Source organism: Undibacterium sp. GW821-FHT11B02 (assembly GCF_058808955.1).
Window position 1 is genome coordinate 461,371 of record NZ_JBXASD010000004.1, and the last position, 57,671, is coordinate 519,041.

47 protein-coding genes (1 of these 47 running past the window's edge) are annotated in these 57,671 nt (G+C 50.9%); 27 read left to right on the forward strand and 20 right to left on the reverse strand.

The genetic code is table 11. The features are described from left to right. Positions 1-60: 60 nt before the first annotated feature. The 4 genes from AC1RVX_RS10905 to purM form a co-directional block, all read right to left on the reverse strand. Positions 61-867, reverse strand: a complete 807-nt coding sequence (locus tag AC1RVX_RS10905; protein WP_493216608.1) for a transglutaminase family protein — start codon at positions 865-867, stop codon at positions 61-63. A 15-nt stretch (positions 868-882) separates the two neighbouring features. Then, a complete protein-coding gene (locus AC1RVX_RS10910) occupies positions 883-1,833 on the reverse strand; it encodes an alpha-E domain-containing protein (RefSeq protein ID WP_493216609.1) in 951 nt (316 codons plus the stop codon). An 87-nt stretch (positions 1,834-1,920) separates the two neighbouring features. Next, a complete protein-coding gene (locus AC1RVX_RS10915) occupies positions 1,921-3,354 on the reverse strand; it encodes a circularly permuted type 2 ATP-grasp protein (protein WP_493216610.1) in 1,434 nt (477 codons plus the stop codon). A gap of 221 nt (positions 3,355-3,575) precedes the next feature. Then, complete coding sequence (gene purM, locus AC1RVX_RS10920) at positions 3,576-4,619, reverse strand: phosphoribosylformylglycinamidine cyclo-ligase (RefSeq protein ID WP_493216611.1); 1,044 nt, start codon at positions 4,617-4,619, stop codon at positions 3,576-3,578. A 154-nt stretch (positions 4,620-4,773) separates the two neighbouring features. Between purM and AC1RVX_RS10925 the strand changes: the two genes are divergently transcribed. The 7 genes from AC1RVX_RS10925 to panB all read left to right on the forward strand — a co-directional run bounded on the left by AC1RVX_RS10925 (position 4,774) and on the right by panB (position 10,932). Continuing rightward, a complete protein-coding gene (locus tag AC1RVX_RS10925; protein ID WP_493216612.1) occupies positions 4,774-5,859 on the forward strand; it encodes an AI-2E family transporter in 1,086 nt (361 codons plus the stop codon). After that, entirely contained in the window at positions 5,856-6,551 is a 696-nt protein-coding gene (gene hda, locus AC1RVX_RS10930) for a DnaA regulatory inactivator Hda (RefSeq protein ID WP_493216613.1), read from the forward strand. Before AC1RVX_RS10925 ends, hda begins: the two co-directional genes overlap by 4 nt. A gap of 1 nt (position 6,552) precedes the next feature. Next, positions 6,553-7,242, forward strand: coding sequence for a histidinol-phosphatase (locus AC1RVX_RS10935; RefSeq protein WP_493216679.1), 690 nt, complete (start codon positions 6,553-6,555; stop codon positions 7,240-7,242). After that, a complete protein-coding gene (pcnB, locus tag AC1RVX_RS10940; protein WP_493216614.1) occupies positions 7,239-8,600 on the forward strand; it encodes a polynucleotide adenylyltransferase PcnB in 1,362 nt (453 codons plus the stop codon). Before AC1RVX_RS10935 ends, pcnB begins: the two co-directional genes overlap by 4 nt. A gap of 2 nt (positions 8,601-8,602) precedes the next feature. Beyond that, positions 8,603-9,082: a 2-amino-4-hydroxy-6-hydroxymethyldihydropteridine diphosphokinase gene (gene folK / locus AC1RVX_RS10945; protein WP_493216615.1), complete on the forward strand. Its 480-nt coding sequence runs from the start codon at positions 8,603-8,605 to the stop codon at positions 9,080-9,082. 51 nt (positions 9,083-9,133) lie between these two features. After that, positions 9,134-9,481, forward strand: coding sequence for a DMT family protein (locus AC1RVX_RS10950; RefSeq protein ID WP_493216616.1), 348 nt, complete (start codon positions 9,134-9,136; stop codon positions 9,479-9,481). A gap of 638 nt (positions 9,482-10,119) precedes the next feature. Next, positions 10,120-10,932, forward strand: coding sequence for a 3-methyl-2-oxobutanoate hydroxymethyltransferase (panB, locus tag AC1RVX_RS10955; protein ID WP_493216617.1), 813 nt, complete (start codon positions 10,120-10,122; stop codon positions 10,930-10,932). Positions 10,933-11,156: 224 nt separating this feature from the next. Here the strand turns inward: panB and AC1RVX_RS10960 are convergent, their stop codons facing one another. Continuing rightward, positions 11,157-12,194 (reverse strand): MBL fold metallo-hydrolase, encoded by a 1,038-nt coding sequence (locus tag AC1RVX_RS10960; RefSeq protein ID WP_493216618.1) that lies wholly within the window; start codon positions 12,192-12,194, stop codon positions 11,157-11,159. A 235-nt stretch (positions 12,195-12,429) separates the two neighbouring features. Here AC1RVX_RS10960 and AC1RVX_RS10965 point away from each other — a divergent pair, with 235 nt between their 5' ends. The 3 genes from AC1RVX_RS10965 (at position 12,430) to AC1RVX_RS10975 (ending at position 16,021) form a co-directional block, all read left to right on the forward strand. Continuing rightward, positions 12,430-13,050, forward strand: a complete 621-nt coding sequence (locus tag AC1RVX_RS10965) for a TetR/AcrR family transcriptional regulator (protein WP_493216619.1) — start codon at positions 12,430-12,432, stop codon at positions 13,048-13,050. 277 nt (positions 13,051-13,327) lie between these two features. Further along, a complete protein-coding gene (locus AC1RVX_RS10970; RefSeq protein WP_493216620.1) occupies positions 13,328-15,094 on the forward strand; it encodes a phospholipase D-like domain-containing protein in 1,767 nt (588 codons plus the stop codon). Positions 15,095-15,328: 234 nt separating this feature from the next. After that, on the forward strand, positions 15,329-16,021 hold the full coding sequence (locus AC1RVX_RS10975; protein ID WP_493216621.1) for a response regulator: 693 nt from the start codon (positions 15,329-15,331) through the stop codon (positions 16,019-16,021). Between the two features lie 48 nt (positions 16,022-16,069). Here AC1RVX_RS10975 and can read toward each other — a convergent pair whose 3' ends face one another. After that, positions 16,070-16,735 carry a carbonate dehydratase gene (can, locus tag AC1RVX_RS10980; RefSeq protein ID WP_493216622.1) on the reverse strand — a complete coding sequence of 222 codons (666 nt, stop codon included), beginning with the start codon at positions 16,733-16,735 and terminating at the stop codon, positions 16,070-16,072. A gap of 187 nt (positions 16,736-16,922) precedes the next feature. On the opposite strand from can, the gene AC1RVX_RS10985 reads away from it, so the two are divergent. Further along, positions 16,923-17,618, forward strand: coding sequence for a substrate-binding periplasmic protein (locus tag AC1RVX_RS10985; protein WP_493216623.1), 696 nt, complete (start codon positions 16,923-16,925; stop codon positions 17,616-17,618). A 124-nt stretch (positions 17,619-17,742) separates the two neighbouring features. Here the strand turns inward: AC1RVX_RS10985 and AC1RVX_RS10990 are convergent, their stop codons facing one another. Continuing rightward, entirely contained in the window at positions 17,743-18,444 is a 702-nt protein-coding gene (locus AC1RVX_RS10990) for a glutathione S-transferase N-terminal domain-containing protein (RefSeq protein WP_493216680.1), read from the reverse strand. A 171-nt stretch (positions 18,445-18,615) separates the two neighbouring features. On the opposite strand from AC1RVX_RS10990, the gene AC1RVX_RS10995 reads away from it, so the two are divergent. Beyond that, entirely contained in the window at positions 18,616-20,757 is a 2,142-nt protein-coding gene (locus AC1RVX_RS10995; RefSeq protein WP_493216624.1) for a gluconolaconase, read from the forward strand. 30 nt (positions 20,758-20,787) lie between these two features. Here AC1RVX_RS10995 and AC1RVX_RS11000 read toward each other — a convergent pair whose 3' ends face one another. The 10 genes from AC1RVX_RS11000 to grpE form a co-directional block, all read right to left on the reverse strand. Beyond that, positions 20,788-21,600, reverse strand: coding sequence for a TOBE domain-containing protein (locus tag AC1RVX_RS11000; protein WP_493216625.1), 813 nt, complete (start codon positions 21,598-21,600; stop codon positions 20,788-20,790). A gap of 48 nt (positions 21,601-21,648) precedes the next feature. Beyond that, positions 21,649-22,194, reverse strand: coding sequence for a molybdopterin-dependent oxidoreductase (locus tag AC1RVX_RS11005; protein ID WP_493216626.1), 546 nt, complete (start codon positions 22,192-22,194; stop codon positions 21,649-21,651). Between the two features lie 57 nt (positions 22,195-22,251). Then, the gene (locus tag AC1RVX_RS11010; RefSeq protein ID WP_493216627.1) at positions 22,252-22,914 is read right to left on the reverse strand and encodes a sulfate/molybdate ABC transporter ATP-binding protein; all 663 of its coding nucleotides are present in this window, start codon (positions 22,912-22,914) and stop codon (positions 22,252-22,254) included. A gap of 5 nt (positions 22,915-22,919) precedes the next feature. Continuing rightward, the gene (gene modB, locus AC1RVX_RS11015; protein WP_493216628.1) at positions 22,920-23,600 is read right to left on the reverse strand and encodes a molybdate ABC transporter permease subunit; all 681 of its coding nucleotides are present in this window, start codon (positions 23,598-23,600) and stop codon (positions 22,920-22,922) included. A gap of 9 nt (positions 23,601-23,609) precedes the next feature. Further along, a complete protein-coding gene (gene modA, locus AC1RVX_RS11020; protein WP_493216629.1) occupies positions 23,610-24,368 on the reverse strand; it encodes a molybdate ABC transporter substrate-binding protein in 759 nt (252 codons plus the stop codon). A gap of 209 nt (positions 24,369-24,577) precedes the next feature. Next, positions 24,578-25,105: a chalcone isomerase family protein gene (locus tag AC1RVX_RS11025; protein WP_493216630.1), complete on the reverse strand. Its 528-nt coding sequence runs from the start codon at positions 25,103-25,105 to the stop codon at positions 24,578-24,580. A gap of 147 nt (positions 25,106-25,252) precedes the next feature. Next, positions 25,253-28,234 (reverse strand): bifunctional diguanylate cyclase/phosphodiesterase, encoded by a 2,982-nt coding sequence (locus tag AC1RVX_RS11030; protein WP_493216631.1) that lies wholly within the window; start codon positions 28,232-28,234, stop codon positions 25,253-25,255. Positions 28,235-28,457: 223 nt separating this feature from the next. Beyond that, positions 28,458-29,576, reverse strand: coding sequence for a molecular chaperone DnaJ (dnaJ, locus tag AC1RVX_RS11035; protein ID WP_493216632.1), 1,119 nt, complete (start codon positions 29,574-29,576; stop codon positions 28,458-28,460). A 108-nt stretch (positions 29,577-29,684) separates the two neighbouring features. After that, positions 29,685-31,625, reverse strand: a complete 1,941-nt coding sequence (gene dnaK / locus AC1RVX_RS11040) for a molecular chaperone DnaK (protein WP_493216633.1) — start codon at positions 31,623-31,625, stop codon at positions 29,685-29,687. A gap of 151 nt (positions 31,626-31,776) precedes the next feature. Beyond that, on the reverse strand, positions 31,777-32,349 hold the full coding sequence (grpE, locus tag AC1RVX_RS11045; protein ID WP_493216634.1) for a nucleotide exchange factor GrpE: 573 nt from the start codon (positions 32,347-32,349) through the stop codon (positions 31,777-31,779). Positions 32,350-32,842: 493 nt separating this feature from the next. On the opposite strand from grpE, the gene rfbB reads away from it, so the two are divergent. The 12 genes from rfbB (at position 32,843) to waaC (ending at position 46,183) form a co-directional block, all read left to right on the forward strand. Further along, positions 32,843-33,913, forward strand: a complete 1,071-nt coding sequence (gene rfbB / locus AC1RVX_RS11050) for a dTDP-glucose 4,6-dehydratase (protein WP_493216635.1) — start codon at positions 32,843-32,845, stop codon at positions 33,911-33,913. Beyond that, positions 33,910-34,803 carry a glucose-1-phosphate thymidylyltransferase RfbA gene (gene rfbA / locus AC1RVX_RS11055; protein ID WP_493216636.1) on the forward strand — a complete coding sequence of 298 codons (894 nt, stop codon included), beginning with the start codon at positions 33,910-33,912 and terminating at the stop codon, positions 34,801-34,803. The genes rfbB and rfbA overlap by 4 nt, the downstream gene beginning before the upstream one ends. A 3-nt stretch (positions 34,804-34,806) precedes the next feature. After that, positions 34,807-35,352: a dTDP-4-dehydrorhamnose 3,5-epimerase gene (gene rfbC / locus AC1RVX_RS11060; RefSeq protein WP_493216637.1), complete on the forward strand. Its 546-nt coding sequence runs from the start codon at positions 34,807-34,809 to the stop codon at positions 35,350-35,352. After that, the gene (gene rfbD / locus AC1RVX_RS11065; RefSeq protein ID WP_493216638.1) at positions 35,349-36,284 is read left to right on the forward strand and encodes a dTDP-4-dehydrorhamnose reductase; all 936 of its coding nucleotides are present in this window, start codon (positions 35,349-35,351) and stop codon (positions 36,282-36,284) included. Before rfbC ends, rfbD begins: the two co-directional genes overlap by 4 nt. A gap of 30 nt (positions 36,285-36,314) precedes the next feature. Beyond that, positions 36,315-37,628 (forward strand): flippase, encoded by a 1,314-nt coding sequence (locus AC1RVX_RS11070; RefSeq protein WP_493216639.1) that lies wholly within the window; start codon positions 36,315-36,317, stop codon positions 37,626-37,628. Between the two features lie 23 nt (positions 37,629-37,651). Beyond that, complete coding sequence (locus AC1RVX_RS11075) at positions 37,652-38,593, forward strand: glycosyltransferase family 2 protein (protein WP_493216640.1); 942 nt, start codon at positions 37,652-37,654, stop codon at positions 38,591-38,593. Between the two features lie 676 nt (positions 38,594-39,269). After that, positions 39,270-40,061 carry a glycosyltransferase gene (locus AC1RVX_RS11080; RefSeq protein ID WP_493216641.1) on the forward strand — a complete coding sequence of 264 codons (792 nt, stop codon included), beginning with the start codon at positions 39,270-39,272 and terminating at the stop codon, positions 40,059-40,061. 3 nt (positions 40,062-40,064) lie between these two features. Then, positions 40,065-41,018, forward strand: coding sequence for a UDP-glucose 4-epimerase family protein (locus tag AC1RVX_RS11085; RefSeq protein WP_493216642.1), 954 nt, complete (start codon positions 40,065-40,067; stop codon positions 41,016-41,018). A gap of 13 nt (positions 41,019-41,031) precedes the next feature. Further along, positions 41,032-41,595 carry a sugar transferase gene (locus AC1RVX_RS11090; RefSeq protein WP_493216643.1) on the forward strand — a complete coding sequence of 188 codons (564 nt, stop codon included), beginning with the start codon at positions 41,032-41,034 and terminating at the stop codon, positions 41,593-41,595. Positions 41,596-41,673: 78 nt separating this feature from the next. Further along, positions 41,674-43,602: a polysaccharide biosynthesis protein gene (locus AC1RVX_RS11095; protein ID WP_493216681.1), complete on the forward strand. Its 1,929-nt coding sequence runs from the start codon at positions 41,674-41,676 to the stop codon at positions 43,600-43,602. A 24-nt stretch (positions 43,603-43,626) separates the two neighbouring features. After that, positions 43,627-45,003, forward strand: coding sequence for a phosphomannomutase/phosphoglucomutase (locus AC1RVX_RS11100; protein ID WP_493216644.1), 1,377 nt, complete (start codon positions 43,627-43,629; stop codon positions 45,001-45,003). 184 nt (positions 45,004-45,187) lie between these two features. After that, complete coding sequence (gene waaC, locus AC1RVX_RS11105; protein WP_493216645.1) at positions 45,188-46,183, forward strand: lipopolysaccharide heptosyltransferase I; 996 nt, start codon at positions 45,188-45,190, stop codon at positions 46,181-46,183. Between the two features lie 509 nt (positions 46,184-46,692). On the opposite strand, the gene kdsA is transcribed toward waaC, so the two are convergent. Together kdsA and AC1RVX_RS11115 are read right to left on the reverse strand one after the other, a co-directional pair. After that, positions 46,693-47,538, reverse strand: a complete 846-nt coding sequence (kdsA, locus tag AC1RVX_RS11110) for a 3-deoxy-8-phosphooctulonate synthase (RefSeq protein WP_493216646.1) — start codon at positions 47,536-47,538, stop codon at positions 46,693-46,695. A 67-nt stretch (positions 47,539-47,605) separates the two neighbouring features. Next, positions 47,606-48,604, reverse strand: a complete 999-nt coding sequence (locus tag AC1RVX_RS11115; protein WP_493216647.1) for a hypothetical protein — start codon at positions 48,602-48,604, stop codon at positions 47,606-47,608. 396 nt (positions 48,605-49,000) lie between these two features. Between AC1RVX_RS11115 and AC1RVX_RS11120 the strand changes: the two genes are divergently transcribed. Continuing rightward, positions 49,001-49,915 carry a DMT family transporter gene (locus AC1RVX_RS11120; RefSeq protein ID WP_493216648.1) on the forward strand — a complete coding sequence of 305 codons (915 nt, stop codon included), beginning with the start codon at positions 49,001-49,003 and terminating at the stop codon, positions 49,913-49,915. Between the two features lie 3 nt (positions 49,916-49,918). Beyond that, entirely contained in the window at positions 49,919-51,196 is a 1,278-nt protein-coding gene (gene waaA / locus AC1RVX_RS11125; RefSeq protein ID WP_493216649.1) for a lipid IV(A) 3-deoxy-D-manno-octulosonic acid transferase, read from the forward strand. Between the two features lie 14 nt (positions 51,197-51,210). Here the strand turns inward: waaA and AC1RVX_RS11130 are convergent, their stop codons facing one another. Then, positions 51,211-56,424, reverse strand: coding sequence for a hybrid sensor histidine kinase/response regulator (locus AC1RVX_RS11130; RefSeq protein WP_493216650.1), 5,214 nt, complete (start codon positions 56,422-56,424; stop codon positions 51,211-51,213). Positions 56,425-57,029: 605 nt separating this feature from the next. Between AC1RVX_RS11130 and AC1RVX_RS11135 the strand changes: the two genes are divergently transcribed. Beyond that, positions 57,030-57,671, forward strand: partial view of an adenosylcobalamin-dependent ribonucleoside-diphosphate reductase gene (locus tag AC1RVX_RS11135; protein ID WP_493216651.1) — the start only. 1,845 nt of this gene lie beyond the right edge of the window; the window shows 642 of its 2,487 coding nt (coding positions 1-642); the start codon lies at positions 57,030-57,032; the stop codon falls past the right edge of the window.

The window sequence follows — 57,671 nt, forward strand, 5'->3', positions numbered from 1 at the left end:
AGCTGCAAAGCTTAGTGGCAGTTTTGCGTAAGTCCTGATTATATTAATGTAACAGCATCTTCAATGCGGCGTCACTTCTACGTTGACGCTCAAAGTTTCCTGCCCGCCGCCACGCCTGACACCGCGTACCGGGGCAGCTGAATCATAATCACGGCCAATAGCCAAACGACAATATGCATCTGTCATCAGGCAGGCATGTGTCACATCAACGCTGACCCAGCCGGTGTAGTCGGCATCCTCAACCCAGGCATCAACCCAGGCATGGCTCTCGGCATGATTGGTCGATTCAGGATCAATATAACCAGACACATAACGGGCTGGAATACCACGCGCATGACAGCACGCCAGAAACAGATGGGCATGATCCTGACAAACCCCGCGCCCCAATTGCAAGGCATCGCTGGCGCTGGTCGTGACTATGGTTGCACCGGTTTGATACTCCACCGCACCACGAATGTGCATTGCGAGATTAAGTAATGCACCAGTGGTGGTCTTGCCTTGATCTGGCAAATGACTGGCGGCGAAGTCAAGAATGGAGGCAACCGGCTCGGTTAAACGGGTCGGCACGGTAAACACCAGCGGGGAAAAAGTGTCCCGATCGGTAATTCGCCCCTGATAGGGCATGGCCAGTTCAACCACGCCTTCGGCAATGATCGCCACCTCATGATGCAAACCAGTAATGGTCAGCGTATGCGAAGGATTACCGTAGGCATCAATATAAGCATGGCGCTGTCCGGCAGTCTTGATCTGCCATGATATCGCGTGCTGGTGCTGCTCGACACGCGGTGTCAGGCGCAGTTGCTGTATGGTATAGGTCAGTGGTGCAGAATAACGGTAAATGGTCTCGTGGCGAATGATAAGTTGCATGATTTTCCAGGTGATCTAAGCTGCCAGCGGAACCAGGAAGTCACGGCTGACACGATTACCCAGCTCAAAGATATTTTCCAGGAATGTGGTCAGGGTATCATGCAGACCGGCATCCAGGATTTCTTCTATGCGGGCAAATTTCAGTTCAGCATGCAGTTTGCCAGCAAAACGTTCTGTATCAGCAGACACATCATTGCGTACCTCTCGCAGATTGGCGACCACTTCATCCATGCAGGCCAGCAGCGAACGCGGCATATCACCACGCAATATCAATAATTCAGCCACTCGTTCAGGGGTGATGACATCGCGATACACCTTGCGATAAATTTCAAAGCCCGATACCGAGCGCAGCAGCGCTGCCCAGTAATAAAACTCTCTTTGCAAACTGTCATTGCCACGCTGACTTTCTTTCGCACCATGGAACTTCACGTCCAGTATGCGGGCCGTATTATCAGCGCGCTCTATGAAGGTGCCAAGACGAATAAAATGCACGGCTTCGTCTTTCAGCATGGTACCCAGGGTAACGCCACGTGATAAATGGGAACGGTATTTGACCCATTCAAAAAACTGGCTAGGATCATTTTCCAGCACATGGTCAGACAATCTTTCCTGCATGTCCAGCCAGGTGGCATTCTGAGTTTCCCATACTTCAGTGGTCAGGGTTCCCCGCACGGCACGGGCATTTTCGCGCGCTTCTTTCAGGCAGGAGGCAATCGACGACGGGTTCATGGGATCTTTCACCATGAAATCGAGCACATCTTTTTTGGTCAGTATTCCATATTGATGGTCAAAGGCAGACTGCAATTCAGAAATGCCGAGCATGGCGCGCCAGCCCTGTTCGGCATCTTTTGCCGACTGTGGCAACATGGAAGTCTGGATATTCACGTCCAGCATACGTGCGGTATTTTCGGCGCGTTCGGTGTAACGTGCCATCCAGAACAAGTGATCAGCGGTGCGGCTTAACATGGTATTTTTCCTCAATCTTAAAACCTGTTGCAACATTCAATGACAGCCCGGGCTGTCTGTCCAAGGCTGTAGTGCTTCAAGAGGCGATTAATTTTCCAGTATCCAGGTGTCCTTGGTACCACCACCCTGTGAAGAATTCACTACCAGTGAACCTTCTTGCAAGGCGACGCGGGTCAGGCCACCCGGGACCATGGAGATATGTTTGCCCGATAGTACAAAGGGGCGCAAATCAATATGTCTGGGGGCGATGCCGCTTTCAACAAAGGTCGGGCAAGCTGACAATGCCAGTGTCGGCTGGGCGATGTAACCATCTGGCTTGGCCAGCAGGCGCTGGCGGAAATCTTCAATCTGCTGCTTGCTGGAAGCAGGCCCGACCAGCATGCCGTAACCACCGGCCCCGTGTACTTCCTTGACCACCAGTTCAGACAAATTGGCCAGGGTGTAGGAAAGGTCTTCTGGCTTGCGGCATTGATATGTGGGCACGTTATTCAATATCGCTTCTTCTGACAGGTAGAACTTGATCATGTCCGGCACAAAGGGATAGATGGATTTGTCATCTGCCACGCCGGTACCGATGGCATTGGCCAAGGTAACCCGGCCAGCGCGATAGACTGACAGCAGGCCAGGTACACCGAGCGAAGAATCCGGGCGGAACGCCAGTGGATCAAGAAAATCATCATCAATACGGCGATAAATCACATCTACCCGCTTGGGCCCGCGTGTTGTACGCATGAAGACAGCATTGTCATTCACAAACAAGTCCTGCCCTTCTACCAGTTCCACACCCATTTGCTGAGCCAGGAAAGCATGCTCAAAGTAGGCCGAGTTATACATGCCGGGGGTCATGACCACCACTGTCGGGTCATCCACACCCATAGGTGCCACTGAGCGCAAATTGTCCAGCAACATGTCTGGATAGTGATCAACCGGAGCAATTTTGTTGCGGGTAAACAGCTCAGGAAAGAGACGCATCATCATCTTGCGATCTTCCAGCATGTAGGACACACCCGACGGCACACGCAAATTATCTTCCAGCACGTAGAATTCGCCCTGACCGGCACGCACTATATCCACGCCGGCTATATGGGCATAAATATCGGAAGCGACAGAAATGCCCTGCATTTCTGGCCGGTATTGTGCATTTTTGTAGATTTGTCCGGCAGGGATAATGCCCGCCTTGATGATGTTTTGATCATGATAAATATCATGAATGAACATGTTGAGTGCCTGCACGCGCTGGACCAGACCTTTTTGCAATTGCGCCCATTCATTCGCAGGAATAATCCTGGGGATGATGTCAAAAGGGATCAGGCGTTCGGTACCAGCATCATCACCATAGACGGCAAAGGTGATGCCAACGCGGCGGAAGCTGAGATCGGCTTCGGCGCGCTTGCGCTGTAACCTGTCTGCAGACTGCCGCGCCAGCCAGTCGCAAAAATCGCGATAATGCTCGCGGGTGTTACTGTTATTGCCAGGCGTGCCTGCGTAGTCGGCCGCCATTTCATTGAAAAATTTTGCCATGTTCAAGTCTCGCGGTTACAGTACAGCAACAGCATATCAAGAAACGTGCCAGTTCACTCACTGATTTGCAGGAACGTGGTTTTGCTTAGACAGGGGTGTTGTTTTGCATGCAAAAATGCCAACCCGATGCAAAGTTGAAAGGGAATACGAAAGGAATGAGGAAGAACACGCAACCTGGCTGGCAGGTTGCGTCGATACAGCTACGGTGTGGACGACGATATTTAGACTACGATAGTCTGATGCTCGTCACCAGCACGGGCACGGATTTCACCAATACGGTACACGGTTTCACCGGCTGCGGCTAATTGTGCCATGGCAGCATCCGCCAGGTCGGCAGCAACAATCACCACCATACCAATGCCGCAGTTGAATACACGGTGCATTTCTGCGTCGGCCACACCGCCATGTTGTTGCAGCCAGGTGAACAGAGGTGGCAATGTCCATGCGTCTTTGTGCAGGACGGCAGTCAATTTGTCGCCCAATACACGTGGGACGTTTTCAACCAGACCACCGCCAGTGATGTGGGCCATGCCTTTGACTTCCATGGATTCCATCAGGGCCAGCAAGGGTTTGACGTAGATGCGAGTAGGTGCCATCAGGGCATCGCCCAGGCTACGGCCGTGGAAATCCGCACTCAGGTCTGGCTTGGCAACTTCGATGATCTTGCGCACCAGCGAAAAGCCGTTGGAATGGATGCCTGAAGAAGCCAGCCCCAGAATCACATCACCAGGCTGGATTTTGCTGCCATCGATGATTTTTGACTTTTCTACCGCACCGACCGCAAAACCGGCCAGATCGTATTCACCATCCGGGTACATGGATGGCATTTCGGCAGTTTCGCCACCGATCAGGGCACACCCGGCTTGTTCACAACCAAAGGCCACGCCTTTGATCACGTCAGTGGCAGTTGCCACATCCAGCTTGCCACAGGCAAAATAGTCAAGGAAGAACAAGGGTTCGGCGCCTTGCACCAGGATGTCATTAACGCTCATGGCCACCAGATCGATGCCGACGGTGTCATGCTTGTTGAGGTGGAAAGCCAGTTTCAGCTTGGTACCCACACCATCGGTGCCGGAAACCAGAACAGGTTCCTTGTATTTTTTGCTGACTTCAAACATGGCGCCAAAACCGCCTATGCCAGCCATGACACCTTCGCGCATTGTTCGTTTGGCAAAAGGTTTGATGGCGTCAACCAGCGCGTCGCCAGCGACCATATCGACACCAGCGTCGGCGTAAGAGAGAGAAACAGGGGTAGAAGTGCTCATGATATTCGGCAATAGGGGCAGGAGGCGGTAAAATAGAGAAATTGCCAGAAAAGTCCGGCAAAACCGCTATTTTAACAAATTGACCGCGAAAACTTTGTTTTTTGGGACATTGCAGTAAATTCGATAATATTTTGACTACTAAGCAGCCATAAAAATGCCATTTTCTTTTACGTCGGAGCAAAAACAAACCGCGCTGTGGCTGGCCCTGGCATTCGCGCTGTTGTTATTATTGTCTTTGCTAGGCCCGGTGCTGATGCCGTTTATTGTTGCCAGCATCCTGGCCTACGTGCTTAATCCCTGGGTGGACAAGTTGTGCGACTGGCGTCTGCGTAAGTTTCACTTGCCACGTTCGCTGGCTGCAGCGCTGATTATTGTAGTCTCGCTGGCTGCAGTACTGGCGATGGTATTGATTATTACCCCCATTTTACAAAAAGAGATACCACAATTACAAGACCAGATTCCACGTTTCTTCGACAAGCTTGATGCCATGTTGTCACCTTTGTTGGCCAAGTTTGATATCAAGGTCAAACTCGACAGCAATGGCATCAAGGCCTTGTTGTCAGATCAACTCGCCAATAGCGGTGAAGCGATAGGCAAGGCTGTGCTGGCATCTATCCGGGTGGGTGGGACTGCCGTCATTGGCATGGTAGCCAATCTATTACTGATACCGGTCGTATTATTCTATTTATTGATGGATTGGCATGCCCTGATACAACGCCTCAGTAATTTCGTGCCACGCCGCTGGCTCAAGAAAACCAGGGATTCCATTCAGGAAGTTGATGACATCATGGCGCAATATCTGCGCGGCCAGATCATGGTCATGATCGTGCTGGCAGTTTATTATTCGATTGCGCTGAGTATTGCACGCTTTGACCTGGCGCTGCCAGTAGGTATCATCACGGGCTTTTTGGTCTTCATCCCCTACCTCGGTTTCGGGTTCGGCCTGGTATTGGCGCTGATAGGTGCTACCTTACAGTTTGACGGTTTGACTGGCCTGGTCTGGGTGGCGGTCATCTATGGTGCGGGGCAGATACTGGAAGGCTTCTTCCTGACGCCGCGCCTGGTTGGCGAGCGCATAGGCTTGCATCCCCTGACCGTGATTTTTGCATTGATGGCATTTGGTCAACTATTCGGGTTTATCGGTGTATTGGTCGCCTTGCCAGCGTCAGCCATTATTTCTGTCGCAGTCAAACATGTGCGCGCCTCTTACCTTAGCAGTTCTTTTTATCGTCAGACATGAGGCAATTATTATTGGACCTGGACGCGCAGAAACTGCCGTCTCTTGCCACCTTTGTGGTGGGGCAAAATGCTGAACTGGCGCAATTGCTGGGCTTGTTTGCCCAGCGTATTACCAGTCAGTATGGTGAACGCTCGGTGTATATTTGGGGCGAAGCTGGTGCTGGCAAAACCCATTTGCTACATGCACTGGCAGACGATGCATCTGCCCGCTATATACCAGCTGACGCGCCGGAAAGCGCCTTTGACTTTACAGAAGGTGTCAGCTTGTATCTGCTGGACGACTGTGACCAGTTACCGCCGCTGAACCAGATTGCAGCCTTCAATCTGTTTAACGAGGCCCGTGCCCACGGAGGATTTTTAGTCGGTGCCGGCAATCATCCGCCCATGATCCTGAATGTGCGCGACGACTTGCGCACGCGTTTTGGCTGGGGCCTGATCTATCAGGTGCATGGTCTGACTGATGAAGACAAGATCGATGCCCTTGAGCGTGCCGCCCATGCCCGTGGGATACAACTGTCAGCTGGCGTGTTACCCTATCTGATTACCCACTATCGGCGCGATATGAGCTATTTGTCGGATATGCTCGATCAGTTGGACCATTATTCACTGGAAACCAAACGTCCTATTACCCTGCCACTGCTGCGTGAACTGATGTTGCAACAGCAACCAGGGCCAGACTTTACAAATGACTAGCATGCGCAATATCGCCTTATTTGATCTCGACCACACCCTGATCCCTATTGATTCTGACTATGAATGGGGGCAGTTCCTGTGCCGCACCGGCGCAGTTGATGCCGACGAATTTGCCCGTCGCAATGCCAATTTTTTTGCCCAATACCAGGCAGGTACGCTGGATCCGGTTGAATACCTGGAATTTGCCCTGGGTACACTGGCACAGTTCCCACGTAAAAAGCTCGATGAATTGCATGGCCAATTCATGCAGGAAGTGATACAGCCTGCCCTGTTACCAGCAGCCTATGATTTGATCAAGAAGCACAAGGATCAGGATGACCTGATCGCCATCATCACTGCCACCAACCGCTTTGTTACCGCACCGATAGCAACTGCGCTGGGCGTACAACATTTGATGGCAGCAGAACCTGAATTCGATGTTGCAGGCAATATCACTGGTAAACTGCTGGGCGTACCCAGTTCTGGTGCTGGCAAGGTCGTGCATTTGCAGGACTGGCTGGCAAGGCAGGAAGTGACGCCACTAAGGCAACTCAGCGACTTTAACCATAGTTATTTTTACAGCGATTCGCAAAACGATATACCGCTACTGGAACGCGTCAGCCACCCTGTCGCCACCAATCCCAACGACAAGCTACGCGCTCATGCGCAGGCCAAGGGTTGGCCTCAACTTCACCTGTTTGACAAGCAATGATCAAGAAATTTATTCGCAAAATACTCGGCGTTAAAAATAAGAGCGATGTCGCCAGCGCCAACCGCAAGCCGACTGTGCTGGGTCCCAAAGACCACGGCATAGACCCGCAACTGGTGTCTGCGAATGCCATACGCATCACCCAGACCCTGCAAGAAAATGGCTTTAAAGCCTTTGTCGTCGGTGGTGCAGTGCGTGACTTGCTGACTGGCGTCAAACCCAAGGACTTTGACATTGCCACTAACGCCACGCCGGAACAGGTGAAGCGCCTGTTCCGCCGCGCCTTCATCATCGGTCGTCGCTTCCAGATCGTGCATGTGATGTTTGGCCAGGATTTGCTGGAAGTCACCACCTTCCGTGGCGCAGCCACTGACGGTGCCCCCAAGGATGAGCATGGCCGCGTATTACGCGACAATACCTTTGGTGAACAGCATGAAGACGCAGCGCGCCGCGACTTTACCGTCAACGCCATGTATTACGACCCGGCCACACAAACCGTGCTTGATTATCACGGCGGCATGAAAGACGTGAAAAAGAAAACCCTGCGCATCATCGGTGTGCCAGAAGCACGTTATCGCGAAGACCCGGTGCGCATGCTGCGCGTGGTGCGCTTTGCTGCAAAGCTGCAATTTGATATTGATGCTGCCACACGTGCGCCAATACCGGTGATGGCCCCACTCATCAACAACGTGCCAGCCGCCCGTGTATTTGATGAAATGCTAAAATTACTGACCAGCGGCCACGCCATGGCCTGCCTGCAACAATTGCGCAAAGAAGGTCTGCATCATGGCCTGATGCCCTTGCTGGATGTCGTACTGGAACAACCCCTGGGCGAAAAATTTGTAACCCTGGCACTGGCAAATACCGATCTGCGTGTGCAGCAGGGCAAACCAGTTTCGCCCGGCTTTTTGTTTGCATCCCTGCTGTGGCACCAGGTAGTGGAAAAATGGGATGCCTACAAGGCTGCCGGTGAATTCCCCATCCCCGCCCTGCACCTGGCGGCTGATGATGTCCTGAATACCCAGACCGATGCCCTGGCAATACAGCGCAAGATCGGTTCCGACATGCGCGATATCTGGGCCATGCAGCCGCGCTTTGAAAAACGCGTCGGCAAGACGCCTTACAAAATGCTCGAACATCCACGCTTGCGTGCCGGTTATGATTTCCTGTTATTGCGGTGCGCATCAGGTGAAATTGATGCCGATCTGGGCGAATGGTGGACTGACTTTATCGATGGTGACGCAGAAGAACGCGAACGCCTGATCAATAGCAAACCCAAAGCAACCGCAGCCGAAGCTGGCGTAAAAAAACGCCGCCCACGTCGTCGTGCCCCACGTAAAGCAGCCGCTGCTGCCGAATGAACATGCAAGTTTTTATCGGCATAGGTGCCAATCTGGGCGATGCCAAAACCACCGTAGGCAAGGCGATCGCAGCCTTGGCGCACCTGCCGGATACCACCCTGGTGGCACAGTCTGCCCTGTTTGGCAGTGCGCCGATAGATTCATCCGGTGACGATTATGTGAATGCCGTTGCCGAACTGGATACCAGCCTGAGCGCCACTGCCCTGCTGCAACATCTGCAAACCATAGAATTGGCCCACGGGCGCGAGCGCCCCTACCACAATGCACCGCGCACGCTGGACCTGGATCTGCTGCTGTATGGCACAGAAGAAATCCTGACCGCCGACCTGCAAGTCCCGCATCCACGCATGACCGAGCGGGCTTTTGTGCTACTACCTCTGCTGCAATTAGACACCGGTATACACATCCCCGGCAAAGGCCGTGCACAAGATTTTGTCGCCGCAGTCTCCGGCCAACGCATACAAGAACTAATCCCCAACTGAACACGCCGCCAACATGTCACCAACATGCGGCACAGCCCAACACGAGGTCCCATGCAAATCCCTGTCATCATCCAAACCACTGGCCTGTTGATACTCTCCAACGTCTTCATGACCGTCGCCTGGTATGGCCACCTGAAAAACTTTTCCAGCAAAGCCTGGTGGATAGCCGCCCTTGCCAGCTGGGGCATCGCCCTGTTCGAATACCTGCTACAAGTGCCCGCCAACAGAATCGGCTACACTACCTACAGCCTGGCACAACTAAAGATATTGCAGGAAGCCCTGACCCTGATCGTCTTCGTCCCCTTCGCCATGTTTTACATGGGACAGCCGTTCAAGCTGGATTATGTGTGGGCAGGACTATGTCTGGTAGGCGCCGTGTATTTTATTTTTAGAAGTTAAAAAATAGATTTATCGAAAGAAGGAAAGCGGTAAGTAAGCTGTGTTTTGAATTTGCTTTTGAATTTGCTTTTGGTTCTGGTTTTGCTGTTGGTTTTGACTTTGGAGTTGCTTTTGACTCTAGTCCGCTTGAGGCGATGTAATTTGTGCTTCACAGAAAATGGAATCAGAAGAGCCGATGTCTGAGCGAAGCGAGTTTCGGATCTTCCCATTTTTTGTGATGCACAAATTATGCTGAAGCGCAGCGTAAGCACCCGTAGGGCGAGTCTGCGGTCGCCTTTCTTTGATTCCTTTCTTTGGCGAAGCAAAGAAAGGAATTCGGCCGCCGGGCCGAGACCCGGCCTTGTCAATCAACAGCAATAGAATTTTCCTAAAAACACACTATAAAAATAACTGAAGCTTGCAAACAAATCGGAATTAAAAATGAATAGGACTTACGCAAAATTGTTCCAGAATGTAGGTACGATTAGCGCAGGACATGCGTACGATTACGCTGCGCTAATCGTACCTACGTTGGTTTGATGAGCAGCGCGGCTGGTTTGCGTAAGTCCTAATAAAAATAACAATTAGAAGATGTAGGTGGAGACACAAATCGCTGTCAAACAAAAACCAAACGACAGCATCACCTCTGGAGAAAAAGAATGGCTGAATATTTGCAAGACCGTAAAGCAGTAAGCATTCCCGGCTTAATCAGCATGCGTGAGAAAGGTGAAAAAATCACCATGCTCACCTGCTACGACGCCAGTTTCGCATCCCTGATGGACCGTTGCGGTGTAGAGGTTTTACTCATCGGTGATTCCCTGGGCATGGTATGTCAGGGACATGACTCCACCCTGCCAGTGACACTGCAGGACATCGCTTATCACACCGCCGCTGTCGCCCGTGGTAATGAAAAAGCCCTGGTTGTTGCCGACATGCCGTTTGGCAGCTATGCCACGCCGGAAGCTGCCTTCAACAACGCCGTGCAACTGGTGCAGGCGGGTGCGCAAATGGTCAAACTGGAAGGTGGTACCTGGTTACTGCCAACGATCAAGTTCCTGACCGAACGTTCTATACCCATCTGCGCGCATCTGGGGCTGACACCGCAATCTGTCCATCAGCTTGGCGGTTACAAAGTGCAAGGCAAGACCGATGCTTCCGCCAACCTGCTCAAGGCAGAAGCACTGGCCGTACAAGAGGCTGGTGCCACCATGATAGTGCTGGAAGCGATTCCCGCCAGCCTGGGCAAGGAAGTGACAGAATCCCTGCACATTCCCACCATAGGCATAGGTGCCGGTGTTGATTGCGCTGGTCAGGTGCTGGTCATGCATGATTTGCTGGGCGTCTTCCCTGGCCGCAAAGCCCGTTTCGTGAAAAATTTCATGGAAGGTCAGACCAGTATTGATGCTGCGGTACTGGCGTATGTGGCAGCTGTTAAAGACCAGTCTTTCCCGGCCCTGGAACATAGTTTCTAAGCATCTGCTTACGATCCTACTGCGCGGGCGCAATCGGAGTCTACGCGGGGCACATGTGCTGCTCAAAATGCTCATGTACTACAGTACATTCCGCTTTTTGCGCTGCGCTTGGTTACCCTGCCCTGCCGCTGACGCTCGCTACAGATCGTCAACAGGTTCTAAAGCAAAAAACAGCCCGCAAGGCATGTGCCCGCGGGCTGTTTTCGTTCAACATGTGGCCTATGCTAATCCACCAGCACTGACTGCAAAGACACCGGGTGGCTGGCCTGAGTGTTCGGGAACAGCCACCAGCGTCTGCCGGTTTGCGGTTCAGCGATATCGACCTCTTCCCCCATTTGCGGTGTGCTGATTCTCACGCCATGCTGCTGTGCCAGGGCAACGATGCGTTCAAACGGATCAAACCAGCTATGCATGGACAAATCAAAGGTGCCGTTATGGATGGGCAACATAGCTTTGCCGCGCAAATCCAGATGTGCCTGCAAAGACTCTTCCGGTTGCATGTGGACATCCGGCCACATTTTGTTATAGGCACCGGTTTCCACCAGGGTCAGGTCAAACGGGCCATACTTGTCGCCTATCTCTTTAAAGCCCTTGAAGTAGCCTGTATCACCGCTAAAAAATATTTTCAGGTCAGGTGCCATGATGGTCCAGGACGCCCACAGGGTCTGGTCACGGTCATGCAAGCCACGGCCAGAAAAATGCTGCGCCGGTGTGGCCACAAACTGGATATCGCCAACAAGGGTACTTTGCCACCAGGCCAGTTGCTGGATTTTTTCACGAGCTATACCCCACTTGACCAGGCGCTCCCCCACACCCGTTGGTGTCAGGAAATGCTCGGTCTTCTTGGCCAGTTGCAAAATGGCAGAATAGTCCAGATGGTCGTAATGGTCATGTGACAGAATCACGCCCTTGATCGGTGGCAGATCGGCAATGCTGATCGGCGGCTGGTGAAAACGCTTTGGGCCCATCCACTGGAAAGGCGATGCACGTTCAGAAAATACCGGGTCCGTCAGCCAGAATTCCCCCTGCAATTTCAGCAGCAAGGTCGAATGTCCAAGGCGGTACAGGCTATTGTCTGGTGCCGCCAGCAATTGCGCTGTGGTCAATTCAAACACAGGGATACTGCCACTGGGAACTGTATCTTTAGGTTTATCAAAAAAGAATTTCCAGGCGATGTGCAAGTTCTGCAAAAAACCAGGTTCGCGCACAGGTGCCTGATTCAAAAAGGTTTTGCCTTCTTCGTGCGGTACGGTATTGCGCATGCCCTCTGCGGGACTAGAGTAGGAAACATAAGCCATGGTGATCAACGCTCCTGTCAGTATGGTGTGCGGTAGAAAGCACTAAATTCATTCAATTCGTTTAATTCAATATGCCGTGTAAGATCAGGCCTATTTATTAATTACACTACACAGTGTAGTTTCTAAATTAAAGAAAGTAAACTACCTAGTGTAAAATTCGCTTGTGAATATGATTTACAAAAATTAATATAATTACAATATGTCCAATCCCATCCGCCAGACTGACCGCAAGCGCGAAGCCATTTTGCTGGCCGCGATTCATGAATTTCGCCTGCACGGCTTTGAATCAACCAGCATGGACAAGATTGCCGCCACCGCTATCGTCTCCAAACGTACGGTGTATAACCACTTCCCCAGTAAAGACGATTTATTCGCTGCAATATTGTTGAAATTGTGGAAAAGTGCTGTTTCTCAGGATGATTTCCACTATCAGCGCGACAAAAGTCTGCGCGAGCAGTTAGAAACTTTCCTCGGCAACAAGATGCTCTTGCTGTGCGATACCAATTTCATCGACCTCGCCCGTGTCGCCATCGCCGCCACCATCCACAACCCGGACCGTGCCAGGGATATGGTAGAACGCATGAGCAATCGTGAAGAAGGGATCGTCGCCTGGATCAGGGCGGCACAGGCGGATGGCAAACTCAAGGCCGGCGATGCCGTCCTCATGGGCGACATGCTGCAAGGCCAGCTCAAATCGTTGGCCTTCTGGCCTCAGGTGACTATCAACCAGCCGCTATTGGACACCGTGCAGCAGAAGCAGTTGATCGAGTTGACGACGGGATTGTTTTTGAACTATTACGAAGAAAAAAGTCGCGCTTGAGCGTTGCAAACGCTGCCTTGGGTATCCCAAATTCCGAGTTCTCAGATCGCAAAAAATTGAAGCAACCAAGGTCAACTTCGGGCCTGCAAACCGCATTGAACCAAGCAAGTTGATGGAGATTTCCCCGCGATCATTCACCAGCAAAACACTCACGCTCTATGTCACATCTCCGTCATCAAAACCTTGCATGATTGTCGAACCATCCATGCAATTCAAACAATAATTCGTTTGCAATAAATATAATCTACGCTAGCATGGTAAGGATTGGCTTACTGACATGAATCCAGCCATTCAATGCGACACCCCAGGCGACAGAAAATCACACCTTGAAAGGTTGGACATGGAACAGTATGAGGTCATAGCGAATAATGACAAAGCGCTTTTCAGCCTGAAACTGCATCGTGGTGACGGTATGCTGTTGCTGGGCATGGACTGGAAAACTGGCAAGCCAGGTACAGACTTTGTCGGCTTTGCGATTGAATACAAGGAGCCAGGTGGCCAGCAATATTTTGCTATCAAGAATCGCCTGTCCTTTGTTGAAAAAGATGGAAACTTCAACCCGGAAAGCCTGTCCAGCCTTCTCTCGCCTATACAAAAATTCCGCTGGATACATTTCCCCCGCAATGCCGATATGAAGGGCAGTTTCACGTATCGCGTTACCCCAGTATTCATGAGTGTAAGCGATGACTTAAGCTATGGTGAAGCGCAAGAGGCAAACATTGTGCTCCAAAGGGAAACTTATGACGGTCAGTTGAACGTTGCCTATACACGTGGCTTTGTGTCTTCCCAGGCTTTTGTTGACCGTTACACCGCTGCCGCTATACCAACATTGCTGCCAGCGCAGGCAGATGACGGCCTTACATTCAAGCCCACCAATCCAAAAGCAGACGAAGCACTTGCCTGGATGGGATTTGAAGCCCGCAGCGCCATTCTGGAAGTACTGGACAATGCCATTGCCGACACCAGTGCCCAGGTCTGTGTTGTGGCCTACGACCTGAATGAACCCGGCGTACTTGAGAGACTGGAAAAACTGGGTAAGCGCTTGCGCGTCATCATCGACGACAGTGGTAGTCACGGACCAGAAAATTCGGCTGAATCACAAGCTACTACCCGTCTTGTGACCAGCGCTGGCGCTGGCAATGTATTGCGCCAGCACATGCGCGATCTACAGCACAATAAAACTATCGTCGCCAAGGGCAAGCAGATCAGCAGTGTGGTCTGTGGATCGACCAACTTCAGTTGGCGCGGTTTTTTTGTTCAGGCTAACAATGCCATCATCCTCCACGGCGACGGGCCAGTGAATTTATTCCAGACTGCCTTTGACACTTACTGGAAAAATGAAGCTGCAAGTTTTGCCAGTGGCAGCCCGGCAAACTGGCAAAGCCTGGGCTTGGATAAAATAGATGCACAGGTGACATTTTCTCCGCATGGCAGCAAAAACGCGGCCCTTGATAATGTTGCCAAGGATATTGCCCTTACCGGCTCGTCCCTGCTCTTTTCCCTGGCGTTTTTATATCAGACACCGGGGTCCATCCTGGACGTGATCAAAACAGTAGCAACCGACCCGGCAAAATTTGTCTACGGCATATCTGACAAAGAAGTGACGGGTTTGTCACTCACCACCCCAAATGGCAAATCAACCGAAGTTTATCCTTCGGCGCTTGGCAAGGATGCGCCCCCTCCATTTCACGAAGAACCCACTGGTGGTGGTGGCACCCGTATGCATCACAAGTTTGTGGTCATCGATTTCGACAAACCAACAGCGCGCGTGTATATGGGCTCGTACAATTTTTCGCAATCAGCCGATCACAACAACGGTGAAAACCTCTTGCTCATCCGTGACAGGCGAGTCGCTGTGTCCTATATGGTAGAAGCCTTACGCATGTTTGATCATTACCATTTCCGTGTCAAAGAGAAGAGCGCCAAAGATGCCAATGAGCCATTGGTGCTGGCCAAGCCCCCAAAAAAAATTGGGGAACATGCATGGTGGGAAAGCAGCTACAGCGATCCGCTCAAAATACGTGACCGCGTACTGTTTTCCTGATCTGCATGCGGTGCGGAATACTTCTGCGCGACGACATAATTCCTATGGCCGCACGGCAATTGCAGCCACGACATAGACAACCTTAAATCGTCAACGTAAAAAGCGGCAAACCCTTAGGGCGTGTTAACACAACGCCCTCCCATAAAATCATTCGCATAGAATGTAGCAATGCTATATTTGCAGCACCTGCTGATTTTCCTTCACTGACCTGACTATATAAAACCTTGAATACCAATGAGTGACACCAAAATCCACATTGTGCTGATCGAAGATGACAAGCAGATCCGTCGTTTTCTGAATACCATTATGGAAACTGAAGACATGAGCGTCTTTGAAGCAGAGAATGGCAAGCAGGGTTTGATTGCCTGTGCCACTCGCAAGCCGGATTTACTTATCGTTGATCTGGGCTTGCCGGATATGAGCGGGCTGAACGTCATCCGCGAAGTGCGTAGTTGGACCGATGTCCCTATCATCGTGTTATCGGCACGTACCCAGGAACAGGAAAAAGTCGACGCCCTGAATGCAGGTGCCGATGACTACCTGAGCAAGCCCTTTGGCGCAGCGGAACTGATCGCCCGCATCCATGCCCATTTGCGCCGCCGGCAGCCACAGAGCACTCAAGCTGATTCAATATTCAGCTTTGGTGACGTCAGCCTGAATTTAGCACTGCGTACGGTCAGCCGTGCCGGGCAATCCGTGCATCTCAGTCCCATAGAATACCGGCTACTGTCGGTACTGGCACGCAATGCTGGCAAGGTCATGACCCATCAGCAATTGCTGAAAGAAGTATGGGGGCCAAATCAATCAGATAACAGCCATTACCTGAGAATCTACATGGCCAATCTGCGGCAAAAACTGGAACATGAGCCAACCCAGCCACGTCATTTTTTGACTGAGACTGGCGTTGGTTATCGCTTGCTTGCTTAGAACCTGTTTTCGACTAACACCTGCAATTGCCCAGTTGCCAAACCCACATCAATCGTAACGTGCCAGGCTAGCTTCCAGATGCGGTGCCAGTTCATCTGCTGAACTAATGGTCATACCCAACTCACTGAGCAAGCCATCCTGCAGGCCATACACCCAGCCATGCACGGTCACTGGCTGACCACGATCCCAGGCGTCTTGCACAATGGTGGTCTGACACAGATTCACTACTTGTTCTATGACGTTCAATTCGCACAGACGTTCGCTTCTTTGCTTTAAAGATAGTGTTTCGCCAAGATATTTTTCATGCTTCTGATGCACATCCTGCACATGGCGCAGCCAATTGTCAGCCAGCCCAACACGGCGTTTGGTCATGGCAGCGTGCACGCCTGAACAACCATAATGACCGCAGATGATAATGTGTTTGACACCCAGCACATCAATCGCGAATTGCAGTACCGACAAACAATTCAAATCAGAATGTACGACGACATTGGCGATATTACGATGAACAAATAACTCACCAGGTAACAAACCCAATAATTCATTGGCGGGGACACGACTGTCAGAGCAGCCTATCCATAGGTATTCAGGACTTTGCTGTGCTGCCAGTTTTTTGAAAAAGTCAGCATCTTTTGCCGTGATGGCAGCCGCCCAACTGCGGTTGTTTTCAAATAATTGCTGCGGAGTCAGTCCTGTATTGCTTGTTGCGCTCATGCTCTGGCCCATTTATTCTAGACAGGCGAGATTTTAACCGTATTGAGAGACTACTGCATGACATGGGCTTGATATATCCGCTGTATGGTCGATCTGATATTGGAAAATAAGTATCTTGTTTAGCTAAACCAAATAAGTAATACTTGAAGGAAACTAGAACTCTATACACTGATCAGGAAAACCAGGCATGATTTCAGGCATATATGGCAAGCCCGTTATGATGTTGATTTGTACCTTAAGCTTTTTATGCTTTGGTATGGTCAGCCACGCTCAGGTACAGGAAGAAATCTTGCGTATCACCACTTTTGGCCAGGGCGGTCCCATGGAAAAAGCCGCTGCGATTTATCTGCGCGAACAATACAAAAAACTTGGCGTCCGCGTCGAGTATGTCAACCTGCCTGGTAATCGCGCCTTGCAGGAATCAAATAGCGGCCGGCTCGATGGCGAACTTGTACGCAAAGCCGGTTTAAGTGCGGAATATCCAGACCTCCTGCAAATTCCGATACCTTTGACAAGTACCAATACCGTCGCCTTTGCACTGGATAAAAATATACAACTGGACAAAGGCTGGGCCAGTTTGCGTGAGCACACATTTTCATATGAGACCGGCACCAAGGTCATAGAACAAAATACGCAAGGGTTTACTACAGGTCATGCCGAGCACAATATCAAGGCCGCATTCAGGCAAATGCTGAACAAACGTGTAGACCTCATCATCATTGATGAACAAACTGGCCTGCAACTGGTGCGGGAAATGGGGTTGGAAGGCACGGTATTCATGCTGACACCCCCGATCAGCACAATTCCGCTTTACCATTACCTGAATAAAAAACACGCGGATCTGGCGAATAAACTGGAAACCTTGTTACGTAAAAATCACTGAATCATGGCTGGCACATTGCTTTTGTAATCAACACTACATAGCCATGTCCATGCCAAACCCATGATGAAATCATAGACCAGGCATGCCGCCGGTTTGCACGCATACCTTCCATTGTTTTTTGCTTTCAGCGCCCCGGTATCAGCAAACCCCTCTGCACTGCGGGTCGTCCTACAAATTCTGCCAAGGCTCGCTGCACATGCGGATATTCCTGGATGGATACCAGATCGGCGGCTTCGTAAAAACCAATCAAATTGCGCACCCAGGGAAAAGTCGCAATATCGGCAATGGTATAGGTATCACCCATGATCCATTGGCGATTGGTCAAACGCTGATCCAGCACACTCAGCAGGCGTTTAGACTCCGCTACATAGCGGTCGCGTGGACGCTTGTCTTCATAAGCTTTACCGGCAAATTTATGGAAAAAGCCCAGTTGCCCGAACATGGGGCCTATACTACCCATCTGAAACATCAACCACTGTATGGTTTCATAGCGTTCTGCCGGGTCAGCAGGTATGCACTGCCCGGTTTTGTCCGCCAGATATAACAGGATGGCACCGGACTCGAACAAGGCCAGCGGTTTGCCGCCTGGGCCTTGCGGGTCAAGAATGGCAGGGATTTTATTGTTCGGATTCAGTGACAGGAATTCTGGCGACATCTGATCATTGGTTTCAAAACTGACCAGATGCGGTTCATAGGGTAAACCTGTTTCTTCCAGCATGATGGAGACCTTGACACCATTTGGTGTAGGTAGCGAATATAGCTGTAACCTGTCTGGTTGCTGGGCTGGCCATTTCTGAGTGATGGGGAAACTGTTTAATACAGACATCATGATTCCTTCAAAGAATAGATTGGAGCAAACTGCGCGGTACCGGAACCCAAATGCTAATTCATTTCAGAAATTTATGTGCAAGACGGATCAATATCAAATTGACTGACAGATATGCCCAATTTCAGCTAAGCTGCTCGGCCTGTCTTTGAATTTTGCACACAGTTCAACATGTCATCCCTTTTCAAACGCCGTCTGCTGTCTGCCACGATGATTGTTGCGCTGCTGGTCATCGCCATTTTGGGCTTGCTACGCTATCTACCGGGTGAGCAAACAGATAGCGTCCCCACTCATTTGCTGGCAAAAATAGGCATAAAAAAAACTGCTGTTACTTCATTTGACTGGCAAGCCCAAATTAGCGAAATGGCTGGCGGACCACAAATTTTTTCAGACCCATTTGGCATCGCCATCGACAAACAGGAAAATATCTATATCAGTGACGCCGGTGAACATAACCGGATACGCAAGATCAGCCCAAATGGACAGATCAACGACCTGGCCGGTTCGCAGGAAGGCTTTGCCGACGGATTGGGTGCGCAGGCCGCTTTTCACACACCTTCAGGCATAGTCATCGACAACAAGGGCAATCTGCTGGTTGCCGACACCGGCAATCACGCCATACGCAAGATCAGCCCCGATGGTGTGGTCACTACACTGGCAGGCAATGGCAAACCCGGCTATCGCGATGGCCCTGGCACAGAAGCACAATTTGATGGTCCGACTGGCATCACTGTTGACGCTGCGGGCAATGTGTATGTCGCAGATACTTATAACGACAGGTTACGAAAAATCAGCCCTGAAGGACTGGTCAGCACCCTGGCAGGTAGTGGCTCTGGCTATCAGGACGGCCCTGCCAGCGCGGCCCTGTTTGATACGCCTACTGGTCTGGCAGTAGACAGTAAGGGTAATTTGCTGATTGCAGATCATCGCAACAATGCCATACGACGCCTGAGCAAGGATGGGCAGGTAACAACTGTCAGCCGTCCACCTCCGGACGAAGACAAACCACTGATGCACAGACCATTGAGCATAGTGATGACGCATGATGACTATGCATATATCGGTGAAACCGGCAATGGCCGCATCTTGCAGTTATCTCCTGCGGGTGATTTACGTGGGTTGAGTGGTGTTGGCATCGATTTTCTGCCAGGTAATGTCACAACGCCGCGCTTTAACCAGCCCAGCGGCATCGCCCTTGATGCATCAGGTGCACTGTACGTCAGTGATTCAGTCAAACTACAGGTCCGAAAAATCAGCGTGCGTGGCACAAACATTGCGCCATTGCCCACCGTTGCAAAAGCTGTTGGCGTCAATGAAGTAGCCAGCCAACGTCCAAAGACCTACCCCTGGCCAGTCAAACCACAAGACTCACCGCATGAAGTGGTAGGAACCGTGGGTGAAGTACGTGGTAATTATGATGGGGAAAGCCGTGACCACTTTCATGCGGGACTGGATGTACAAGCCAATATGGGCAGCATCGTCTATGCCATCGAGGATGAAAAGGTGCGTATTGCAGGCTGTACCTGGGGTTATAACGGCTTGAGTGAAGGTTTGAAGATAGACAGCATGGCGTATATCCACATGAGAGTTGGGCGCACTGCAAAGAATGCCTTGCTGGATGAGGCAAAATTTCAAATGCAGACAAATGTTGAAGGTAAAGTTTATTCGGTACGAGTCAGGCGCGGCACCCGTTTCAGTACCGGCGAAGCGCTGGGCAGTGTCAACCGCATGTTCCACGTGCATCTGGAACATAGTGAAGCCGGCATCAAAACCAATCCGCTGACGCTTGCCTTCCCCGGTCTTGTCGATACCGTGGCACCGCAGATCGAAACGATACAGATAGTCAACGACAGTGGCTCTGTGATCCAGCAAAAAAATGCTGGTCGTCTGTTGTTGTCCAGGCAAGTGACTGGCTACAGCATCATCGTCGATGCCTTTGATCTGGTGAATGGAAATGCAAAACGCCGCCGCCTGGGCATTTACCAGCTTGGCTATCAGGTTTTGCAGGCAGATGGCAGGCCTGTAGCTGGCTATGAAGCGCCCGTGTTCAATATGGTATTCAATGCCTTGCCACCCGACCGCGAATTGGTGAAACTGGCTTATGCCGAAGACAGTGGCATTACCGTACACGGCAGCAAAAAGACACGCTTTCTGTATGTCGCCAGCAATACCGTCAAAGATGGCATTGCCCGAAAGACCAGCTGGGATGTCAGCAAGCTGGTTGCGGGGGACTATATACTGCGCATCCATGCCAGCGATTTTGCTGGCAACGAAGCAGTCAAAAATCGTGATCTGGCGTTCAGACTGGAATAAACAGGCATGGTACAGGGATCGGGCAGCCGCTTAACAAGCCACGCCGAGTATGACGCTGGACGCCTTGAACATACCTGTCACAGCATCCCTCTCCTTCAACATCAGGTTCTTGCAGCTTTCATTGGTAATGATCGCCGCCAGGGTCGCACCACCTGACATTTCCAATACGATTTCGGTATTCACGGCACCTGGCTGTATGCGTGAAATACTACCCGCCAAGCGGTTGCGTGCTGAAAATTTAGCACCGCTGTCATCCGTCATCAGAATGATGGAAGAAGACTTGATCAGTGCAAAAACCTCAATGCCGACTTGCAAGTCCAGTTCCTGTGTGCTTTCGTGAGTGATGATGGCGACAATCTTTTGGCCACCGGCGATTTCCAGTTCTATCTCGTCATTGATGGCACCTAATGTGATTTGCGTGACCTTGCCCAGAAACTGGTTACGCGCACTGGTTTTCATATTCATTTTCCTGATCAGTAATAAATCATCGGTTATGCCTTCTGCCTGCCGGTCAAGTTGCGCAATGAAATCACAGTGCTCTTTTTCTATGATCTTGAAATTATTCACCAGTTGTTCGCCACGCTTTGTCAGTCGCGTACCGCCACCACCTTTGCCGCCAGTCAGACGCTCTACCAGAGGTTCGCCAGCAAGATTATTCATGGTATCGATGGCGTCCCATGCAGCTTTGTAACTCATCTTCACCGCCTTGGCAGCCTGAGTAATGGAGCCACTTTCGGCAAGCTGCGCCAGCAGGGCAATGCGTCCCTTACCACCAAAATTTTCACCGCCCACGGTCATCCATACCGAACCTTGCAGGGCAATGGATTTATCTTTGGTTGCCATGTTGTGCTATGTCCTTATTGCAAAAATCAATGCATCGTCATGCCTCACCTAATCAGATAGTTTCCTGACTTCGATAGATTTCAACCACTTTACATGGCGCGGACCTGCACGCAGGTCTTTGCCGGATATCATGGCAATGCGTCCCTCATCATCAGCCAAGGGTTGTCCATTTTTTTCAAAAAATACCAGTACACCCTCGCCCACCGTTGTATTGAAAATCTCACTCCACGAATAGACCACCTTATAGTCATCCGTGGCAGTAGCAATGATGACCGTCTTTTTTACATCATTATGATCACGTGCAATGACAACGGCTTTTTCCAGTATGTCACGCAGACGCACGCCTTTGAAATTCTCCAACTTGCCAGCACTCGTTTCATTTTTCCTGATCAATTTCAGTTCACCGATTAGCTGTGCCGGGAAATTTTTCAAGTCTTCCACACTCAGCGTCAAGGGGTTTTCAACCGCACCGGATATCGTCACAGTCTGGCTCACGAACTTTGAAATATCTCCGGCTTTTTCATGCGCCATCGCGACCTGCGTGCATACCGTGATCAGCCCCAGTATAACTATCCATTGACGAATTACATTCATGGCTCATACTCCTCAGAAGTACTATTGCAGATGGAAACGGCTGCGTTCAGAAACCAGTTATAGCAACTTTCCCTCATAGACATTCAGCACCTGATCACCAAAGGCTTTGGCATCTTCGGCATCATGGGTGATCAGTATCATCGGGACTTGCAGTTGTCGCTGCAGGCTGTCAAGTTCCTGGCGCATGCTGACGCGCAGTGACTGGTCCAGCGCAGCAAAGGGTTCGTCCAGCAACAGGGCGCGTGGCCCGGAGATCAACGCACGTGCCAAGGCGACTCTTTGTTTCTGCCCTCCCGACAATTCATGCGGCAATTGACGTGCCACCGACTGTAATTGGAAAGCCTGCAGCCAATATTCGACTTTTTCATTCAGGATGGCAGCAGAGGGATTGCGCCAGCCTTTGTTCAAACCGAATGCAATATTCTGCGCCACATTCAAATGCGGGAACAGGGCATAGTCCTGGAACAGGTAGGCCAGCTGGCGCAATTGCGGTGCAAGATTGATACGCGCTGCCGACTCAAACAAGGTCGTGCCACCCAGACGTATATGGCCATTGTCCGGTGTCATCAAGCCGGCAATGGCTTTCAGGAGCAAGCTCTTCCCAGCCCCGGATACTCCCAGTATGACCAGGCGCTGGCTGTCTGAACTGAAGGCAATATCGAGTTCGAAATGACGTTTGCCGGATTGCAGTATTTTTTGAACGTGCAGGTCAAATTGCATTTGGTCTACCCCCGCATCTGATTAACAATGCGGCCAGGTGCCAGACGACCAGCAAGCAGCAGAACTGCGATACAAACCGCTGAGGTCAGCAAGACCAGGGTATTGGCAACATCATCCTGCCCCGCCTGCACTGCTTCATACACTGCAATCGACAGGGTCTGGGTCTTGCCGGGTATGCTACCAGCCACCATCAAGGTAGCACCAAACTCGCCCAGGGCACGGGCAAAGGCCAGCAAGACGCCAGCCAGAATGCCACGCCATGCCAGAGGCAGGGTGACCCGGAAAAAAATCGCCATTTCAGAAATGCCCAACACCCGGGCGGCCTGTTCCAGTTGTCCATCCACCGCTTCAAATGCGGCACGGGCTGGCTTGAACACGAGCGGGAAAGCAACAATGGCTGCGGCAATGACTGCACCTTGCCAGGTAAAGATCAGGCTGAAACCAAAATTATCTTGCAACCATGCACCAAACCAGCTACGTCGCCCCATCAGGACCAACAGGTAATAACCAAGCACAGTGGGTGGCATGACCATGGGCAGAGTGAGCAAGGTATCGAGCAAGTCACGGCCAGGAAAACGCCGGCGTGCCAGCAAGTAACCAACTGCAATGCCACAGAACAGATTCAGCAGCGTGGCCCAGCCAGCTACCTTCAGCGACAACAACAATGCAGTCCATGCCGGATTCATCAAATAGCCTTAAGGCTTTTGAAAGCCGTATTTATGCAATATGGCCTGGCTTTGTGGCAAAAATACATAGGCGATGAAGCGTTTGGCTTCATCGGCGTTGGTACTGGCCTTGAGTTTGGCGATTGGGTAGCTGATCACCGTTGCCAGCGGCACTTCCACCGCTACCTTAACCTTGTCTTTCATGATGGAGGCATCTGTCGCATACACAAAACCACTGTCGACTTCACCACGGGCTACATAGTCGAGTGACTGACGTACATTTTGCGTGTTGATGGTCTTACTTTCCAGTACCGACCAAAGCTTGGCAGCTTCCAGCGCCTGTTGGGTATAGCGCCCCACAGGCACGCTGGCCGGGTTGCCGACGGCAATACGTTTCACTGCAGGCTGATTCAGGTCATCCAGGCGTTTGATGTTCAAAGTACTGTCGACAGGTACAATCAGCACCAACGCATTTTTCACAAAATCACGCCTGTCTGTGTTAGCCACCAGGCCCTGCTTTTCTGCGGCATCCATAGTTTCCTGGTCAGCCGAAGCAAATACATCAACGGGTGCACCTTTAGCCATCTGTTGCAAGAGCGCGCCGGATGCACCGAAATTCAGTGAAACTTTGGCTTCTGGATACTGCGCCTGGTAATTCTGCGCAATTTCCTTGAAGGCATTGGTCAGGCTGGCGGCAGCCGAGACCGTCACCTCCCCTGCATGGGCACTCATAGCAAGCATACCTATTGTGACGGCTATGCTTATCTGGCGGCAAATTCTGGTGTTCATATTCAACTCCTGCATATGTCAGGCTAAAAAACATAGGAAGAAGCGTAATATACATTGATATATAACGGTTGAGAAATACTTTCCGTTAAATACTTGATATGTATCATGTGGGTATTTACATCCAGCCAGACATCTCTTGACTGTCACGCGGTTAATGTAAAAAAGCACAAGAATTTTCATCCTCGTGCTTTTTGCATGACTACGTAATTTCAACGGCTACGTGTATCTTCTTCTGCCAGCAAAGCTTTCTTGAGGCTCTTGTCTACCGGGTATTCACCCAGCCAGATTCTTAGGAGTGCGTTGTAGAACGCCAGGTCAGGATAGGGGTCGCCCATTTTTTTGCCATTTAGCAATACCACGGTGCCTACGTTTGGTATCCATTCAATGGCCATGATGTCGCCTTTTTTTAATTCCGGCACGGAAGCGAACAGTTCACCAAAACGTATGAACTGCGAGGTCATCTTGGATTTTTCTGCCTTGTCGTTATTTTGGTGAATGCCGGCCATGAAACTGCGACCGAATTCTTCGTTGGTCAGATCACGCATCATCACCAAAGTCACCCGACGCGGCCCCTGCGCGGCCAGCACATCTGGTACGGTAGTCTTTTTATCTTTCAGATACAAGGCGGCGACATAAACCTTGAAAATTGCCTTGTAACGTATACCTGCACCGTTGAGCTTTAATTCGGTGCCACCGACCTGCATAGTTTCATCCAATTTGACGCCAGCCACATCCATGGCCAGAACTGGCAATGCCAATCCAGCGGCAAGCACCAGTCCCGTCAATTTTTTAACGTAGGTATTCAACTTCATTTGTCTCCCCTTTTTATGTATTCAAATCACTTTTAGCCACTTGGCGTGCTTTGGGTTGCGTTCGCCTTGCTTCTAGCTTACATGAGATTTGAAATTCGGGCTGTCGGCTTTTTGCTGTCGTATCCTGGCTGCAAGTAATAACTCAAACTGCTCTATGGGAAGCGGTTTGCAAAACAGGTAGCCCTGATAGGCCTGGCACCCTGATTGCAGCAAAAATTCACGCTGCTGTTCGGTTTCCACACCTTCTGCAATGACAGTCAGATTCAGACTTGCCCCCAGACTGATAATGGTACGTACGATATTCGCATTGTTAATGTCACCCGGCAAATCATGAATAAAAGTGCGGTCAATTTTCAGTTGCGTCAAAGGCAAGCGTTGCAGGTAAGACAGGGACGAATATCCTGTCCCAAAATCATCCATGGAAAACCCGACGCCCAGTTTCTTGATTGCATGCATTTTTTCAATCACGACAGATACGTCTTCCAACACTACACTCTCAGTCAGTTCCAGTTTCAACAACATAGGGTTAATGCCGGTTTCCTGCAACACACGTTTCACGTCGTCCACAAAACCATGATGACGAAACTGTCTGGCGCTAACGTTCACCGCCAATTGTAAAGTGCAGGTACTGTTCTCATCTGCCCACATGGCGATTTGCCGACATGCTGTCTCCAGCACCCACAAACCTATGGGCAGGATCAGGCCAGATTCCTCAGCCAGCGGAATAAATTCCAGTGGCGATACCAGGCCACGGGCTGGATGCTGCCAGCGCAACAATACTTCTGCACCTATAGGTTCGCCAAACGCATTAACCTGTAATTGATAATGTAGCAGCAATTGTTGATTGCTGAGCGCATACCTGAGATCGTTTTCCATGGCGGTACGCGACTCCAGTGCTGCCTGCATGCTAGGGTCAAAGAAGCGCAAACTATTTTTACCCAGCGCCTTGGCCTGGTACATCGCCATATCGGCACGTCGCAACAATTCATCTATGCCTATGGCATCTGCACCGAACATGGCAATACCTATACTGCCGGAACTATCGTAATCGACTCGTCCAAGCTTGATGGTCTGGCACAGGGTCAGCCGGATTTTTTCGGCGACATTTTCTGCCAGACCAGCTGCATGCTGAATATCTTCATGCAGGCCTTCCAGCAGTACAACAAATTCATCGCCACCAGTACGTGAGACGGTATCGTCAGCACGCACACAACCATGGATGCGCTTGCCTATCTGGGTCAACAACATGTCGCCCATGTTATGGCCCTGGGTATCGTTGAGGGTTTTGAAATTATCGAGGTCTATCATCAGGATAGCACCATAGCGCTTATGCCTGCGACCCGCAGCCAGGGCGCGACTCAACCTGTCGAGCAAGAGACGGCGATTCGGCAAACCCGTCAATGGGTCAAAAAATGCCAGTTGATGTATTTTTTCTTCCGAAGCCTTGTGTTCAGTAATGTCACTGAACGAGCCAACATAATTGCTGACTTTACCATCCTTGCCAAGCACAGCAGAAATCACCAGACGTTCGGAATACACCTCGCCATTTTTGCGACGGCTCCAGATTTCACCCTGCCAGCGATGTGAGTGCAAAATATCTTCCCACATCTGTTGATAAAAACAATCGTCATGCCGGTCAGACTGCATGAGTTGCAGAGATTGCCCTATTGCCTCGTTCCCCTGATATCCAGTAATGCGGGTGAAAGCACGATTGACACGCAAGATGTTCAATTCCGCATCGGTAATGAAAATGCCTTCTTCAGTTTCAAACGCCATGGCGGCAATTTCCAGCTCTTTTTCTGCCAGTTTCTTTTCCGTGATATCTCTGAGCAAGACTACATATTGTTGGACTTTTCCATCCTGACCGTGCACTGGTGTCAGCAATAATTCCAGCCACAATTGTTTGCCAGTATCGCTTTCTCGAAGCATTTCACGCATGACAGAATCTGTACCGGCAGCACCAAGACTAAACAGGGGACTACCTGCATCGGCAAACAAATCATCAAGCTTTTTTGCATACAGCGCATCCTGGCTATACGCACTTAACTGGCAGGCTGCCTGGTTAACATAATTGATCTGCCCATCCGGGCCGGTAATCATGACCCCTTGCGAGGTTGCACTCAAGGCTTCGTTGCGCAGTCGCAGCAATGCTTCACTGTCACGCAATTCCTGCGCATTGATATCACGCTGACGACGACGCAAAATCGACTGGTAGCTCACAAGCCAGGCCATCGCACACAAGACGAATCCAAAAAACTCAAAGAATTTTGATAGTCTGCTCGTTCCCTGCCAGCCTCCATTGGGTAAAGCTGCCAACTCCCAGCTACCACCAGGCAAAATGATAGTCTGGGTCACCGCATCGCCAGCAAACAAATTACCGTCGCCGAGAAAAACATCACCCTTGCTGCCCATGGCATCGCGCCCTCGTATGGCCAGGTTAATTTCCTTTTGCATCTTGCCCACGCCAGCCATTTCTAATAGCGGCTCATAGTTAACGACCATCGCCACCGAGCCTATAAACGCATCGAGCTTATCATGCTGATACACAGGAATACGAACCACCAGGCCGACACCCCCCTGTACCAGATTGAGTGGTCCGGCGACCTGTATGCTCCGGTCTTCCATCATGCGCTGATAGACAGGCCATTGTTTGGGTAGATTGCGATAATCCACACCCACCATTTTTTCATTGCCCAGATAGGGGTAGACGTAGGTGGCGATGGTCCCATTGACCAACACCAGATTGCGTATGCTGGAATTGCCGCTGGCCACCTCGGTTGCCAGCATGTTGAATTCCTGCTCGCTTAAATTGGGTTTGGTAGCAAAAGTGATTGCCAATACCCGCGCAGCAGCGATATTTGATGTCATGCCCGCATTCAATTTCGCACGCAACACTGACAGCTTTTCTATAACTTCAACTCTTTGTTTTTGTATCCCGAATTCACGCTCATTGTGATCAATCGCCCACAAACCCAGGAATACAATCAATGCAACCCCCAGAGCATAAAGCTTGGGATATTTATATGACAATCCTGAATGAGGAGCTATATCCATCGTGACGGTAAATGTCCTGAAAACCAGAGCGTGTTGATCTATCTTTTAGGTAAATGTGGTTTTCCCATATTAGCAGAAGGCAACCTGACACGTTTGTACAAATGCCTGGATTAACTGTAGTTCACTATTGCCCGTTGACGAAACGAGTTCACCTGTCCACATCAACAACAAAAAAGCCTGCCGAAACAAGTTTGGGCAGGCTTTCAGGTGTTAAGAAAATATTTTATTCAAAAAATTTCTTAACTTTGTCCATCCAGGATTTACTTTGCGGATTGTGCTTGGAACCACCTTCCACTGTCAGTCTTTCAAAGTCGCGCAGCAATTCTTTTTGCTTTTCAGTCAATTTGACGGGTGTTTCAATGACCACATGGCAGAACAGATCGCCAGCGTAACCAGAGCGTACACCTTTCACACCTTTACTGCGCAAGCGGAAAGTTTTTCCTGATTGCGTGCCTTCCGGTACGGTGAACGATGCCTTGCCGCTAAGGGTTGGCACTTCAATGTCACCACCCAATGCCGCCTTGACAAAGGAAATAGGAATTTCACAGTGCAAGTCGTCGCCTTCACGCTGGAACACCGGATGCTGCTTGATGTGGATTTCCACATACAGATCACCTGGGGGGCCACCATTGACACCTGGCTCACCGTTACCGGACGAGCGGATACGCATGCCATCGTCAATACCCGCAGGTATTTTGACTTCCAGCGTTTTGTTACGCTTGATGCGGCCTACGCCTGAGCAAGTCGGGCATGGGTCAGGAATCATCTTTCCTGTACCATGGCATTTAGGACAAGTCTGCTGTATGCTGAACAAACCTTGCTGCATACGCACCTGGCCATGGCCACCGCAAGTTGTACAAGTTACTGGTGAGGTGCCTGGCTTGGCACCAGAGCCATGGCAAGTATCGCAAGAATCCCAACTAGGTACACGAATGGTGGTGTCAAAACCATTTGCGGCCTGTTCCAGCGAAATTTCCAGGTTGTAGCGCAAATCGGCGCCACGATACACTTGCGGACCAGCATTGCGACGGCCGCCACCAAAAATATCACCGAAAATATCACCAAAGGCATCGGCAAAGCCGCCTGCACCACCGCCACCGCCGCCACCCATATTCGGGTCTACGCCAGCGTGACCATAACGGTCATAGGCATCGCGTTTCTGGCTGTCGGAAAGCATCTCGTAAGCCTCTTTGGCCTCTTTGAATTTTTCTTCCGCGACCTTGTTATCCGGATTGCGATCCGGATGGTATTTCATCGCCAGTTTGCGATAAGCCTTTTTGATTTCTTCTTCGGAGGCGTTTTTGCCGACTCCAAGAATTTCATAAAAATCACGCTTCGCCATTTCTTGTTAACCTCAGATTTAATCTCAAACTCAAGCGCAAACGCCGGGCAGCACCGCAAACGCGAGCCGCCCGGCGCGTCATGACGGGCAAGCCCGTCACACTAGGTATTACTTGCTGTCTTTCACTTCTTTGAAGTCAGCATCCACGACATCATCGTCCTTAGGTTTAGCATCTGCACCGGCAGCGCCTGCACTACCAGCAGCACCCGCAGCTGCCTGTTGTGCCTGCATGTCAGCATAGACTTTTTCACCCAGTTTCTGCGATGCTGTGGACAATGCGCCCAGCTTGGTATCAATCTCGGCCTTGTCACCGGATTTCAAAACATCTTCCAGTTCCTTGATGGCGACTTCGATTTTCTCTTTTTCGCCAGCTTCCAGTTTGTCGCCATGCTCAGCCAGTGCTTTCTTGGTGGAATGCACCAGAGCGTCACCCTGATTGCGGGACTCAGCCAATTCCTTGACCTTTTTGTCTTCTTCCGCATTCAGTTCAGCGTCTTTCACCATTTTCTGGATTTCTTCTTCTGTCAAACCAGAATTAGCCTTGATGGTGATCTTGTTTTCCTTACCTGTAGCCTTGTCTTTCGCGCCTACATGCAAAATACCATTGGCGTCGATATCAAAAGTCACTTCAATCTGTGGTGTACCGCGTGCTGCCGGTGGAATGCCTTCCAGATTGAATTCGCCCAAGCCCTTATTGCCAGCAGCGATTTCACGTTCGCCCTGATACACCTTGATGGTCACCGCAGGCTGATTGTCGTCTGCAGTCGAGAATACCTGGCTGAACTTGGTTGGGATAGTCGTATTTTTCTGGATCATCTTGGTCATGACGCCGCCCAGGGTTTCGATACCCAGAGACAAAGGTGTCACGTCCAGCAACAACAGATCTTTACGGTCACCCGACAAGACAGAACCCTGGATCGCTGCACCAACGGCAACGGCTTCATCCGGATTCACGTCTTTACGTGGTTCCTTGCCGAAAAATTCCTTGACGATGTCCTGGACTTTAGGCATACGTGTCATACCACCGACCAGAATGATGTCGTCGATGTCAGTCGTTTTTACGCCCGCATCCTTGATCGCCATGCGGCATGGATCAATGGTTTTCTGGATCAGTTCTTCAACCAGGGCTTCCAGCTTGGCACGTGTGATTTTCAAATTCAAATGCACAGGTGCGCCATTTGCCATGGCGATGTATGGCTCGTTGATTTCTGTTTGTTGCGCGCTCGACAATTCGATTTTTGCACGTTCGGCAGATGCCTTGATACGTTGCAAAGCGATTGGGTCTTTGGACAGGTCCAGACCATTGATCTTTTTGAATTCATCAATGATGTAGTCAATCACACGTTGATCGAAATCTTCACCACCGAGGAAAGTATCGCCGTTTGTGGACAATACTTCGAATTGCATTTCGCCATCAACGTCAGCGATTTCAATGATGGATACGTCGAAAGTACCGCCACCCAGGTCATACACGGCAATCTTGCGATCACCTTTTTCTTTTTTGTCCAGACCAAAAGCCAGCGCAGCCGCTGTTGGCTCATTGATGATGCGTTTAACATCCAGACCAGCGATACGGCCGGCATCTTTGGTTGCCTGACGTTGTGCATCATTAAAGTAAGCTGGAACGGTAATGACCGCTTCAGTCACTTCTTCGCCGAGGTAATCCTCAGCGGTTTTTTTCATTTTGCGCAGAACTTCAGCGGAAATTTGTGGTGGTGCCAAACGCTTGTCACGCACGGATACCCAGGCGTCACCATTATCGGCTTTGGAAATGGTGTAAGGCATCAGGCCGATGTCTTTTTGCACTTCTTTTTCTTCAAATTTGCGACCAATCAGACGCTTTACTGCAAACAGTGTGTTTTTTGGATTGGTAACAGCCTGGCGTTTCGCCGATGCTCCAACCAGAATTTCGCCGTCTTCCTGATACGCAATAATAGAAGGCGTGGTACGCGCACCTTCTGCATTTTCGATCACTTTTGGCTGACCGCCTTCCATGATAGCAACGCAAGAATTGGTTGTACCCAAATCAATACCAATCATTTTTCCCATGATAGTTCCCTCAGAATGTCAATTTTTTTGTCAATGTTGGTGAGCCAGTCTGCTTTTTTGCTCAATCTGACTCGTCTGTTTCGGATATAAGGTAAAAAACGCGCTTTTCAAGGCTTTTCAAGCTATTTCTGCGTGTTTTTTTACGCTTTTCTTACTTTCCTTGCGCTACCGTCACTAAAGCCGGACGTAGCAAACGGTCGGCAATGGTATAGCCTTTTTGCAATACAGTCACAACTGTATTCGCGTCCTGCTCGGCCGGCACCATGGAAATAGCCTGGTGCTTCATAGGATCAAGCTTTTCCCCCTGGACAGGGTTGATCTCGGTCAGACGATTTTTATCAAAAGCGGCACTTAATTGCTTCAATGTCATTTCCACGCCTTCTTTCAGCGATTCGATTGAAGGAGTATCCACCTTCAATGCCATTTCCAGACTATCCTTGACTGGTACCATGGCTTCGGCAAAACCTTCAATCGCAAACTTGTGTGCCTTGGAAATGTCCTCCTGGGCGCGGCGGCGGATGTTTTCACCTTCAGCCTTGGCGCGCATGAAAGAATCCTGCAATTCCTGCACTTTTGCTTCCAACTGGGCGATAAGCTGTGCCGATGTATCGGGAAAGGCTATCGTTTCAGCTTCCGCTTGAACTAAATTTTCTGGTGGTGTTTCCGGCAATGCTGTATTCGTCACTTCAACTTTCTCCGTTTGCTGGCTTTCTTGCTCTTGCATTCTTACTCTCCCAATCAAAAACTTACATTACCCCCACAAGTGAGGGTATACACACATCGTTTCAAGGGTTAATCGCGAACTATTTTTGTTTTTCTTGGTCCAGGGTGTATTAACGTAAAAAAACATGTACAAAAAAACACATTTGGTAACAAAATCAGAACAATTCAACACTGTTTTTTGCGATGGCGCATCCTAAGATACATATCAGGAAACCACCAGAAACTGAGGTTACAGCCATGAAACTCTCACTCATTTCACTGCTTTTGCTTGCCTATACCGTAGCAACCGTGACCTGGATTTGTCTGTCACAGGGTAACGCGCTGTCTTAACACTATTGAAACATCAGCGGCTTAAGGTGGTGGTGGCCAACGCGAATCTTGTCAATTTCTCATTGATATCTTTTACATAAACCTGATTTACCAAGAAAATCAGCGTCTTTCTCAAGTAAAATCGCCTGTTCAAAGCAATTCAGCGATTAATACAGGAGTGAGACATGATATTTGTCACAGGTGGCGCAGGCTTTATCGGTGCCAATTTTGTTCTGGATTGGCTGGCTCAGTCGGATGAGCCTGTTCTGAATTACGACAAACTGACTTATGCTGGCAATCTGAACAATCTTGCCAGCCTCAAAAATGATAAGCGCCATGTGTTTGTGCAGGGCGATATCAATGACGGTGCCCAGTTGTGCGCCCTATTTTTCGAATATCAACCACGTGCCATTCTGCATTTTGCTGCGGAAAGCCATGTTGACCGTTCCATCACTGGACCGGCAGCGTTCGTCACTACCAATATCAATGGCACGTTCGAACTGCTGGAAGCCGCCCGCACTTATTGGCTGAGCCTGGAAGATGATGCCAGGGCAGACTTCCGTTTCCTGCACGTTTCTACCGATGAAGTATATGGAACACTGGGGCCGGACGATGCCGCTTTCAGCGAAACCACGCCCTATGCCCCCAACAGCCCGTATTCTGCCAGCAAAGCCGCCTCTGATCATCTGGTACGCGCCTATCACCATACTTATGGTTTGCCGGTACTGACGACCAATTGCTCGAACAATTACGGCCCTTATCACTTCCCGGAAAAACTGATCCCCCTGATGATCACCAATGCCCGCGCCGGCAAGGATTTGCCTGTCTATGGTGACGGCCTGCAAGTGCGCGACTGGTTATATGTAACAGATCATTGCGCCGCCATCCGCCGGGTGCTGGAAGCTGGCAAGCCGGGTGAAACTTATAACGTCGGCGGCTGGAACGAACAAACCAATCTCAGCGTCGTACATACCCTGTGTGAATTGCTGGATGAATTGCAACCCAAGGCCAAGGGCAGCTACAAGGACCAGATCAAACATATCACGGACAGGCCAGGCCATGATCGCCGTTACGCGATTGATGCCGGAAAGCTGGAACGCGAACTGAACTGGAAACCAAAGGAAAATTTTGCCACCGGCCTGAAAAAGACCGTAGCATGGTATCTGGCGAATGATACCTGGACCAAGCAAGTACAGTCTGGCGAATACCTGCAATGGGTGGCCCTGCAATACAACGAGGATGAGGTGGAAGAATGAATAGTCCTACCGCACGCAAGGGCATCATCCTGGCGGGTGGCTCTGGCACCCGCTTGTATCCGGTCACGCAAGCCATTTCCAAGCAATTGCTGCCGGTGTATGACAAACCCATGATTTATTACCCGCTGACCTCTCTGATGCTGGGTGGCATGCGCGATATTCTGATTATCTCCACACCACAGGACACACCGCGCTTTACCGAATTGCTGGGTGACGGCTCACAATGGGGTATCAATATCAGCTATGCCGTACAACCTGCACCAGACGGACTGGCACAGGCATTTGTCATTGGCCGTTCTTTTGTCGGCAATGCCACCTCAGCCCTGATCCTGGGTGACAATATTTATTATGGAAATGATTTCGAGGCGCAATTGCGCCAGGCGGGTGGACAGCAACAAGGCGCAACGGTATTTGCTTACCATGTGCATGATCCTGAACGCTATGGCGTAGTCGAATTCGACGACAAGCGCCAGGCCATCAGCATAGAAGAAAAACCGAAACATCCTAAATCGAATTATGCGGTTACCGGTCTGTATTTTTATGATCAGCAAGTCTGCGATATCGCTGCCGACATCAAGCCATCCGCGCGCGGTGAGCTGGAAATTACCGACGTCAACAATGTCTACCTGAAACAGGGCAAGCTGAATGTGGAACTGATGGGCCGGGGCATGGCCTGGCTGGATACCGGCACCCATGAATCCCTGCTGGAAGCAGGTCAGTTCATTGCCACGATAGAAAAACGTCAGGGACTGAAAGTCGCCTGTCCAGAAGAAATTGCCTACTACCGCAATTACATCAGCGATGCCGATCTGGAAAAATTGGCCCAGCCTTTGAAAAAAAATGAGTATGGCCAGTACTTATTAAAATTATTAAACAAGAAAGCGTATTGACAGATGAAAGTGTTAGCTACCGGGCTTCCTGATGTATTGATACTGGAACCTGCCGTATTTGGTGATGATCGCGGCTTCTTTTACGAAAGCTTCAATGCCAGAAAATTTGCCGAGTTGACTGGTGTCAGTGCCAATTTTGTACAAGACAATCATTCCAGGTCCGCCAACAATGTGTTGCGCGGCCTGCATTATCAGATACGCCAGAGCCAGGGAAAACTGGTGCGTGTGACTGCCGGTGAAGTATTCGATGTGGTGGTGGATTTGCGCAAATCGTCCAGCACCTTTGGCCAATCAACCAGCGTCGTGCTGTCAGCCGCCAACAAGCGTCAGTTGTGGGTACCCGAAGGCTTCGCCCACGGTTTCCTGGTATTAAGCGAAAGTGCCGAATTCCTGTATAAAACCACAGACTACTGGGCACCGGAACATGAACGCTGTCTGCGCTGGGATGACCCGGCCTTGGGCATAGACTGGCCATTGAATGGTGCACCGATACAGTCTGCTAAAGACCAGTTGGGTAAACTGCTGTCAGAAGCCGAGGTTTTTGAATGAGGATTTTACTGACAGGTAGTAACGGTCAGCTAGGGAATGCATTGCGAGCCCCATTGGGTCAATTGGGCAATGTATATGCCCCCTTGCGCAATGAGCTGGACCTGAGCAATCCGGACCAGTTGCGCCTGTGCATACGTGAATTCAAGCCTGAACTGATCATCAACCCGGCAGCCTACACCGCCGTTGACTTGGCAGAGACAGAAGAAAAACTGGCCCACGCCATCAATGCCGAAGCACCAGCCATCATGGCTGAAGAAGCGCGCAAACTGGGTGCCGGTCTGGTGCATTATTCAACCGATTATGTGTTTGATGGCGAAAAACTTGATCAGCATGGCCAGGTACAAGCCTATCTGGAAACCGATGCGACCAATCCGCAAAATGTCTACGGCAACACCAAGCTGGCGGGGGAACAAGCGATACAATCCAGCGGCTGCCAGCATTTGATCTTGCGCACCAGTTGGGTATATTCGCTGCATGGCAAAAATTTTCTGCTGACCATACTGAGGCTAGCCAGGGAAAGAGACCAGTTGCGCATCGTGAATGATCAATGGGGTATTCCCAATTCTGCCACCTGGCTGGCAGAAACCAGTTGCAGCCTGCTTGCTGGCCTGGGACAGGCAAGAGCAACAACTGACTGGTGGGCTGAGTATGGCGGCCTGTACCATTTCAGTGCTGCGGGTAAGACCAACTGGTTTGAATTTGCGTCTGCCATCGTCGCCCAGGCAGACCGGCAAAACCAACTGAACAAAGCAGTGCCGTCGCTGACAGGCATCAGTAGCAGCGACTATCCGACGCCAGCACGCCGGCCACTTAATTCGCTGTTGTGCTCACAAAAGTTGCAAGACAAATTCGCCCTGAATCTGCCCGATTGGCAACACTGCCTGCAAATATGCATGCAGGGACTATCCCCATCAGCGACACAAACCGCATGACAACAAGCAGCGGACTCACATTACTGATTCATGTCACTTAAAAGAAACACCATATGGAATTTGCTGGGTAATGGCCTGCCACTCATCGCAGCGGCTGCCTTTACCCCTTATACCTTGCGGCAATTAGGCAATGAAGCATTTGGTGTGCTGACGCTGATCTGGGCGCTGATAGGTTACTTCAGCCTGTTTGATTTCGGCACTGGCCGCGCCCTTACCTATGAAATCAGCAAGTTGCGTTCTGTCGGACACTTCCCGGCAATACCTGCGGTCTTGAAGGCCGGGCTGCTACTGACTGCTGCCACCGGTACGCTGGGGACGCTGATCATGATCATACTGGCACCGCATCTGGCACAGAGCTGGCTGAAAATCAGCCTGCCTTTGCAGCATGATGCACAAATCGCCTTCGAAATTGCCGCGCTTGGTGTAATACCCAGTGCCGTCACCAGTGGCCTGCGCGGTGCGATGGAAGGTCTGGAGCGATTTCGCGCCTCTAATCTGAACAAGATATTTCTTGGTTTTTGCATGTTCACCCTGCCAGCACTAGCAATCGTGTTGCACGGCCCCCGCCTGTGGCCGATTGCCTTGTACCTGGCCATGGCGCGTCTGCTGGTGGTTATCGGCGGTGCGCTGCAACTGCACAAATACCTGTTTGCCAAAAGCATGAATGAACCCATGCGTGAAAACGGTAATCAGGCTAGTGAAGTCAATGCGCTGTCCAAACGGCTGCGCAGCCTGCTGTCATTTGGCTTCTGGGTTACCGTGTCGAGCATCATCAGCCCCTTGATGGTATTCGGCGACCGCTTCTTTGTCAGTGCCATGGTAGGGGCCGACAAATTGTCGGTGTATGCGATTCCACAAGAAGCGCTGATGCGTATGCTGCTGGTGCCAATCGCCATCTGCGGTGCCTTGCTGCCATTATTTGCCACGCTCGCAGATCAGCAGGTGCTAAAGATCAGCTATCACCAGAACTACCGACGTATGACATTCATCATGCTGGGCTTGTGCATTGCCGTCGCTCTGTTTGCCTATCCGGGTTTCAGTCTGTGGCTGTCGCCAGAATTCGCCAGCAAGGCATTGCCGATTACCCTGATCCTGGCAGGGGGCACTTTTTTCAACGGTATTGCACTTGTACCTCATACGCTGCTGCACGCACTGGGACAGACAAAAATAACCGCACAATTTCACTTTATTGAATTGCTCTTGTATATTGCAGTCTTGTATTTCCTCGCAACATGGTTCGGTCTGGTCGGTGCCGCATTTGCATGGGCTTTCCGGGTGATACTGGATTGGATACTGTTACATGTGACAGCACAACGTTACCTGAGAAACCAAATTGCTCCTTGAGCCATTCGCCTAGTTTGCATGAAATGACACGCACACCATCTGATTCAACCGGAACCCGCGTCGCTGCCGTAGTGGTTGGCTTCTTTCCAGAAACCCACATCCTCCAGGCTCTGTTAGCCAAACTGCAAGAGCAGGTGGACCAGCTGTATCTGGTAGATAACGGCGGTTGCGACAAGATAGATTGGCAGGCGACACCCAAGTGCCACTACAAATACATACAACTCGACAAAAACTATGGCCTGGGCTATGCCTTGAATAAGGGCTTTGAAGCGGCAATACAAGATGGCGCACAATATGTAGCGACCTTTGACCAGGACAGCGCACCACCGGATCATCTGATTGCCAGTCTGCTGGCGCAGCATGAACTGCTGCATGTACAAGGGGTGAAATGCGCGGCCATTGGCCCTACCTTCTTTGACCGGCGCGAAGCCAACAAAGTGTATTTCCCGTTTTACAAAGAAGGTAGCAGCGGTATCCAGGCAATTATTCCTGCCGATTTCAAAGATGACGCTTCCCGCTACGTCGAAGTTGATGTCCTGATCACCTCCGGCATGTTGATACGAACGGCAGCGTGGCTCGATACTTTACGCTACGATGATGGCATGTTTGTCGATTACACCGATACCGAGTGGTGCTTCCGGGCAAGAAGCAAGGGCTATCAACTGTTTGGCAGCATGGCTGTGCAAATGGGGCACGCCCTGTCGGATGCACCACCTGTGCGTCTGTTCAATTTAAATTTCTTTCATTACTCGCCGTTGCGACGCTACTATTATTTCAGAAACACTTTGCTGTTCTGCAAAAAGCCTTATGTATCCCTGGCATGGAAAAAAAGATTGCTGACTGGACTGACTATCCGTTTTTTTGCCAGCCTGGTATATGAAAACAGGCGTCTGTCCCAGTTCAAGATGATGTGCAAAGGGCTTTGGTCCGGCCTGCACAACAAAAGTGGCGCCTATCCAGGATAAACAATCCGCAAGCAGCTACTTTAGAGCCATGTATCTAAGAACCTGTTCACGATCTTACTGCGTGGGCGCAATTGGAGTCTATGTGGGGCTCATGCGCTGCTAAAAATGCTCATGTACCAGAGTACGTTCCGCTTTTTGCGCTGCGCTTAGTTACCCTGACCCCGCTGATCCCGTTGACGCGGGCTCGCTACAGATCGTGAACAGGTTCTGACAGGCCCAGGTTTGACACTTCCGTCCAGCACCCGGTCATTTTGATATACTCCTCAACAATTAAAATAATACTCAGGAGATGTTGGTGACTACACGTCCCAAGGCTCAGTCAGGTTCACATAAAAATACTGGCTACGTATGCGAAAAGCTGTTACCCGGGACAAGCAAACCAGAAAGCACAGATGAACAGGACAGGACTTACGCAAAACCACCCATTCTGCGTTGCAGCTCCTTACCGTGCTATTCATACTGTCTTTGTGATCGCACCTTGTTGGAACATTTTGCGTAAGTCATATAAGAAAAATAGGTGGATGGAACAATCCGTCACCTATAAATGGTGATTTCTATGAGAAAATCTTTACCAAAGGCTGATTCAGGATGTTCTCCGGCACCAGCAAGAATTTGAAATCGGTTTAATGGACTACCAGATGCAAGTTAGTTAACTGCCAGATCATCCGCATAATTTATGATACATGTTGCTATTGTCAGTCACGGCCATGAAAACCTGCTTATTGCAAGCGGGATGGGTGGCTTGCGCGATGCTGGTGCAAACATGCATGTGTGGATCAAGGATAACCGGCCATCTGCCCAGTTAAAGACTTATTGCCAGCAACATGGCATCTCTTATATCGATGATCATCCTGGTTTGGGCTTTGGTGAAAATAATAATTTCCTGTTTGACCTCATCAGTAACAGTGTTGGTTTTGGCGAAGGTGACAGCTTTATAGTCATGAACCCGGACATCACCATCAGCCCGGACACCATCGTGAAGCTGGTCGCCAATATGCAGCGGGATGCCTTCCCCATCGCCACGATCAATCTTTTCCGTGATGAACAGCATCAATACGTCGATGCCAATATTCGCCGCTTCCCCAATGTCATTTCCCTGCTGCGCATGGTGGCGGTACGCTCGCTGTCCGAGCCATATGACAAGAAAGCCATGTCGGACACCTGTCATGTAGACTGGGCTTCCGGTGCTTTCCTGGCTTTTGACGCCCGCCATTACCAGGCCCTGCAAGGTTTTGATACCCGTTACTTCATGTATTTTGAAGACGTGGATATCTGCTACCGCTCGCAGCAATTGCTGGGGCTGGGTATACGCTTTTATCCGCAACTGGATGCCACCCATACCGCGGCCCATAAAAACCGCAATCTTGTATCCCGTCATGCCAGCTGGTTTTTCCGCAGCTTCCTGAAATTTTTGTCGCGTCGTTATTTTGTCTATGACCGACGTGCCAACATAGCAGCATCCAAATAAAGCATGACGCAAGTTATTTTGTTGACCGGTGCCAGCGGTTTTGTCGGTCAGGCGATTGCACAAGTCTGCCTGGAACAAGAAGTCAAGCTGATCTGCCCTACCCGCCATACCTTGAAATGGCAAGCAGCGCATCTTTTCAATCCCATTATTACCGGACTGAGCGCCGATACTGACTGGTCACCCTGCCTGAAAGGCATCGATATCGTCATCCACTGTGCGGCCCGTGTGCATGTCATGCAGGAAACCGCCTCCGATCCTTTACTGTTATTTCGCCAGTTGAATGTTGACGCCAGCCTGAACCTGGCACGACAGGCAGCAGCAGAGGGAGTCAAACAGTTTATTTACCTGAGTTCAGTCAAGGTAAATGGCGAAGCAACTGAACCTGGTCATCCGTATACGGCTGACGATCAAGCTGCGCCGCAAGATGCGTATGGCATATCCAAGCATGAAGCAGAGCTGGCTTTGCTGGATCTGGGCAGGCAAACTGGCATGTCCATCACCATCATCCGCCCACCACTAGTCTATGGACCGGGGGTGAAAGCCAATTTTTTAAGCATGATGCGTATGGTCAAACGCGGCTTGCCACTGCCATTGGGCAGCATACACAACCAGCGCAGCTTTGTGTACCTGGGTAACCTGGTCAGCCTGGTCATGCATTGTCGCCTTTGTGAACAAGCGCGCAACCAGGTATTTTTGGCCAGCGATGGCAGGGATTTATCGACAACAGAATTACTGAGCCTGTGCGCGCAAGCCTTACAGGTAAAATCCCGGCTGTTTCCTTTTCCTGCCAGCCTGCTGACACTGGCAGCCAGCCTGTTGGGTAAAAGGAATGTGGCTGACCGCCTTTGTCAATCCTTGCAGGTGGATATAGGCAAAACCAGGAACTTGCTGGGCTGGTCGCCCCCCTATACCGTAGAGCAAGGCTTGCAGGCCACTGCTGCTGCCATTCGGACTTAAATCACCATTCATTATGCTAAAGCGCTTTTTCGATCTTTTCCTGGCCCTGATTGCCAGCCTGTTTCTGGTTCTGCCCCTGGTGGTGGTGGCTATCTGTGTCAAACTGACTTCGCCCGGGCCTATTGTCTACTGGTCAGACCGGGTCGGGCGCAATAATGCCATCTTCAAGATGCCCAAGTTTCGCAGTATGCGTATAGACACGCCAGCGGTTGCCACCCATTTGCTGAGCAATCCTGATCAATATCTGACGCCTATCGGTTCTTTCCTGCGCAAATCCAGTCTGGATGAATTACCCCAATTGTGGAGCATACTGTGTGGTGACATGAGTTTTGTCGGCCCCCGCCCTGCCCTGTACAATCAGCATGACCTGATCGCCCTGCGTACTGAAAAGCAGGTGCACACCATACCGCCAGGGCTGACAGGCTGGGCACAAATCAATGGCAGGGATGAATTGCCGATACCGGTTAAAGTTGACCTGGATGCCTATTACCTGCAGCATCAGTCTTTTATGCTGGATCTGCGCATCCTGTTTTTGACGTTTTACAAGGTGGTGCGCCGTGATGGCGTCACCCATTAAGTTATCAACCAAGTTGCTTTTTCCAGGGCCTATGCAGTCATCCTTTCAACTACTCATCAGGCGGACATAACGATCATGATGCAGTCTCTACTGAACCTGCCCCGTATACATAAGCAATTGCTGGCTGCCGTGGCAGATGCCATCTGCCTGCCCATGACTTTTGTACTGGCAGTCTGGTTGCGCTATGACATCTTTAATGCTGCGCTGTTCAATCATTACTTCTGGCTCATTGTTTCGGTACCGTTCATCGCCATACCGGTATTCATACGCATAGGGCTGTACCGCGCCGTCATTCGCTTTATTGACCAGAAAATCATCAGCGTGGTGGTATTTGGTGTCACCCTGTCTGTGCTGTTGCTGGTCTTTGTCAGCGTCATGCTGCACATTATGCCGCTGTCTCGCGCCGTATTTGGTTTCTTCTGGGCTGGCTCCATCCTGTATGTAGGTGCCAGCCGCTTTCTGGCCAGGGCCTGGTTACTGCAGGCTGACATGGCAGAAAATGCCACCCGCATTGCCATTTACGGCGCTGGCAAGGCCGGCGCGCAACTGGCAACTGCCCTGCGTGCCGGTGGCGAATATGTCTGCGTGGCTTTCATTGATGACAGCAAACCCGTACAAGGTTCAACTATCGGTGGCGTCAAGGTATTTGCACCAGACCAGTTGCCAGCTCTGGCTGAGCGCCATGAGATACGCGAGATTTTGCTGGCCATGCCCAGCATCAGTAAGACCCGGCAAAAGCAGGTATTGGATCAACTGGAACCCTTGAAACTCAAGATCAAGGTCACGCCGTCTATACAAAGCCTGGTCAACGGCGAATTGCGTGTGCAAGACATACGCGAAGTCGAGATAGAAGATTTGCTGGGTCGTGACCAGGTAGAGCCAGACAACCGGCTATTGAGCATCTGCATCACTGGCAAGTGCGTCATGGTCACCGGAGCCGGTGGTTCCATTGGTTCTGAACTATGCCGCCAGATCTTGCGCCAGCGCCCAGCGAAGCTGGTCTTGCTGGAAATGTCAGAATATGCCCTGTATGCAATAGAACAGGAATTGACTGGTCTGCGCCAGCAATTGAAGCTGGATGTCGAGATTTTGCCTTTCCTCGGTTCCATACTGGACAGCGCCAAGCTGGATCGCATCTTCACCACCTGCGAAGTCGAAACCTTGTACCATGCCGCTGCCTACAAACATGTGCCACTGGTAGAACATAATCCGGCGGAAGGCATACGCAATAATGTGTTTGGCACCCTGTCAGTAGCACAAGCGGCCATAGCTGCCAGGGTCAAGAATTTTGTACTGATCTCGACTGACAAGGCCGTGCGCCCGACCAATGTCATGGGTGCCACCAAGCGCCTGGCCGAACTGATACTGCAAGCCTGTTCACGTCGCCAGCAACATACCCGTTTTTGCATGGTGCGTTTTGGCAATGTGCTGGGCTCTTCCGGCTCTGTGGTGCCATTGTTCCGCAAGCAAATCATGGCAGGCGGCCCCATCACCCTGACCCATCCAGAGATCACCCGTTATTTCATGACCATACCCGAAGCTGCGCAACTGGTTTTGCAAGCCGGGGCTATGGGTGAAGGCGGTGATGTGTTTGTGCTGGACATGGGCGAACCCGTACGCATCATTGACCTCGCCCGCCGCATGGTGCATCTCAGCGGCCTGGAAGTAAAAAGCGAAGCGACACCGGATGGCACCATAGAAATCCAGCACGTGGGCTTGCGCCCAGGCGAAAAATTGTATGAAGAATTACTGATAGGCGATAACGTAGAAGGCACTTCACACCCGCTGATCATGCGTGCGCAAGAGAGTGAATTGCCGTGGGATCAACTGAATGCCATGTTGCAGGACTTACATGCTGCCTGCATCGCCTTTGATTATGCGCAAATCCGCGCTTTGTTGCTGCAAATAGTGGCAGAATACGAACCACAATGCGGTATTGAAGACCTGATCTGGCAAGCCCAGCAAATCAGATCTGAAGACCAGGCAGCCACCGGACTGCTCCACTGATACTTTTTAATATAGAAAATAATCATGTCCCTACTCTCCCCCAGCATATTCAAAGCCTATGACATCCGTGGCATCATTGATAAAACCCTGAATGCCGAAGTTGCCCACCTGATCGGTCAGGCTTTTGGCAGTGCTGCCATCGCCAAAGGTGAAAAAGCCGTAGTGATTGGCCGCGATGGTCGCTTATCCGGCCCTGATCTGATCACTGCACTGGCCAAGGGCTTGCAATCGACAGGTGTCGATGTCATTGACCTGGGCGTGGTCGTCACCCCCATGGTGTACTTTGGCACCAATGTGCTGGGCGCCGCATCCGGCATCATGGTCACCGGCAGCCACAATCCGCCTGACTACAATGGCTTTAAAATGGTGCTGGCTGGCGAAGCGATTTATGGTGATGCCATCCAGGCGCTGTACCAAACGATCCTGAGCAAGGATTTCAAACAAGGCAATGGCAGCTACCGCACGCATGACATCAAGGCGGCTTACCTTGAACGTATCATCGGTGACGTGAAAGTTGCCCGCCCTTTGAAAATTGCCGTCGATTGCGGCAACGGCGTGGCTGGTGCTTTTGCAGGCGAACTGTATCGTGGCATGGGTTGTGAAGTCATCGAACTGTTTTGCGAAGTCGATGGCACTTTCCCTAATCACCACCCTGACCCTGCTCACCCGGAAAACCTGCAAGACCTGATACGCTGCCTGCAAACCACCGACGCAGAAATCGGCCTGGCTTTTGACGGCGATGGTGACCGTCTTGGTGTCGTCACCAAAGATGGTCAGATCATCTACCCTGACCGCCAGCTCATGCTGTTTGCTGAAGACGTATTGACACGCAACCCCGGTGCGCAGATTTTGTATGACGTTAAATGCACCCGTCACATCGCCCCCTGGGTCAAAGTACGCGGTGGCGTACCGCTGATGTGGAAAACCGGCCATTCCCTGGTGAAAGCCAAACTGCGTGAAACCGGCTCACCGCTCGGTGGCGAAATGAGCGGCCACATCTTCTTCAAAGACCGCTGGTATGGTTTTGATGACGGCCTGTATGCCGGTGCCCGTTTGCTGGAACTGGTCAGCCGTGTAGCTGATATGACAGCCACACTGAACAACCTGCCACAATCGACATCGACACCAGAACTGCAGTTGCAGCTGGCCGAAGGCGAAAACTTCAAGATCATCGCCGCCATGCAGGCAAATGCCAGCTTCCCTGGTTCAGACGAAATCATCACCATTGATGGCCTGCGTGTGGAATATCCAGACGGTTTCGGTCTGGCCCGTTCATCCAACACCACCCCAGTAATCGTCATGCGCTTCGAAGCCGAAACACCAGAAGCAATGGCCCGCATACAAGATGCAATGAAACAGGCAGTGCTGGCTGTGAAGCCAGACGCGACATTGCCGTATTAATTTTTAAGACCCAAAAGATCACCACAGAGACACGGAGACACAGAGAAAGGCAGGAGAAGAGCAAAAAATGAGACAGGAGAACAATCCATTCCCTCATTCTTTTTTTATTTTCCTCTATGCCCCCTCTGTGTCTCCGTGTCTCTGTGGTGAGCATTTTGGTCTTCACACGCAATTATCTATCATCGTGAAAATCCTGCTTGTACGTGTTTCGTCCTTAGGCGATGTATTACACAATATGCCCATCGTGGATGACTTGCGTCGCCAGTTTCCGCAGGCGCACATAGACTGGGTGGTCGAAGAAGCCTATGTGCAACTAGTGCGTTTGAACCCTGGTGTGGACCAGGTGTTTCCCTTTGCCCTGCGCCGCTGGCGCAAGAGTTTGGGGCAGGCGACAACGCGGCAAGAGATCAAAAATTTCTTTCGCCAGCTACGGCAAGAAAGCTATGACCTGGTACTTGATACCCAGGGCTTGCTAAAGACCGGCATCATCATGGGCCTGGCCAAAACTGTCAAAGGTGGCAAGAAAGTCGGCCTCGCGAATGGTACTGAGGGTTCTGGTTATGAAGGTATTTCCAGAATCTTCCATGACATCAGCGTACCGGTGGACACGCGCACCCACGCCGTCTTGCGCGGCCGCCTTGTCGCTGCTGCCGCTGGAGGTTACACCGTCAACACACCTGCCAGCTTTGGCTTGCAAGCACCTGATGTCCCCGCTGACCAGCGCACATGGTTGCCATCTACGCCGTATGCCGTGTTCTTTCACGGCACGGCAGGTGCGGCCAAAAAATGGCCGCGCGATCACTGGCAAGCCATTGCCAGCACCTTGCAGGAATATGATTTACCCATCTTGCTTCCATGGGGTAGCCCGGCAGAAAAAGCAGAGGCTGAGGCCATGGCAGCCATCATGCCGAATGCCACCGTCCTGCCTGCACTGTCAATGCAGGCTGCAACCCTGCTGGCGCAAAAGGCACGTCTTGCTATCGGTGTGGATACCGGACTGACGCATATCGCTGCTGCTTATGAAACGCCGACCATAGAAATCTATTGCGCTTCGCCGCGCTGGAAGACTGAGGGGAATTGGTCGGACAGGATTATTAATCTTGGGGATAATGGGAAACCTGCGACTGTTAACGAGGTTCAAGATGCGATTGGCGTGCTGATGAGAACCACAGGAACATAGTGGTAGCTGACAGTTGAAAATAACCCCCGCCCTTAATAACGTCATTCCAGCGTGCTTTTAGCTGGAATCCAGTGACGTTCTTTGCTTACTATGAAGCATATTAACTTCGAGTTTGTGTAATTTCACGAACTAGATTTTCAAATACCGTCATACGTCATTTGTGATTGCCAGCCGGGGGTAGCCCGGCAGCTACTCCCTTTTCTTGCTTCGCCAAGAAAAGGAAGCAAAAGAAGGCGACCGAGGCGTCTTGCCCTACGGGTTCCCTTTGCTGCAAGTCAAAAAATGGGAAGTTCCGAAACTCGCTACGCTCAAACATCGGCCCTTCTTTTTCCATTTTCTGCCTCACATCAAAGGCATCGACACATCGGAATGGCAAAAAATCAAAAGCAACTGCAACCGCTATTCATATTGTGCCAGTTAGCGCAAATCAAACTTTTGTTAGTTTCGGTCGATGGCAATTAACTGGCAAACCCAACTTATTCGAAGGCTATCGCCCAAATACACCCGCCTTAAATCTCCAAAGCCCCAAACGACTTCACCAAATCGTCCAACGCTTTCAACTGCGCCAGGAAAGGCTCCAGCTTATCCAGCGGCAATGCACTAGGACCATCGCATTTGGCCTGCGCCGGATCAGGATGTGCTTCAAGGAACAAGCCAGCCAGACCAGTCGCCATACCGGCACGCGCCAGTTCAACGATTTGTTCGCGGCGGCCACCTGAGGCTGCTGCGCCGGCTTCGCGTTGTTGCAGGGCGTGGGTGACGTCGAAGATGACGGGCAGGTTGTTGGTCACTTTTTTCATGACGGCAAAGCCCAGCATATCGACTACCAGGTTGTCGTAACCGAAGCAAGTGCCGCGGTCGCAGAGTATCAGTTGGTCATTGCCAGCCTCTCTGAATTTTTCGACGATGTTCTGTACTTGTGAGGGGCTGAGGAATTGTGGCTTTTTGATGTTGATGACGCGGCCGGTTTTGGCCAGGGCCACAACAAGGTCCGTCTGGCGTGCCAGGAAGGCGGGCAGTTGCAGGACATCGACTACTTCTGCCACTTGCGCAGCTTGCCATGGTTCGTGCACGTCGGTGATCAGGGGTACGCCAAATTCGGCTTTGATGGCTTCGAATATTTTCAAGCCTTCTTCCAGGCCGGGGCCGCGATAAGAATGGATGGAGGAGCGATTGGCTTTGTCAAAGCTGGCCTTGAATACATAGGGAATGCCCAGCTTGCTGGTGACACGCACGTATTCTTCGGCGACGCGCAAGGCCATGTCTTTGGATTCCAGCACATTCATGCCGCCGAACAGGACGAAGGGGCTTTGGTTGCTGGCTTGAATTTTTGGGGTAATGGCTACGGTAGTCAAGATGATTCCAGTTCAGTAAAAATCGGTCGGATGTCGTATATTTTTCGGTATCAGCGATGTAGCTGCATCATGATACCCAGCGCAAATAGTCTTGCCACTGAGGATCAAAATCGCTGCTGATATCAAACTGCAGCGGAGCAAAAGTCTGCGCCAGTTTATGTGCTTTGACCAATGCAGTCTCTACATCGCTGACATGCCAGTTCATGCTGCGCACATTGCCGTGCAGGGTGATCTGGCTGGTGATGCCTTCCTGGGTTTGGATGAGCAGGGTTTCTAGCTGGTCTTCAAACTCACGGGCAATTTCCAGGTCATCTTTATTGTCGAGCGCGACTTCGACCTGTATGCGCCACAGCATGTCTGCCCTGCCGACCAGGGCCATGGCGGATTCATTGCGCTGCACCAGCAACTTGTCGTCGGGGTCTGTATTGCTGACGAGCTCGAAGCCTGTCCATTCATTGTCACCGGTGGGGAACAGGGCAGTATGCTTGAGTTCATCGCGCCAGTATGCATCCAGAACTGGCGGGAAGGCGGCCAGACTGACGGTAGCCTGTTCAGGTGCATTGTCCATAAATTCGACCGGACCTATCTTGATGGCGAAATCATATTCACCGATAGCGTGATCAAGCAGGATGAAGGACATGTGTTTGGCATGATCAAGCATGTCTTGCGGTATTGGTTTGCAAAACCATAGCTGCAAACCCACCCTGCCGGCATCGGCATAATGCCCGACCAGGATATCTGCCGGACTGAGGCTGAAATTATCCATGGACATGCCAAAATCACCCATTTCTGTGCGCGCCCGGAAAGCAATCACATGTTGAAACATGGCCAATTTGGGTGCAGCTTGCGTAAGCGACATGACGTCCTGGAAATGCTCGGTTGAACCGTGGGCAGTAATGATCAGGTCATAGATGCCGTCTTCCGGACCGCCTTGCAATTCCGCTGCCAAATGTGGAAAGTGGGGTTGCAGCAATGCGTTGATGGCTTCCATGGCATCGCGGGCTTCCATTTGCTGCAATTTTGGCTGGGCATTTGCCAAAGCCTGCCAAAAGATGTCTGTGCTCATCTATTTCATTTCCAGATGGGTGGGTGGTTCAACATGTTCTTGCATGTTGTTTAGGAGACATAGGATATCATTTTATGCAGGTGGTTTTGCAGAACAGTGAAGTGCCTCATTCAGCTTTACTTATTTTTCAAGCAATACAGTTATCGACGAACGCCACCAGGCTCCTGCCTGCGCAGGAGCGACGGTATTAGCGTCTTACCTGTATCAGAGTGCACAGTCAACAACGCCGTAAAATTATATTTACGATAAGAAATTATGGGATTTATTGAGGTTGTATGCCTTGTTAAATTGCAAAAATACATCCCCTACTCCGTATTAATCTCAAGCAATACATGCACTCTTGCCCTCCGTTTTCGGGTATATTCCCTCGTCTTCGCTAACACTCCCCCAACCTTGATGATTGCTCATCGTAAAAATCTTGACGGTTTTGCCATTTCGCTCATGCTTTTGCTTTGCCTGTGCTGGGGCTTGCAGCAGGTAGCTGTAAAACTGGCAGCACCTGTGATCAGTGCGGCCATGCAACTGGGATTGCGGTCTGGCATAGCTGCGGTGCTGGTGGTGGTGTTGATTTTGTTTAAAAAGATTCCTTTTTCCTTGCGCGACCAGCATGTGCTGCCTGGTGTTGCTGCAGGTATATTGTTTGCGATTGAATTTTTGTGCATTTCGCTGGGGCTGAAATATACAACGGCCTCGCATATGTCCGTGTTTCTGTACACCGCGCCCATCTTTACGGTGCTGGGCTTGCACTGGCTGATCCCTGCCGAGCGTTTGCAGCCTGCGCAGTGGCTGGGCATATTGTCGGCATTTGGCGGCGTGGCGATTGCGTTTTCTGGTGCCTTATTTGGCACATCCGGCAGTAGCCAGCGCGATGTCAGTGACATGCTGATAGGTGACAGTTTTGGTGTGGTGGCAGCGATATTGTGGTCGGCCACGACCATCACCGTACGCAAATCCAGCTTATCGGAAGCGGAGCCGACCACGACACTGTTTTATCAGTTGGCAGTCGGGGCCGTGATCTTGCTGGCTTTTGTGTTCTTGCGTGGTGAAGGTCTGCCCACACAATGGAATATGACCAGCATCGTCAGCCTGTTTTTCCAGACGGTGATTATTGCCTTTGCCAGTTACCTGACCTGGTTCTCGCTCATGCGTCGTTATCTGGCGTCGCGCCTTTCTGTATTTTCTTTCCTGACACCTTTGTTTGGCGTTGCCGCCGGTGTCGTCCTTATGCACGATCCCATTAGCCCACGCTTTGCGTTGGGTGCAATACTGGTTTGTGGTGGTATTGTGTTGGTGAATTTCCGTCGGACATAACGCATGCGTCTTCTTTATTCTATGGTCTGGGGTTTGTCTTTGCCCTTTGCCCTGTTTCGCCTCTGGTGGCGTGGTCGTCAAGAGCCTGGCTATCGTCAGCATATTGCCGAGCGCCTGGGTTTTTATCCGGCCATCGCCAGCATGCCTGCCATCTGGGTGCATGCAGTTTCTGCCGGTGAAACCCGTGCAGCCGAACCGCTGATCCGCGCCTTGCTGGCAAGTCGTCCTGATCATCGTATTTTAATGACGCATATGACCGCCACCGGGCGTGAAACCGGGGCCAAGTTGTTTGCCGATGTCGGTCCGCGCCTGCACCAGGCTTTTTTGCCGTATGACATCAACTGGATGATACGGCGCTTTTTGCGGCATTTTTCACCGCAATTATGTGTACTGATAGAAACCGAAGTCTGGCCTAACCTGATTGCGCAATGCGAGTTGCAATCCATACCGGTCACCCTGGTGAATGCCCGTTTGTCTGAAAAATCACTGAAGAAGGCGCAGCGACTGGCCTCGCTGATATTGCCCGCTGCCCGCGCCATCAGTTGTGTGGCGGCACAATCAAACCCCGATGCACAACGCCTGCATGAACTGGGTATAGCGCGCCCTGGCGTCACCGGTAACATGAAATTTGATGTAACGCCACCGCCCTTGATGGGTGAGCGTGGTGCTGCCCTGCGCCGCAGCTTTGGTGAACGCCAGGTGATCCTGTGTGCCAGTACCCGCGATGGCGAAGAAGAACTGATACTGCAAGCCTTTGTCGAACAGATCCCTCTGTTGCAGACCAATCCTCTGCTGATCATTACTCCGCGTCACCCGCAACGATTTGACCAGGTTGCCAGCATGCTGGAAGCACGCGGCATCAGCTACGTGCGCCGCTCTACACTGAACCACGAAGAAATTGCCCCCATCACCAAGGACGTTCAAGTCTTGCTGGGTGACAGTATGGGTGAAATGTATATGTATTACGCCGCCTGCGATATCGCCTTTGTCGGTGGCAGCCTGGTGGCGCTGGGCGGGCACAATCTGATCGAAGCCTGCGCCATGGGTAAGCCTGTATTGACGGGCACACACACTTTCAATTTTTCTGAAATCACTGATCAGGCAATTGCCTGCGGTGCGGCTTTCAGGGTGGATGGTGCACTGAGCTTATTCCAGCAAGCCCATGCACTGTTGGCCAACCAGCAGCAGCGGCAACGCATGGGGGAAGCTGCGTATGCATTCTTCCTGCAACATCAGGGGGCAACGGCCCGCACCATGCAGATGCTGGAACCGTATTTATAATCCTGACCTCCACTTCATTCAGGCATGTGTGACTTGTCTGCCATGAGTGAAGTCAGGATCTGCAGCGCAACCTCAAATTCAAATGCCTTCAGCGCACGTTCCAGTGCATCGGCCTGCGTACCTGTCAGTTTGCGCAGGCTGTTGCGATGGTTCTGAAAGTAATCCAGCGCCTCGCTGTCTGAATCGTTCAGATAATTGCTCAGTGTCGCCAGCAGTTCTGGCGTATTGGCATCATTTTCCTCGCTGGCAACGGGCAGCTCATCTGCCACCACAGGCCCAGACAAAGCCAGTTGCAGATCGCTGATCAATTTGGCACTGGCATCAGTAAATCTTTGTAGCAGATCACTATCTTCGCTGGATTTTTCTATTGCCAGTTCAAGTTCAGTCGCGACGGCAGCCAGCTCCACAGCGCCAATATTGCCCGCAGCACCGCGCATGGTATGGGCTTCGCGTTCGGCAGAAATGCGGTCACCTTTTTCCAGATGACCACGAATTTTTTCCGGTGTCGCAGCGGCTGTGTCGATGAACAATTGCAGCAGCCGCTGGTATAAATCCATATTCTGACCACAGCGGCGCAAGGCTGATTTGACGTCCACGCCAGGGACTTCCAGCTCGATAGTATTCTCTACGGGCCTTACAGGTACTTCGTTGATAGCCGCCGGAACTGAACTGACCCTCGGCATGCGTTGCCCGCTCCAGCGTGCCAGTGTGTCAAAGAAACTGTCAGGGTTGATCGGTTTGGCGATATGGTCATTCATGCCGGTATCCAGGCAGCGCTGCTTTTCTTCATTCATGGCGTGGGCTGTCATGGCAATGATAGGTAAATCCAGCCATTCGGGGTAAGAGCGGATCACAGTCGTGGCAGCATAGCCATCCATTTCCGGCATTTGCAAATCCATCAGCACAATATCAAATTCTGCCTTGTTCAGTTTATCAATGGCGATCCGTCCATTGTCTGCCACTTCAACAATAATACCTGCTTCATGCATGAGTTCAGCCGCAATTTGTTGATTGATCTGGTTATCTTCCACCAGCAATACATGCAGGCCGTCAAACCTGTTTTCGCGACCCGGCATGGCTGTACGTTGCGCGTGATCATCTGCATACCTGCGGCTCAGGCATTGCAGGCTTTCTATCAGACCCGGCATGCTGATGGGTTTGGACAGATAGGCAACCGGGGCATGCACGGTATTGAGCATGCCAGCTTCATCAAAACCCATATTGGTGAGCATAATGATGTCAGGTGCCTGCCCAACATTTTCTGCATGAATGGCTTCGGCAGTTTCAGCGCCGTTCATATCTGGCATCTGGGCATCGAGCAACACCAGTTCATAGGCTTGTCCCGCAGCCCTGGCTTCGTCCAGCATCTGCAATGCCTGCTTGCCGCTACTGGCGGCATCGGGCGTAAGACCCAGTTGCTGACAGAGCTTAACCAGATGCTGGCGTGCTTCGTTATGATCATCCACGATCAGCACATGCAGGCCAGCCAATGCAAGCACGACGGCTGTACGTACGTCATGTGGCGGCGATTTGGCATGTTCAAACCAGCAAGTGAAATGGAAACTGCTACCCACACCAACCTGGCTTTCCACCCAGATGTCGCCGCCCATCAATTCCACCAGATGCCGCGAAATGGTCAGGCCCAGCCCGGTACCGCCGTATTTACGGGTAGTGGAACTGTCGGCCTGGGTAAATGCCTTGAACAGGTTTTGTTGCTGTTCATCCGTCATGCCAACACCCGTGTCACGTACGGTAAATTGCAGTTGGACTTTGTCGGCAGACGATTTGATTTGCTTGACCATGATCACCACCACACCATGGTCAGTAAACTTGATGGCATTGTTGACCAGATTGGTCACTACCTGGCCCAGGCGTAAAGGATCACCTTGCAGATTTGCAGGCACCGACACATCGATATCAAATACCAGCTCTATATCTTTTTCAGCCACTTTATGGCTAACGATGGTGGCAACATCATCAATTACATCGGTCAGGACAAATTCTGCCGATTCAATATCCAGCTTGCCCGCTTCAATCTTGGAAAAATCCAGGATGTCATTCACCACCCCTAACAGGGAGGTGCCTGCGTTATGAATTTTATCGATATAGTCGCGTTGCTTGACACTGAGCGCAGTCTTCTTGGCCAGATGAGAAAGCCCGATAATGGCGTTCATGGGCGTGCGTATTTCATGGCTCATATTCGCCAGGAAATAGGATTTGGCAATAGTCGCCTGTTCAGCCTGTTCCTTGGCTTCACGCAATTCATTTTTTTGCAGATAGGTTTCGGTTTCGTCAATCCAGAAACCATTCCATATCCATTCGCCATTGATGTATTTGGGAGCTACCGTCTGCGCACGTAACCAGCGGATCTGGCCATTCACCAAGATACGCTGGTGAAAATTGCCTGCGGTACGGGTATCAACTGCGATTCTGGCCTGCTCTTCTGACGCTTCGCGATCTTCTTCTACCGTGGTTTGCCAGCGGGCTGTTTTATTGGCGATGATTGCCTTGGCCGTGACACCCAGTACATTTTCCACGTTCTCACTGACGTAGGCATATTCCCTTTGGCCATCTGGCAGTTCGCGGAACTGGAATACCGACAAAGGTAAGGCAAAGGTAAGGTCATTCAGCCGCTTGCGTTCACCATCTGCTTCGGCAGTTCTTTGTCTGACCAGGTCTTCCAGCAAAGCCTGCTGGCGCGAGAAGCGCCGGACACGCATACGGTACACCAGATAAATCAATGCCAATAGCAGAACGGTGGCGACCAGACGAAAACGCCATTCCATCCAGAATGGCGGAGTAATGGTAATGAGCAAGCTGGCCCCACCCTCATTCCAGTCCCCATCTTTGGTAGCAGCCCGTGTCCTGAAAATATATTCACCAGGTTCCAGATTGGTATAGTTGGCCGAACGGTGGCTGGCTTCTGCCGTCACCCAGTCTTCATCGAAACCATCGAGTTTATAAGCATAGCGATAATGCATGGGGTCTGCAAAATTCAACGCGGCGAACTCTATAGAAATCACATTTTGCCGGTAACTGAGGGTGATTGCCCTGGCATCCGAAATGTTGCTATTCAGGACGACACCTTCCGGCAATTTGTTACCACGAACAGATTGGTTAAAAATCAAAAAGTCAGTAATGGTGGTTGTCGGGGAAACGGTTTTATCTCGTATCAATTCCGGATAAAACCAGGCCATCCCCTGAAAGCCACCAAAATACAGAGCGCCATCAGCATCTCGAAAACTGGCACCAACGGTGTAAGTGCCGTCAATCAGGCCATCATCTGCCGAATATTTTTTTAGCGTACGACGGTCCGCTCCCAGCTTGTACAACCCACCGTCTGTACTGACCCACAAATTCCCGGACTTATCTTCGGCAAACCCGGCTGTAGCATCATTGCCCAACATGCCGCTGTAGCGAAAGAAACTGACCGTGCCATCGCCGGCGACGACCATGCGGTTAAGGCCGCTGGCGGTTCCCACCCAGACGCTGCCGCTGCGGTCTTCAAATACTGCGTACACACGACTATGACTGAGGCTACTGCCATCACCTGGATTATGCCGGTAATGGGTGAAATGCCCGGTCTGCATGTCGAGTTTGTCCAGTCCACCAAAGGTGCCAGCCCATAGTTGCCCATGGCGATCAAACAGCAGCGACACTACCCGCCCATGACTGAGGCTGTCGGGGTCCTTTGGATCATGCATGTAACGCTGAAACTTGCCAGTCTTTGCATCCAGCCGGTTCAATCCATCATCGCTGGCCACCCACAAATTACCGGCTCGGTCATAGACGAAGGAATGCACAATGTTGGAACTGAGGCTGTCAGGATTATGCGGATCGTTCTGGAAATGTTGCGCGCGTTCGCTGACTGGATCAAACAGATTCAAACCATCTTGTGTTCCCACCCACAGCTTCGCATCTGGCGTCAGTTGCAATGCTCTGATTTTGCTATTGGTGATGCTGTGCGGCTGTGCGGCCAGGTGATGGTACACCTTGATCTGACCACTGGCTTTATCCAGCCGGTTCAAACCATCGCCCGTACCTATCCATATGTGGCCATTACTTCCAGTGATGGCAGTCACAGTGTTGTTGCTCAAGGTTTTGGGTTCACCTGGCAGATGCAACAGCCGTTCAAAACCGCCGCTGAACAGATTGGTGCGACTGACCCCGCCCAGCCAGGTCCCTACCCACAAGGTACCCGAACGGTCTTGCAGCAAACGGGTAACGCGGTTGTCTGCGAGGCTATGGCGGTCACTGGCATGGTGACGGTAAGATGAAAACCTTCCGGAAGCCTGATCCCAGCGCTTCAGACCATCATCAGTACCTACCCAGACCACACCATCCCTGTCTTCCAGTATGGACGAGACGGGGCCTGGCTCCAGCCCTTCCCGCTCGCTGAAGTGGTGTTTTTCAGTCCGGTCCCGACCCCATATTTCCAGCCCCGCCAGCGATGCTATCCAAATGTTGTCCTGACGATCAACCAAGATGCTTTGCACAGTGTTGCGGCGCGGATCAGCCAATTTGTCACTGTCGAGCCGGAAGTTCTGGAAGCCGGATTTGTCCTTCTTCATCAGGCTGATGCCTGCATTGGTACCGATCCACAAATTGCCACTGGCATCATAAGTCAGGGCATTGATTTGATCACTTGCAATACTGGTGTCATCCTTATCATCATGACGCATACTGAGAAAACGCCCGGTATCAGGATTGAAATGTGCCAGGCCATCGCCAGTTGCCAGCCACAAACCAGCCGCTCCATCACCAACAATGGCTTGTATCTGATTGCCGGCGGAGCTGCGTATATCCACAGGATCGCGCCTATACCTGACCATGCTTTCAGTCGCCATATCATAGCGATGCAAACCACCGCTACGCGTACCTACCCACAGCCGGCCTTTATTGTCTTCATGCAGCGCCCACACCCAGTTGTCTGCAAGGCTGTTGGGCCGGCCCGGTTCATGGCGGAAAAAGATGACTTTTGTACCGTCATAGCGATGCAAGCCGCCCTGAGTACCGAACCACATATACCCTTGTCTGTCTTGCAATATAGATTGTATGGATTCATGCTGAAAACCCTGCTCACGCCCGACCTGATCAAAACGCAGGCTCTGTATGCTGGTTGCATGTGCGCCTGAAAAGCAGCAGGTTGCGATTATCGCGAGAAAGAAAATGCAGCAGGACAATAACTGACGATAGGTAAACGGGGTAGCCGATTGCGGTAGCCTCATTGTGCGCTCTCTTGTACTTAAGCCATCTGTCACTGGTTACTGTCTGAAATATTGTAAACAAGAAGTATATGTTATTCAGCTATTTGAGAAACACCTGATTGCCTCATAAATAATATTTTTAGTTGAACCGGGCCGGTCATAAAAGGAAAATTGCATACCAGGCCGATATATCGTTGTTGCATAAAAGAAAATTCGCTTATTTATCTGGCTTTCTAGGCAGACAATCAACTTCGCGCAACTTCAAAACAAGGATAGCCTTGCCTTTGCCTGCAATGGCAAGAAACCGGCCGCATGACTAAATCGGCTTTTATTGCCTTATTAAAAGTTCATGGGAAAGGAATGACCTTATTGCACATCAAGGAAATAAAAACCCGGTGGGGTTTATAATGAAAGCTACAGTTTGGGAAGATGAACTGTTTGTTGCCACGACTAAATATTCACTATCCCCGAAATCAAAGATGACATTCCATCAAATTGATGAATTGGACACGTATCCATTTTGCTGTTTTTATGGGCTGAATCATACGGCCGGACAGCAAATATACAAGCTGGCACTTTTCCAAAATAATTTCCGCAACAGGTAACAAAGAAAGCCCTCATTTCATATGAACGCAAACGAAAAAATATTAGGATTGACTGACATGTCTCCCCAGGAAATCTCTCTTGATGTCTTGCTGGAAAAATATGCCAAAGGCGATGAAGCCACCATCCATGATGTGCAGGCGCGTGTCGCCAGGGCACTGGCCAGCGTAGAGCAACCAGACTTTCAGGCGTATTACGAAGAAAAGTTTTTGTGGGCACAAAAAAATGGCTTTGTCCCTGCTGGCCGCATCAATTCCGCCGCTGGCATGGACTTGCACGCCACGCTCATTAACTGTTTTGTGCAACCTGTAGGTGATTCAGTTTCCAGCGCAACGGATGGCAAGCCAGGTATTTACACTGCATTGGCAGATGCCGCAGAAACCATGCGTCGCGGTGGTGGTGTCGGTTACGATTTTTCCACCATACGCCCAAAAGATGCCGTCGTGCGTGGCACACGTTCACGTGCGTCTGGCCCGGTATCTTTCATGCAGGTGTTTAATGCATCTTGCTCCACGGTGGAATCTGCCGGTGCCCGTCGCGGTGCGCAAATGGGTGTCCTGCGTGGTGACCATCCAGACATCCTGGAATTCATCCGATCCAAAGACAAGGGTGGCTTGACCAACTTCAATATTTCCATCGGCGTAACCGATGAATTTATGGAAGCC

Excerpts from the sequence above, each read along its gene's own strand:
- AC1RVX_RS10905 (WP_493216608.1), bottom strand. The coding sequence starts at position 867 with ATGCAACTTATCATTCGCCACGAGACCATTTACCGTTATTCTGCACCA.
- AC1RVX_RS10910 (WP_493216609.1), bottom strand. The coding sequence starts at position 1,833 with ATGTTAAGCCGCACCGCTGATCACTTGTTCTGGATGGCACGTTACACC.
- AC1RVX_RS10915 (WP_493216610.1), bottom strand. The coding sequence starts at position 3,354 with ATGGCAAAATTTTTCAATGAAATGGCGGCCGACTACGCAGGCACGCCT.
- purM (WP_493216611.1), bottom strand. The coding sequence starts at position 4,619 with ATGAGCACTTCTACCCCTGTTTCTCTCTCTTACGCCGACGCTGGTGTC.
- AC1RVX_RS10925 (WP_493216612.1), top strand. The coding sequence starts at position 4,774 with ATGCCATTTTCTTTTACGTCGGAGCAAAAACAAACCGCGCTGTGGCTG.
- hda (WP_493216613.1), top strand. The coding sequence starts at position 5,856 with ATGAGGCAATTATTATTGGACCTGGACGCGCAGAAACTGCCGTCTCTT.
- AC1RVX_RS10935 (WP_493216679.1), top strand. The coding sequence starts at position 6,553 with ATGCGCAATATCGCCTTATTTGATCTCGACCACACCCTGATCCCTATT.
- pcnB (WP_493216614.1), top strand. The coding sequence starts at position 7,239 with ATGATCAAGAAATTTATTCGCAAAATACTCGGCGTTAAAAATAAGAGC.
- folK (WP_493216615.1), top strand. The coding sequence starts at position 8,603 with ATGCAAGTTTTTATCGGCATAGGTGCCAATCTGGGCGATGCCAAAACC.
- AC1RVX_RS10950 (WP_493216616.1), top strand. The coding sequence starts at position 9,134 with ATGCAAATCCCTGTCATCATCCAAACCACTGGCCTGTTGATACTCTCC.
- panB (WP_493216617.1), top strand. The coding sequence starts at position 10,120 with ATGGCTGAATATTTGCAAGACCGTAAAGCAGTAAGCATTCCCGGCTTA.
- AC1RVX_RS10960 (WP_493216618.1), bottom strand. The coding sequence starts at position 12,194 with ATGCGCAATACCGTACCGCACGAAGAAGGCAAAACCTTTTTGAATCAG.
- AC1RVX_RS10965 (WP_493216619.1), top strand. The coding sequence starts at position 12,430 with ATGTCCAATCCCATCCGCCAGACTGACCGCAAGCGCGAAGCCATTTTG.
- AC1RVX_RS10970 (WP_493216620.1), top strand. The coding sequence starts at position 13,328 with ATGAATCCAGCCATTCAATGCGACACCCCAGGCGACAGAAAATCACAC.
- AC1RVX_RS10975 (WP_493216621.1), top strand. The coding sequence starts at position 15,329 with ATGAGTGACACCAAAATCCACATTGTGCTGATCGAAGATGACAAGCAG.
- can (WP_493216622.1), bottom strand. The coding sequence starts at position 16,735 with ATGAGCGCAACAAGCAATACAGGACTGACTCCGCAGCAATTATTTGAA.
- AC1RVX_RS10985 (WP_493216623.1), top strand. The coding sequence starts at position 16,923 with ATGATTTCAGGCATATATGGCAAGCCCGTTATGATGTTGATTTGTACC.
- AC1RVX_RS10990 (WP_493216680.1), bottom strand. The coding sequence starts at position 18,444 with ATGTCTGTATTAAACAGTTTCCCCATCACTCAGAAATGGCCAGCCCAG.
- AC1RVX_RS10995 (WP_493216624.1), top strand. The coding sequence starts at position 18,616 with ATGTCATCCCTTTTCAAACGCCGTCTGCTGTCTGCCACGATGATTGTT.
- AC1RVX_RS11000 (WP_493216625.1), bottom strand. The coding sequence starts at position 21,600 with ATGGCAACCAAAGATAAATCCATTGCCCTGCAAGGTTCGGTATGGATG.
- AC1RVX_RS11005 (WP_493216626.1), bottom strand. The coding sequence starts at position 22,194 with ATGAATGTAATTCGTCAATGGATAGTTATACTGGGGCTGATCACGGTA.
- AC1RVX_RS11010 (WP_493216627.1), bottom strand. The coding sequence starts at position 22,914 with ATGCAATTTGACCTGCACGTTCAAAAAATACTGCAATCCGGCAAACGT.
- modB (WP_493216628.1), bottom strand. The coding sequence starts at position 23,600 with ATGAATCCGGCATGGACTGCATTGTTGTTGTCGCTGAAGGTAGCTGGC.
- modA (WP_493216629.1), bottom strand. The coding sequence starts at position 24,368 with ATGAACACCAGAATTTGCCGCCAGATAAGCATAGCCGTCACAATAGGT.
- AC1RVX_RS11025 (WP_493216630.1), bottom strand. The coding sequence starts at position 25,105 with ATGGATGTGGCTGGCGTCAAATTGGATGAAACTATGCAGGTCGGTGGC.
- AC1RVX_RS11030 (WP_493216631.1), bottom strand. The coding sequence starts at position 28,234 with ATGGATATAGCTCCTCATTCAGGATTGTCATATAAATATCCCAAGCTT.
- dnaJ (WP_493216632.1), bottom strand. The coding sequence starts at position 29,576 with ATGGCGAAGCGTGATTTTTATGAAATTCTTGGAGTCGGCAAAAACGCC.
- dnaK (WP_493216633.1), bottom strand. The coding sequence starts at position 31,625 with ATGGGAAAAATGATTGGTATTGATTTGGGTACAACCAATTCTTGCGTT.
- grpE (WP_493216634.1), bottom strand. The coding sequence starts at position 32,349 with ATGCAAGAGCAAGAAAGCCAGCAAACGGAGAAAGTTGAAGTGACGAAT.
- rfbB (WP_493216635.1), top strand. The coding sequence starts at position 32,843 with ATGATATTTGTCACAGGTGGCGCAGGCTTTATCGGTGCCAATTTTGTT.
- rfbA (WP_493216636.1), top strand. The coding sequence starts at position 33,910 with ATGAATAGTCCTACCGCACGCAAGGGCATCATCCTGGCGGGTGGCTCT.
- rfbC (WP_493216637.1), top strand. The coding sequence starts at position 34,807 with ATGAAAGTGTTAGCTACCGGGCTTCCTGATGTATTGATACTGGAACCT.
- rfbD (WP_493216638.1), top strand. The coding sequence starts at position 35,349 with ATGAGGATTTTACTGACAGGTAGTAACGGTCAGCTAGGGAATGCATTG.
- AC1RVX_RS11070 (WP_493216639.1), top strand. The coding sequence starts at position 36,315 with ATGTCACTTAAAAGAAACACCATATGGAATTTGCTGGGTAATGGCCTG.
- AC1RVX_RS11075 (WP_493216640.1), top strand. The coding sequence starts at position 37,652 with ATGACACGCACACCATCTGATTCAACCGGAACCCGCGTCGCTGCCGTA.
- AC1RVX_RS11080 (WP_493216641.1), top strand. The coding sequence starts at position 39,270 with ATGATACATGTTGCTATTGTCAGTCACGGCCATGAAAACCTGCTTATT.
- AC1RVX_RS11085 (WP_493216642.1), top strand. The coding sequence starts at position 40,065 with ATGACGCAAGTTATTTTGTTGACCGGTGCCAGCGGTTTTGTCGGTCAG.
- AC1RVX_RS11090 (WP_493216643.1), top strand. The coding sequence starts at position 41,032 with ATGCTAAAGCGCTTTTTCGATCTTTTCCTGGCCCTGATTGCCAGCCTG.
- AC1RVX_RS11095 (WP_493216681.1), top strand. The coding sequence starts at position 41,674 with ATGCAGTCTCTACTGAACCTGCCCCGTATACATAAGCAATTGCTGGCT.
- AC1RVX_RS11100 (WP_493216644.1), top strand. The coding sequence starts at position 43,627 with ATGTCCCTACTCTCCCCCAGCATATTCAAAGCCTATGACATCCGTGGC.
- AC1RVX_RS11115 (WP_493216647.1), bottom strand. The coding sequence starts at position 48,604 with ATGAGCACAGACATCTTTTGGCAGGCTTTGGCAAATGCCCAGCCAAAA.
- AC1RVX_RS11120 (WP_493216648.1), top strand. The coding sequence starts at position 49,001 with ATGATTGCTCATCGTAAAAATCTTGACGGTTTTGCCATTTCGCTCATG.
- waaA (WP_493216649.1), top strand. The coding sequence starts at position 49,919 with ATGCGTCTTCTTTATTCTATGGTCTGGGGTTTGTCTTTGCCCTTTGCC.
- AC1RVX_RS11130 (WP_493216650.1), bottom strand. The coding sequence starts at position 56,424 with ATGAGGCTACCGCAATCGGCTACCCCGTTTACCTATCGTCAGTTATTG.